The organism is Sphingomonas sp. Leaf21 (assembly GCF_916858675.1).
Classification (GTDB): domain Bacteria; phylum Pseudomonadota; class Alphaproteobacteria; order Sphingomonadales; family Sphingomonadaceae; genus Sphingomonas.
Genome location: NZ_CAKASM010000018.1, coordinates 1 through 57,671, shown reverse-complemented (window position 1 = coordinate 57,671; position 57,671 = coordinate 1). Strand labels below are relative to the sequence as shown.

48 protein-coding genes and 1 other RNA gene (1 of these 49 running past the window's edge) are annotated in these 57,671 nt (G+C 67.8%); 24 read left to right on the top strand and 25 right to left on the bottom strand.

Translation table 11 applies throughout. The features are described from left to right. Positions 1–468, bottom strand: partial view of an NADP-dependent malic enzyme gene (locus LRP66_RS13375; protein ID WP_230483096.1) — the 5' end (the start) only. It extends 1,791 nt beyond the left edge of the window; 468 of the gene's 2,259 nt are visible here — the first part of the coding sequence; it begins with the start codon at positions 466–468; the stop codon falls past the left edge of the window. 337 nt (positions 469–805) lie between these two features. Here LRP66_RS13375 and mutS point away from each other — a divergent pair, with 337 nt between their 5' ends. Then, positions 806–3,376, top strand: coding sequence for a DNA mismatch repair protein MutS (gene mutS / locus LRP66_RS13370; RefSeq protein ID WP_230483104.1), 2,571 nt, complete (start codon positions 806–808; stop codon positions 3,374–3,376). 262 nt (positions 3,377–3,638) lie between these two features. On the opposite strand, the gene ssrA is transcribed toward mutS, so the two are convergent. Continuing rightward, positions 3,639–3,988, bottom strand: a transfer-messenger RNA (tmRNA) gene (ssrA, locus tag LRP66_RS13365). Positions 3,989–4,025: 37 nt separating this feature from the next. On the opposite strand from ssrA, the gene LRP66_RS13360 reads away from it, so the two are divergent. Then, on the top strand, positions 4,026–4,457 hold the full coding sequence (locus LRP66_RS13360; RefSeq protein ID WP_230483095.1) for an RrF2 family transcriptional regulator: 432 nt from the start codon (positions 4,026–4,028) through the stop codon (positions 4,455–4,457). A 71-nt stretch (positions 4,458–4,528) separates the two neighbouring features. Here LRP66_RS13360 and mscL read toward each other — a convergent pair whose 3' ends face one another. Beyond that, positions 4,529–4,981: a large conductance mechanosensitive channel protein MscL gene (mscL, locus tag LRP66_RS13355; RefSeq protein ID WP_230483094.1), complete on the bottom strand. Its 453-nt coding sequence runs from the start codon at positions 4,979–4,981 to the stop codon at positions 4,529–4,531. A 107-nt stretch (positions 4,982–5,088) separates the two neighbouring features. On the opposite strand from mscL, the gene LRP66_RS13350 reads away from it, so the two are divergent. The 4 genes from LRP66_RS13350 to LRP66_RS13335 are packed head-to-tail and all read left to right on the top strand — an operon-like array spanning position 5,089 to position 7,783. Further along, positions 5,089–5,682: a LemA family protein gene (locus LRP66_RS13350; RefSeq protein ID WP_230483093.1), complete on the top strand. Its 594-nt coding sequence runs from the start codon at positions 5,089–5,091 to the stop codon at positions 5,680–5,682. Between the two features lie 10 nt (positions 5,683–5,692). Then, a complete protein-coding gene (locus LRP66_RS13345) occupies positions 5,693–6,586 on the top strand; it encodes a TPM domain-containing protein (RefSeq protein ID WP_230483092.1) in 894 nt (297 codons plus the stop codon). Further along, positions 6,507–7,253: a TPM domain-containing protein gene (locus LRP66_RS13340; protein WP_230483091.1), complete on the top strand. Its 747-nt coding sequence runs from the start codon at positions 6,507–6,509 to the stop codon at positions 7,251–7,253. Before LRP66_RS13345 ends, LRP66_RS13340 begins: the two co-directional genes overlap by 80 nt. Beyond that, a complete protein-coding gene (locus tag LRP66_RS13335; RefSeq protein WP_230483090.1) occupies positions 7,250–7,783 on the top strand; it encodes an NUDIX hydrolase in 534 nt (177 codons plus the stop codon). The genes LRP66_RS13340 and LRP66_RS13335 overlap by 4 nt, the downstream gene beginning before the upstream one ends. Before the next feature lie 116 nt (positions 7,784–7,899). Here LRP66_RS13335 and LRP66_RS13330 read toward each other — a convergent pair whose 3' ends face one another. From LRP66_RS13330 to LRP66_RS13320, 3 genes are all read right to left on the bottom strand, one after another. Continuing rightward, entirely contained in the window at positions 7,900–8,181 is a 282-nt protein-coding gene (locus tag LRP66_RS13330) for an ETC complex I subunit (RefSeq protein ID WP_230483089.1), read from the bottom strand. Positions 8,182–8,193: 12 nt separating this feature from the next. Continuing rightward, positions 8,194–10,644: an ATP-dependent helicase HrpB gene (gene hrpB, locus LRP66_RS13325; protein WP_230483088.1), complete on the bottom strand. Its 2,451-nt coding sequence runs from the start codon at positions 10,642–10,644 to the stop codon at positions 8,194–8,196. A gap of 165 nt (positions 10,645–10,809) precedes the next feature. After that, positions 10,810–11,820 (bottom strand): polyprenyl synthetase family protein, encoded by a 1,011-nt coding sequence (locus LRP66_RS13320; protein ID WP_230483087.1) that lies wholly within the window; start codon positions 11,818–11,820, stop codon positions 10,810–10,812. Between the two features lie 111 nt (positions 11,821–11,931). On the opposite strand from LRP66_RS13320, the gene LRP66_RS13315 reads away from it, so the two are divergent. Next, positions 11,932–12,210: a chorismate mutase gene (locus LRP66_RS13315; protein ID WP_230483086.1), complete on the top strand. Its 279-nt coding sequence runs from the start codon at positions 11,932–11,934 to the stop codon at positions 12,208–12,210. A gap of 1 nt (position 12,211) precedes the next feature. Further along, entirely contained in the window at positions 12,212–12,883 is a 672-nt protein-coding gene (locus tag LRP66_RS13310; protein ID WP_230483085.1) for a thymidylate kinase, read from the top strand. 61 nt (positions 12,884–12,944) lie between these two features. Here LRP66_RS13310 and LRP66_RS13305 read toward each other — a convergent pair whose 3' ends face one another. Then, the gene (locus LRP66_RS13305) at positions 12,945–13,535 is read right to left on the bottom strand and encodes an NADPH-dependent FMN reductase (RefSeq protein WP_230483084.1); all 591 of its coding nucleotides are present in this window, start codon (positions 13,533–13,535) and stop codon (positions 12,945–12,947) included. 111 nt (positions 13,536–13,646) lie between these two features. Between LRP66_RS13305 and LRP66_RS13300 the strand changes: the two genes are divergently transcribed. Continuing rightward, positions 13,647–14,495: a MipA/OmpV family protein gene (locus LRP66_RS13300; RefSeq protein ID WP_230483083.1), complete on the top strand. Its 849-nt coding sequence runs from the start codon at positions 13,647–13,649 to the stop codon at positions 14,493–14,495. Here the strand turns inward: LRP66_RS13300 and LRP66_RS13295 are convergent. After that, positions 14,471–15,397 (bottom strand): hypothetical protein, encoded by a 927-nt coding sequence (locus tag LRP66_RS13295; protein WP_230483082.1) that lies wholly within the window; start codon positions 15,395–15,397, stop codon positions 14,471–14,473. The two genes, LRP66_RS13300 and LRP66_RS13295, sit on opposite strands and share 25 nt — an antisense overlap. Before the next feature lie 143 nt (positions 15,398–15,540). On the opposite strand from LRP66_RS13295, the gene LRP66_RS13290 reads away from it, so the two are divergent. The 4 genes from LRP66_RS13290 to nusG all read left to right on the top strand — a co-directional run bounded on the left by LRP66_RS13290 (position 15,541) and on the right by nusG (position 18,920). Then, positions 15,541–17,586 (top strand): carbon starvation CstA family protein, encoded by a 2,046-nt coding sequence (locus LRP66_RS13290; protein WP_230483081.1) that lies wholly within the window; start codon positions 15,541–15,543, stop codon positions 17,584–17,586. Beyond that, a complete protein-coding gene (locus tag LRP66_RS13285) occupies positions 17,583–17,765 on the top strand; it encodes a YbdD/YjiX family protein (RefSeq protein WP_061779329.1) in 183 nt (60 codons plus the stop codon). The genes LRP66_RS13290 and LRP66_RS13285 overlap by 4 nt, the downstream gene beginning before the upstream one ends. Positions 17,766–18,175: 410 nt before the next feature. Then, positions 18,176–18,373, top strand: coding sequence for a preprotein translocase subunit SecE (secE, locus tag LRP66_RS13280; protein WP_230483080.1), 198 nt, complete (start codon positions 18,176–18,178; stop codon positions 18,371–18,373). A gap of 10 nt (positions 18,374–18,383) precedes the next feature. Further along, positions 18,384–18,920 (top strand): transcription termination/antitermination protein NusG, encoded by a 537-nt coding sequence (gene nusG / locus LRP66_RS13275; protein WP_230483079.1) that lies wholly within the window; start codon positions 18,384–18,386, stop codon positions 18,918–18,920. Between the two features lie 146 nt (positions 18,921–19,066). Here the strand turns inward: nusG and LRP66_RS13270 are convergent, their stop codons facing one another. The 3 genes from LRP66_RS13270 to LRP66_RS13260 are packed head-to-tail and all read right to left on the bottom strand — an operon-like array spanning position 19,067 to position 21,593. Continuing rightward, the gene (locus LRP66_RS13270; protein ID WP_230483078.1) at positions 19,067–19,654 is read right to left on the bottom strand and encodes a hypothetical protein; all 588 of its coding nucleotides are present in this window, start codon (positions 19,652–19,654) and stop codon (positions 19,067–19,069) included. Further along, the gene (locus LRP66_RS13265) at positions 19,651–20,814 is read right to left on the bottom strand and encodes a M48 family metallopeptidase (protein ID WP_230483077.1); all 1,164 of its coding nucleotides are present in this window, start codon (positions 20,812–20,814) and stop codon (positions 19,651–19,653) included. The genes LRP66_RS13270 and LRP66_RS13265 overlap by 4 nt, the downstream gene beginning before the upstream one ends. Before the next feature lie 11 nt (positions 20,815–20,825). Further along, positions 20,826–21,593 (bottom strand): hypothetical protein, encoded by a 768-nt coding sequence (locus LRP66_RS13260; RefSeq protein WP_230483076.1) that lies wholly within the window; start codon positions 21,591–21,593, stop codon positions 20,826–20,828. A 244-nt stretch (positions 21,594–21,837) separates the two neighbouring features. Between LRP66_RS13260 and rplK the strand changes: the two genes are divergently transcribed. Beyond that, complete coding sequence (rplK, locus tag LRP66_RS13255) at positions 21,838–22,269, top strand: 50S ribosomal protein L11 (RefSeq protein ID WP_230483075.1); 432 nt, start codon at positions 21,838–21,840, stop codon at positions 22,267–22,269. 4 nt (positions 22,270–22,273) lie between these two features. Beyond that, a complete protein-coding gene (gene rplA, locus LRP66_RS13250; protein ID WP_076711493.1) occupies positions 22,274–22,966 on the top strand; it encodes a 50S ribosomal protein L1 in 693 nt (230 codons plus the stop codon). Positions 22,967–23,214: 248 nt separating this feature from the next. Here rplA and LRP66_RS13245 read toward each other — a convergent pair whose 3' ends face one another. After that, the gene (locus tag LRP66_RS13245) at positions 23,215–24,123 is read right to left on the bottom strand and encodes a sugar kinase (RefSeq protein ID WP_230483074.1); all 909 of its coding nucleotides are present in this window, start codon (positions 24,121–24,123) and stop codon (positions 23,215–23,217) included. A gap of 141 nt (positions 24,124–24,264) precedes the next feature. On the opposite strand from LRP66_RS13245, the gene uxuA reads away from it, so the two are divergent. The 3 genes from uxuA to LRP66_RS13230 are packed head-to-tail and all read left to right on the top strand — an operon-like array spanning position 24,265 to position 28,249. Next, positions 24,265–25,467, top strand: a complete 1,203-nt coding sequence (uxuA, locus tag LRP66_RS13240; protein WP_230483073.1) for a mannonate dehydratase — start codon at positions 24,265–24,267, stop codon at positions 25,465–25,467. Then, positions 25,464–26,876 carry a glucuronate isomerase gene (uxaC, locus tag LRP66_RS13235; protein WP_230483072.1) on the top strand — a complete coding sequence of 471 codons (1,413 nt, stop codon included), beginning with the start codon at positions 25,464–25,466 and terminating at the stop codon, positions 26,874–26,876. The genes uxuA and uxaC overlap by 4 nt, the downstream gene beginning before the upstream one ends. Continuing rightward, on the top strand, positions 26,873–28,249 hold the full coding sequence (locus LRP66_RS13230; protein WP_230483071.1) for a mannitol dehydrogenase family protein: 1,377 nt from the start codon (positions 26,873–26,875) through the stop codon (positions 28,247–28,249). Before uxaC ends, LRP66_RS13230 begins: the two co-directional genes overlap by 4 nt. Positions 28,250–28,383: 134 nt before the next feature. Here LRP66_RS13230 and LRP66_RS13225 read toward each other — a convergent pair whose 3' ends face one another. From LRP66_RS13225 to LRP66_RS13205, 5 genes are all read right to left on the bottom strand, one after another. Further along, positions 28,384–28,731, bottom strand: a complete 348-nt coding sequence (locus LRP66_RS13225) for a hypothetical protein (protein WP_230483070.1) — start codon at positions 28,729–28,731, stop codon at positions 28,384–28,386. A gap of 30 nt (positions 28,732–28,761) precedes the next feature. Then, entirely contained in the window at positions 28,762–30,297 is a 1,536-nt protein-coding gene (locus LRP66_RS13220; RefSeq protein ID WP_230483069.1) for a L,D-transpeptidase family protein, read from the bottom strand. A 110-nt stretch (positions 30,298–30,407) separates the two neighbouring features. Next, positions 30,408–32,438, bottom strand: a complete 2,031-nt coding sequence (locus tag LRP66_RS13215) for a TonB-dependent receptor domain-containing protein (RefSeq protein WP_230483068.1) — start codon at positions 32,436–32,438, stop codon at positions 30,408–30,410. A 296-nt stretch (positions 32,439–32,734) separates the two neighbouring features. After that, positions 32,735–33,541: a Crp/Fnr family transcriptional regulator gene (locus tag LRP66_RS13210; RefSeq protein WP_230483067.1), complete on the bottom strand. Its 807-nt coding sequence runs from the start codon at positions 33,539–33,541 to the stop codon at positions 32,735–32,737. A 66-nt stretch (positions 33,542–33,607) separates the two neighbouring features. After that, positions 33,608–35,347, bottom strand: a complete 1,740-nt coding sequence (locus tag LRP66_RS13205; protein ID WP_230483066.1) for a chloride channel protein — start codon at positions 35,345–35,347, stop codon at positions 33,608–33,610. Positions 35,348–35,496: 149 nt separating this feature from the next. Between LRP66_RS13205 and LRP66_RS13200 the strand changes: the two genes are divergently transcribed. Both LRP66_RS13200 and LRP66_RS13195 read left to right on the top strand, forming a co-directional pair. Continuing rightward, positions 35,497–35,781 (top strand): hypothetical protein, encoded by a 285-nt coding sequence (locus tag LRP66_RS13200; protein WP_230483065.1) that lies wholly within the window; start codon positions 35,497–35,499, stop codon positions 35,779–35,781. 343 nt (positions 35,782–36,124) lie between these two features. Further along, positions 36,125–38,101: a putative bifunctional diguanylate cyclase/phosphodiesterase gene (locus LRP66_RS13195; protein WP_230483064.1), complete on the top strand. Its 1,977-nt coding sequence runs from the start codon at positions 36,125–36,127 to the stop codon at positions 38,099–38,101. On the opposite strand, the gene LRP66_RS13190 is transcribed toward LRP66_RS13195, so the two are convergent. The 6 genes from LRP66_RS13190 to LRP66_RS13165 all read right to left on the bottom strand — a co-directional run bounded on the left by LRP66_RS13190 (position 38,102) and on the right by LRP66_RS13165 (position 48,729). Beyond that, a complete protein-coding gene (locus tag LRP66_RS13190; protein WP_230483063.1) occupies positions 38,102–39,028 on the bottom strand; it encodes a crotonase/enoyl-CoA hydratase family protein in 927 nt (308 codons plus the stop codon). 382 nt (positions 39,029–39,410) lie between these two features. Further along, the gene (locus tag LRP66_RS13185; RefSeq protein WP_230483062.1) at positions 39,411–41,921 is read right to left on the bottom strand and encodes a putative bifunctional diguanylate cyclase/phosphodiesterase; all 2,511 of its coding nucleotides are present in this window, start codon (positions 41,919–41,921) and stop codon (positions 39,411–39,413) included. A gap of 125 nt (positions 41,922–42,046) precedes the next feature. Then, positions 42,047–43,498, bottom strand: a complete 1,452-nt coding sequence (locus LRP66_RS13180) for a carboxylesterase/lipase family protein (RefSeq protein WP_443026696.1) — start codon at positions 43,496–43,498, stop codon at positions 42,047–42,049. Positions 43,499–43,604: 106 nt separating this feature from the next. After that, positions 43,605–44,312 carry a VIT1/CCC1 transporter family protein gene (locus LRP66_RS13175; protein WP_230483061.1) on the bottom strand — a complete coding sequence of 236 codons (708 nt, stop codon included), beginning with the start codon at positions 44,310–44,312 and terminating at the stop codon, positions 43,605–43,607. Next, positions 44,309–47,464 carry an efflux RND transporter permease subunit gene (locus tag LRP66_RS13170; protein ID WP_230483060.1) on the bottom strand — a complete coding sequence of 1,052 codons (3,156 nt, stop codon included), beginning with the start codon at positions 47,462–47,464 and terminating at the stop codon, positions 44,309–44,311. Before LRP66_RS13170 ends, LRP66_RS13175 begins: the two co-directional genes overlap by 4 nt. Beyond that, positions 47,461–48,729 carry a TolC family protein gene (locus tag LRP66_RS13165; protein WP_230483059.1) on the bottom strand — a complete coding sequence of 423 codons (1,269 nt, stop codon included), beginning with the start codon at positions 48,727–48,729 and terminating at the stop codon, positions 47,461–47,463. The genes LRP66_RS13170 and LRP66_RS13165 overlap by 4 nt, the downstream gene beginning before the upstream one ends. A 410-nt stretch (positions 48,730–49,139) precedes the next feature. On the opposite strand from LRP66_RS13165, the gene LRP66_RS13160 reads away from it, so the two are divergent. Together LRP66_RS13160 and LRP66_RS13155 are read left to right on the top strand one after the other, a co-directional pair. Next, positions 49,140–49,817 (top strand): response regulator transcription factor, encoded by a 678-nt coding sequence (locus tag LRP66_RS13160; protein WP_230483058.1) that lies wholly within the window; start codon positions 49,140–49,142, stop codon positions 49,815–49,817. Then, entirely contained in the window at positions 49,795–51,162 is a 1,368-nt protein-coding gene (locus LRP66_RS13155; protein ID WP_230483057.1) for a sensor histidine kinase, read from the top strand. The genes LRP66_RS13160 and LRP66_RS13155 overlap by 23 nt, the downstream gene beginning before the upstream one ends. 28 nt (positions 51,163–51,190) lie before the next feature. Here LRP66_RS13155 and LRP66_RS13150 read toward each other — a convergent pair whose 3' ends face one another. Together LRP66_RS13150 and LRP66_RS13145 are read right to left on the bottom strand one after the other, a co-directional pair. Beyond that, positions 51,191–52,033 carry a POTRA domain-containing protein gene (locus LRP66_RS13150; protein WP_230483056.1) on the bottom strand — a complete coding sequence of 281 codons (843 nt, stop codon included), beginning with the start codon at positions 52,031–52,033 and terminating at the stop codon, positions 51,191–51,193. 173 nt (positions 52,034–52,206) lie between these two features. Beyond that, a complete protein-coding gene (locus LRP66_RS13145) occupies positions 52,207–53,478 on the bottom strand; it encodes an EAL domain-containing protein (protein ID WP_230483055.1) in 1,272 nt (423 codons plus the stop codon). Between the two features lie 142 nt (positions 53,479–53,620). Between LRP66_RS13145 and LRP66_RS13140 the strand changes: the two genes are divergently transcribed. Further along, entirely contained in the window at positions 53,621–54,205 is a 585-nt protein-coding gene (locus LRP66_RS13140) for a tyrosine-type recombinase/integrase (RefSeq protein ID WP_230483054.1), read from the top strand. A gap of 763 nt (positions 54,206–54,968) precedes the next feature. Beyond that, positions 54,969–57,335, top strand: coding sequence for a GH92 family glycosyl hydrolase (locus tag LRP66_RS13135; RefSeq protein ID WP_230483053.1), 2,367 nt, complete (start codon positions 54,969–54,971; stop codon positions 57,333–57,335). The last annotated feature ends 336 nt before the right edge of the window (positions 57,336–57,671 follow it).

Below are 57,671 nucleotides of genomic sequence, written 5' to 3'. Positions count from 1 at the left end.
GCGCAGGGTCTGCTCGATGATGAAGCATTCGGGCGCCTTGATGTCCTCCAGGTTGATGCCGCCGAAGCTCGGCTCCATCAGCTCGATCGCGTCGATGATCCGGTCGACATCCTCGGTCTTCAGCTCGATATCGATCGAGTCGACATCGGCGAAGCGCTTGAAGAGTACCGCCTTGCCCTCCATCACCGGCTTGGACGCCAGCGCGCCGAGATTGCCCAGACCCAGGATCGCGGTGCCGTTGGAGATGACCGCGACGAGATTGCCCTTTGCGGTATAGTCATAGGCGGTGGCGGGATCTTCGGCGATGGCGAGCACCGGCACCGCGACGCCCGGCGAATAGGCCAGCGCCAGGTCGCGCTGCGTCGCCATCGGCTTGGACGCGATGATCTCGATCTTGCCGGGGCGTCCCTCGGAATGGAACAGCAGGGCCTCGCGCTCGGAGAACTGGTCGGTGGGTTCGTCGGTCATGCGCGCGGCCTTCGATGCTGTGAATACAAGGACGCTACGGCTCTTTAAACTTTCGGACCCCGCTGACAACCCTGTCACGGGGCACTTTTACCCCGTCGACGCGCCCGGTTATCCGCCACGCGGGCAGAGCCGACCGGCACGGCGCTGATATTGCGTCGCAGCATTTCCGGCCTCCGATATACCCCGGCGCCCCTCCAGCCTCGCCAGCGGGTCGCGGCGTCGCTATAGCGCTGCCACCCCCTGCCACGCGACCGGTCCGACGCCATCGGCCCGACCGAGCCCGCCTTCGACGACTTGCGAATCTGGAACCGACGCCTCGATGACCACCCCGACCCCGATGATGACGCAATATCTGACGCTGAAGGCCGAAGCCGAGGATTGCCTGCTCTTCTATCGCATGGGCGACTTCTTCGAGCTGTTCTTCGACGACGCGAAGATCGCCTCGGCCGTGCTCGACATCGCGCTGACCTCGCGCGGGGAGCATGGCGGCGAGAAGATCCCGATGTGCGGCGTGCCGGTACATGCCGCGACGGCCTATCTGCAACGGCTGATCAAGGCGGGTCATCGCGTCGCGATTGCCGAGCAGACCGAGACGCCGGCGGAGGCCAAGGCGCGTGGCGGCTACAAGGCGCTGGTCGCGCGCGGGATCGTCCGCGTGGTGACGGCGGGCACCCTGACCGAGGAAGCGTTGCTCGACGCGCGGACCGACAATTGGTGCGTCGCGATCGGCGAGGCGGGCGGCGCGGTAGCACTGGCCGCCGCCGATATCTCGACCGGCCGGTTCGTGGTGATCGATGCGAAGCCCGATGCGCTGGGTGCCGAACTCGCGCGCTTGGCGGCGGCCGAGGTGGTGGCGGCCGAAAATGCCGCGCACGCCGACGCGGCGACGACGCTGCGTCCCTCCGCGACCTTCGACAGCGGTCAGGGCGAGGACCGGCTGAAGCGGCTCTACGGCGTTGCGACGCTGGACGGGTTCGGGCAGTTCAGCCGCGCCGGACTGTCGGCGGCCGGGGGCCTCGTGGCCTATCTCGACCATACGGCCAAGGGTGCGCTGCCCTTCCTGCGCCCGCCGGTTCTCTGCCAGGCGGCGGGCGCGATGGCGATCGACGCGGCGACGCGCGAGAGCCTGGAGCTGACCCAGACCGCGAGCGGCCAGCGCAAGGGCTCGCTGCTCGATGCGGTCGACCGGACGGTAACCGGCGCCGGGGCCCGCGCGCTGGGCGGCGATATCGGCGCGCCGTTGATGGACCGCGACGCGATCGAGGCGCGGCTCGACCTGGTCCAACATTTCCATGACGATACGGGTCTGCGTGAGCGGTTGCGCGGGGCGCTGCGCGCGCTGCCCGATATCGGACGCGCGATCGGGCGGATCGCGGCGGGGCGCGGCTCCCCACGCGACCTGGGGCAGTTGCGCGACGGGCTCGACGGCGCCTGGGCGCTGTCCGAGCAATTGGCCGATGGGCCGCCTTTGCTGCGCGACACGGCCCCGCGCCTGCGCGGGCACGGCGCGCTGATCGACCTGCTCCGCCGCGCGCTCGTCCCCACTCCGCCGATCGAGGCGAGCGAGGGTGGCTATATCGCAGCGGGCTATGACGTGGCGCTCGACGATCTGCGCGATGCGGGTGCGGGCGGACGCCGCGCCATCGCCGCGCTGGAGGCCGAGTTCCGCCAGAAGACCGGAATCACCGCGCTCAAGATTCGCCACAATGGCGTGCTCGGCTATCATGTCGAGGTGCCTGCGCGTGCGGCCGATGCGCTGATGAAGCCCGATTCCGGCTTCACCCATCGCCAGACGCTGGCGGGCGTGGTCCGCTTCAACACGCCCGAACTGCACGAGGTCGCGAGCAAGGTCGCGCAAGCCGGGGCCCATGCGCTGGCCGCCGAAGCCGCGCATCTGGAGGAACTGACCGCCGCCGCGCTTGCCTCGCGCGAGGGAATCGCGGCGACGGCGGACGCGCTCGCACGACTGGACGTGGCGAGCGGGCTGGCCGAACGCGCGGTCGAGGGCGGCTGGGTCCGGCCCGAACTGGTCGACCATGCCTGTTTCGAAGTGACGGGCGGCCGCCATCCGGTGGTCGAGGCGGCGGTGGCGCGCTCGGGCGAGCGGTTCGTCGCCAATGACTGCCAACTGTCGGAAAGCTCGCGGCTCTGGCTGGTCACGGGCCCGAACATGGGCGGCAAGTCGACCTTCCTGCGCCAGAACGCGCTGATCGCAGTGCTGGCACAGGCGGGGTCCTACGTCCCCGCCACGCACGCGAAGATCGGGCTGGTCGACCGGCTGTTCAGCCGGGTCGGCGCGTCGGACAATCTGGCGCGCGGACGCTCGACCTTCATGGTCGAGATGGTCGAGACCGCCGCCATCCTGGCACAGGCGACCCCGCGCAGCTTCGTCATCCTCGACGAGGTCGGACGAGGCACCTCGACCTATGACGGCCTCGCCATCGCCTGGGCGGTGGTGGAGGCGATCCATGAGGATAATCGCTGCCGCTGCCTGTTCGCGACCCATTATCACGAGCTGACGCGGCTCGCCGAACGCTGCGAGGCGCTGTCGCTCCACCATGTCCGCGCCCGCGAATGGAAGGGTGAACTGGTCCTGTTGCACGAGGTGTCGGAAGGCCCGGCGGACCGCTCCTACGGGCTGGCGGTGGCGCGGCTGGCGGGTATGCCCCCGACGACGGTGGCACGGGCCAAGGCGGTGCTCGCCAAGCTCGAGGCGGGTCGCGCCAAGACCGGCGGGCTGGCGGCGGGTCTGGACGACCTGCCCCTGTTCGCCGCCGCCGCGCAGATCGAGGAAGAGCAGTGCGACGCGATCCGGGCCGAGGTCGAGAAGCTCGACGTCGACAGCCTGTCGCCGCGCGAGGCGCTGGATGCGCTATACAAGCTGAAGGCGCTGGCGCGGGAGGGGTAAGCCTTCTCCTTGCGCCCCGGCGGAGGCCGGGGCCCAGTTGCGGCGAACCTGCGAAGGCGTGGCCCGGTTTGCCTCCCCGGCACCGTGTGGCGCACCATCCACTGCGTCGAACCTGGGCCCCGGCCTCCGCCGGGGTCAAAGAATGTAGGGGTATTCTCCCCGCCGTTCAGCCTGAGCGAACGGAAGTTGTAACAGCCGGTGAGGCGCTCCCATCAAAATCCGGAAGTGGGGAGCTTCTGTTGCCCGGTGCTCCCCGTACCGCTGGATTCCCCTTCTGTTGCCCGGTGGGGTCCGACCGCGCTATCTTGGTGTAATGTCAGGCCGTGAGGCCCTCAATTACGCCGCAATCGCGAGTGCTTCGTTATCGTTGGCACTTGTGTGTATGGGCCGTTGCGGTGGTCCCATTCCGAACGAAAACAGCGCTTTTCAACACACGTCGATCCTGGTTCGGCCCCGTCAGAAACGGTGTCCAGATACACCACCTTTTATGGTGGAGCCGCCGGGTACTGCCCCCGGGTCCGCTGCGTCTATTACTCGCCGCAGTTTATCGTCATAGCCGGGTGAAACCCGGCACGGACGGATATAGGAAGGCGAAGCCGTTTGCGCAAATGCCTTTCGCTCGCCCCATTTTGCGTCCATGGAGGCGGCCATGTTGACCCAGCGGTCCCGTTATGCGCTGCGCGCGATGCTGTTCCTGGCGGAGATGCCCGTCGCGGGCCCGCCGACCTCGATGACGCGAATCGCGACCGAGGCCAATGTGCCGCGCAAGTTCCTCGAGCTGATCCTCGCCGACCTGAAGGGCGCGCAATTGCTCGACAGCCAGCGCGGCAAGATGGGCGGTTATCGCCTGGCCCGCGCGGCGCACCTCATCTCGCTTGGCGACATCATCCGCACGATCGAGGGGCCGTTGGCCCTTGTTCCCTGCGTCAGCCGCACCGCCTATCGCCCGTGCAACGACTGCAAGAGCGAGGCCGACTGCGCGATCCGCCATGCGATGATGCGCGTGCGTGACGAGACGGCGCGGATCCTGGACGGCACCAGCCTGGCCGATGCCACCGCCAAGAAGCTTGCGGCGGCGTAACCCTCTATCTCAACCCAACTCCGTGTCGCCCCGGCCTTTGCCGGGGAACACCATTTTTGTGATCGGTTCGCTCAAGACCGCCGCTCGCGGAGTTCGTCGCGGATCTCGCGGAGCAGCGCGACATCGGCGGGTTCGGCCTTGGGCTCTGCGGCGGCCTGCGCCTTGTCCCGCTCGAACATCGTCGTCGCGCGGTTCACGGTGCGGATCAGCAGGAAGATGATGAAGGCGACGATGACGAAGTTCACCGCCTGCGTCACGAACTCGCCATAGCCGAGCAGCGGCACACCCGCCTTCTTGAGCGCCGCATAGTCGGTCAGCGAGCCGGTATAATTGGCAGGCACCGGGCCCATGCGCAGGAAATAGCTCGAGAAATCCAGTCCGCCGAAGATCTTTCCGATCACCGGCATCAGCACGTCGTCGGTCAGCGAGGTCACGATCTTGCTGAACGCCGCGCCGATGATGACCGCCACCGCCAGGTCCAGGACGTTGCCCCGCGCGATGAACGCACGAAATTCCTTCAACATCGCCGACTCCCTCTATTCGATGAAGTTTATGCTATCGTCGCTTTAGCCCTTCGCCAAGGCGTGGATGCGTCTTATATAGCCGATACAGTTGACGGAGGAATATTCGAATGCGTCGTCCCGTTTTCGCCCTGACCCCGGTCGTGATGGCCGTCGCCCTGTCCGGCTGCGGCATGAACAGCGTGCCCACGGCGGAGGAAAATGTGAACGCGAAATGGGCCGACGTCCAGGCCGCCTATCAGCGCCGCGCCAACCTGATCCCCAACCTCGAGGCGACCGTGAAGGGCGCCGCCGCATCGGAAAAGTCGATCCTGACCGAGGTGGTCAACGCGCGCGCCAAGGCGACGTCGGTGCAGGTGAACAGCGCGGACCTGTCCGACCCCGCCAAGATGCAGCAGTTCGCGCAGGCGCAAGGGCAGCTCAGCGGTTCGCTCGGCCGCCTGCTCGCCAATGTCGAGGCCTATCCGAATCTGAAGAGCCAGGACAATTTCCAGACCTTCATGAGCCAGCTCGAAGGCACCGAGAACCGCATCAACATCGCGATCGGTGATTATAACAAGGCGGTGCAGGCCTATAACACCCGCATCCGCACCTTCCCCGACGCGATCGGCGCCAAGGTCTTCTACGGCGCCAAGCCCAAGACCCCCTATCAGGCGACCACGCCGGGGGCCGAGAACGCGCCGACGGTGAATTTCGGCAATTGATCGATCGCCGATGACCCGGTTCACCCGGTTGCTCCGCCCGCTGCTCGGGCTCTGGCTGATCTTCTGCGCCGTCCCCGTGATGGCGCAGACCTTCCCCAAGCTCGACGGGCTGGTGGTCGATGCGGCGGGCAAGATCGATCCCGCCACCAAGGCGCAGCTCGAACAGAAGCTGGAGGCGCTGCAAAAGGATACCGGCCGCCAGTTCGTGGTCGCAACCATCCCCGACCTGCAAGGCTACCCGATCGAGGATTACGGCAACAAGCTACTCCGTTATTGGCGCGTCGGGCTGAAGGACGCGAATAACGGGGCGATCCTATTCGTGGCGCCCAACGAGGGCAAAGGGCAGCGGGGGCCGCGTCTGGAGGTCGGTTACGGGTTGGAGCCGATCCTGACCGACGCCTGGTCGTCACAGATGATCCGCACGCTGATGCTCCCGCGCCTACGCGAGTCGGGCGACATATCCGGCGCACTGAACGCGGGCGCGGATGCGGTCATCGCACAGCTTCGCGCCTCGCCCGAGGAAGCCAAGGCCAAGGTGGCCGAGGCCGCCAAGCAGTTCGACCGGCAGCATCGGCGCGGCGGCGGTGACTCGAACGGCTTTCCGATCCTGATCGTACTGGTCATTTTCATCGGCGGCTTCGTCCTGCTGTCGATCCTGCGCCGCAGGCAGGGCCAACGTTTCCACGACGATGACGACGACGATCATGGCGGCGGGGGTGGACGTCGCGGCGGCGGTTGGCCGATCATTCTCTGGGGCCCTGGCTGGGGCAGCGGCGGTGGATCGGGTGGCGGCTGGAGCTCGGGTGGCTCGGATGGGGGCAGTGATGGGTCGTGGTTCGGCGGCGGCTTTACCGGCGGCGGCGGCGGGTCGGGCGGCGGCGGCGGCGCATCGGGGGATTGGTGAGATGTTGAGCGACACCGACAGCGATCTGGTCACCGCCGCCGTCGCGCGGGCCGAGGCGACCACGGATGCCGAGATCGTCACCATCGTCGCCCCCCGATCGGACGAGTATCGCGACGTCGCCTTGTGGTTCGCCGCGCCCGCCATGCTGCTCGTACCGCTGTTCGCCGCGCTCTTCCCCGATCTGGGACTGAAGCTGCTCGCGCTGGTCCATGACGCGTGGAGCGCGCCAGGCGAGGACCTGATCCTGGGCGCGGTGATGATTGCGCAGATTCTGGTCTTCGGCCTGGTTTACGCGCTGCTCGGGTCCGTGACCCGCCGCATCGCGCTGGTGCCCAAAAGCATCCGCCGTGCCCGCGTGCGGGCGCGCGCGGTGCTGCTGTTCCGCGTCTCGGCGGAGCGGCGGACCGACAGCCGTTACGGCGTGCTGCTCTATCTGTCGCATGACGAGCATATGGCCGAAATCGTCGCGGACTCGGGGCTTACCGGCAAGGTCGGGCCCGAGACCTGGGGCCGGGCGATGGCCGTCATGCTGCCGCATGTCGCGGACGCGCGGGTCGGCGAAGGGCTCAGCGCGGCGGTCGAGCGGATCGGGCTTGTGCTCAGCCAGCATTTCCCCAAGACGGCCGCGGATACCAACGAACTGCCGGACCGACCGATTTCGCTATGACCGATACCCGTATGGACGCCCCCCTCGAAACCCTGGCCGAGGGGCGGTTCCTCGCCCTGCGCAAGCGAGGGCCCTGGGAATATGCCGAGCGTCCGCGCGACATCCGCGCCGCCGTGATCCTGGCGATCGAGGACGGTCATATCCTGTTGGTCGAGCAGTTCCGCATTCCGCTGGGCGCGCCCTGCCTGGAGATGCCCGCCGGGTTGATCGGCGACGAAACCGAGGGTGAGGCGGTGCTCGACGGTGCGGCGCGCGAGTTGGAGGAGGAAACCGGCTACCGCCCCGAACGGATCGAGGCGCTGGGCGAATTCTGTTCGTCACCGGGGATGACCTCGGAGCGGTTCACGCTGGTTCGCGCGACCGGGCTGGTGAAGGTCGGTGACGGCGGCGGCGATTCGGACGAGCAGATCGTCGTCCACCGCGTGAAGCTGTCCGAGGTCCCCGCCTTTATCGCCGAGCGCCGCGCGGCGGGCGTGGCGGTCGATGCCAAGATGCTGTTGCTGCTGGGGGGTGGCATCCTGGGCTTTTGATTTCACGCGAAGCCGCGATGGCGCGAAGAGTCCAGGATTAACGTCGCGCGAACGAGAAGAAGCGGGACCCCGGCCTTCGCCGGGGTGGTCCCGATCACGAAGGGCGAAAGCGGCCCTTACCGGAAATTGTCGGCGTAGCTTTGCAGCTTCAGCGTCTTCTGAGGCGTCGGCACGATGTGGTGGTCGAGCCCCTCGCGCTGGCAATAGGCGATCGCCTCTTCCAACGTCGCGAAGGTCAGGCGGACCTGCTCGCGCGTGTCGCCGCTGCCGGCCCAGCCGGTCAGCGGATCGGGCTTCTTCGCCTCGGAGGGTTCGAATTCGAGTTGCCAGCGATCGGTCCGGTACTTGCCGGATTGCATCGCGTTCTTGGGGCGCTGGAAGATGCGAGCAGTGGCCATAATCATAGCCCCTTATCGCGAACCGGCGGCTCTTGCATCCGCCTTTTTCGTCCTGAGCGTCGCGGAAGCGTCCGCAGGCGCGTCGGGCCAGGGATGGCGGGGGTAGCGGCCGCGCATTTCCCTGGCGACCGCCGCCCAGCTTCCCGCCCAGAAACCCGGCAGATCGCGTGTCGTCTGGATCGGCCGACCGGCGGGCGAGGTGAGGCTGAGCACCAGCGGGACATGCTCGGTGCCGATCACCGGATGCGTCGCCAGCCCGAACAGTGCCTGGACGCGCAGCTCGACGCGCGGGCCACCTTCGGCACCGTAATCGATCGCGTGGCTGCTGCCCGCCGGGCTGGTGAAATGCGACGGCGCGACCGAGTCGATCCGCCGCTGGTCGTTCCAGTCGATCAGGTTGCGAATCGCCTCGGTCAGCGCGCCCGGCGTGAGGGCATCCAGCCGCCGCTTGCCCGCGACCAGCGCGGGCAACCAGTCGTCCAGCCGCGCGATCAGCGTTTCGTCGTCCAGCGGAACCCCGGCATAGGCGGCACGCGCGCGATACGCCCCCGCCCCGTCGCTCCAGGGCAGCAGCGACAGGCCATTCGTCCGCACCCCCTCCACCAGCGCATCGGCGATCGACTCGGCCGAGGCCCCCGAATCGGGACCGCTCGACAGGCGAAGGCCGCCGAGTCGGCGTTCGCGCAACGCCTCCACCCCGCCCGTCGCTGGATTGAAGGCGACGGTCCGTCGCGTCTCGATCCGGTCCGCGAACAGTGCTTCCACGGTGGCGAGGTCGAGCGGGGCGGCGGACAGTATCCGCGCGCCCGAGGCGGCCCCCTGGGTCTCGCCCACCGCCAGCCATTCCGAACCCGCCAGCGCGGAGGCGGGATCGAGCCGGAAGCCCCTCCCCCCGACGCTCGCCCAATTCTCGCCGGTCGGATCGCGTCGCCGCGCGACCCGGTCGGGATAGGCCAGCGCCAGGCACACGCCCACCGGATGGTCCCAGGCCTCCTGCACGACCGGCCTGGGTGCAAGCGAAGCCCAGCGCTTCGCCATCTGGCGCGCCGCCTCGGCCTTGGGGCCACGCTCGGTCCGCCAGCGGCGCAGGCGCTGTTCCAGATCGACATCCTGCCCGCCAATGCCCCGCTCGCCCAGCAGCACGGCGACCTCGGCAGCGGTGGATGCCAGCCCCCGCTCACCGCTGCGGATCAGCATATGCGCCAGGCGCGGCGGCATGGGCAGCCGTGCGATAGCCTTGCCATGCGCGGTCGGGCGACCGCTCTCGTCCAGTGCCTCCAGCACGATGAGGCGCGCGCGGGCCTCGGCAATGGCGGCCTCGGGCGGCGGGTCGAGCCAGGGGAGCGCACGCGGATCGCCGACGCCCCATAGCCCCGTGCCGAGCAGCAGCGCCGACAGGTCGGCCTCCAGGATTTCGGGCGGATCGAAACGCGGCAGGCCCGCCGTCGCCGCCTCTTCCCACAGGCGATAGGCGACGCCCGGTGCCTGACGCGCGGCGCGGCCCGCCCTCTGGATGACGGCGGCCTGGCTGGCGCGCTCCGTGACCAGCCGGGTCATGCCCGCCGCGCGGTCGTAACGGGGACGGCGCGCGAGGCCGGAGTCGACCACGATCCGCACGCCGTCGAGCGTCAGGCTCGTTTCCGCGATCGAGGTGGCGAGCACGATTCGCCGTCGCCCATCGGGATCGCGCCGGATCGCGGCCCGCTGCGCCGCCGGGTCAAGCGAGCCATGGAGTTCGTGGATCGCGATTCCGGCGGGCAGGTTCGCCAGCCGCTCGGCCGTGCGCGCGATCTCGGCGGTGCCGGGCAGGAAGGCGAGGATATCGCCCTCCGCCTCCTCCGCCAGTGCGCGGCGAACGGCGGCGGCGACCGAATCCTCGATCCGGGCCTCGGCGGCCCGGCCGAGATGGCGCAAGGTCAGGGGATGGCTTCGCCCCTCACTCTCGATCACCGGCGCGTCGCCCATCAGCTTCGCGAAACGGCGACCGTCGAGGGTCGCCGACATGGCGACCAGCCTCAGGTCCGGCCGCAATCCGCCTTGCGCATCGAGTGCCAGCGCCAGACCGAAATCGCCGTCCAGGCTGCGTTCGTGCACCTCGTCGAACAGCACCGCCGAGACGCCCGCGAGTTCGGGATCGGCCTGGATACGCGCGACGAAGATGCCCTCGGTCACCACGGTGACCCGGGTCTGTGCGCCGACCTTCGTGTCCATGCGCGTGGCATAGCCGAAGGTGCGACCGACCGGCTCCTCGGCTAGTGCCGCCATCCGCTCGGCGGCGGCGCGCGCGGCGAGGCGGCGGGGGGAGAGGAGCAGGACCTCGCCGGTGCACCAGGGCTGGTGGAGCAATGCGGGGGCGACCGCCGTGGTCTTGCCCGCGCCGGGCGGGGCGACGAGGACGGCGTTGGGGGCGTCGGCAAGCGCGGCCAGCAGGTCTGGGAGGACGGCGGAGACGGGCAGGGTCATGCGCGTGCGATACGGGCTTTGGGGGGCGGGGTGAAGACCGGCGCCTCGTTCGCGTGCAGCGGGTCAATTCCTGCGTCCGTTCAGGCTGAACGGCGTTTTGTCGAGGGCGCGGCATATCCCATCCCCGACACGCCCCCGGCAAAGGCCGGGGTCAGAAGACGGACATCAGTACGCCCGCGCGACCGCGAACTCGACCGCTTCGATCATCGCGCTCTTTGCCGGACCATCCGCGAAGCCCCGGATCGCCTCGATCGCCAGCCCGCCATAATGCCGTGCGCGCGCCATGGTGTCGTCGACCGCACGGCTCTTGCGGACCAGCGCGATGGCGTGGGCGAAGTCCTCGTCGGACACGCGCCGTCCCTCGACCGCGTCCTTCCAGAAAGCGCGTTCTTCCTCGTTGCCGCGCGCATAGGCGAGGATCACCGGCAGGGTCATCTTGCCCTCGCGGAAATCGTCGCCCGCATCCTTGCCCATGGTGCCCGCGTCCGAGACATAGTCGATCGCATCGTCGATCAGCTGGAACGCGATGCCCAGGTTCCGGCCATAGGCCTCCAGCGCCAGTTCCTCCGCCTCGGGCCGCTCCGCCACCACGGCGGCGATGCGACAGGCGGCGGCGAAGAGCGCGGCGGTCTTGGCGTCGATGATCGACAGATAGCGTTCCTCGGCCAGCCCGACCTGCCGCACGGCTGTCAGCTGGTTCACCTCGCCCTCGGCGATCACCGCCGACGCGCCCGACAGGATGTTCAGCACCTTCAGGCTGCCCGCATCGACCATGAGCTGGAACGAGCGGCTGAACAGGAAGTCGCCGACCAGCACGCTCGCCGGGTTGCCCCAGATGATGTTGGCGGTCCGCCGCCCGCGCCGCAGGTCGGAGCCGTCGACGACGTCGTCGTGGAGCAGCGTCGCGGTATGGATGAACTCCACCGCCGCCGCCAGGACGTGGTGACTGGTGCCCCGGTAGCCCAGCAGTTGCGCGCTCGCGAGCGTCAGCATCGGGCGCATCCGCTTGCCGCCGCCGGCGATCAGATGCCCGGCGAGTTGCGGGATCAGCGGGATCTCCGACCGCATCCGGTCGACGATCACCTGGTTCACGGCGTTCATGTCGTCGGCCACCAGCCGGATCATCGGGTCCAGCGAGGGCGCGGGCTTGGCGAGGCGGGTGGCGGTTACGGTCATGGGCAGGTAAGAGCCTCTGGCGACAACGCTTGCCGAACGCAAGCCTAAGCGCGAAAGGGCACGCGCGAATTCGTGCGCGGCACGCGCGCGCCAGAGGGAGACGTACCGATCATGTCCGACACCGTGCTGACCGGCTATCGCCAGTCGATCGACAATATCGACGCCGCGCTGGTCTTCATGCTGGCCGAACGGTTCAAGATCACCCAGGCGGTCGGGCGGCACAAGGCCGAGAACGCCCTGCCCCCCGCCGATCCCGGCCGCGAGGAAGCGCAGATCGCACGCCTTCGCCAATTGGCATCGGACGCGCAGCTCGACCCGGAATTCTCTGAGAAATTCCTGCGCTTCATCATCGATGAGGTCATCCGCCACCACGAACAGCTGCGCGGCTGACATGGCATTTCTCCTGGCGATCGAAGGCGCGGACGGCGCGGGCAAGGCGACGGCGACGGCGGCGGTGACCGAACGGCTGAACGCCGCCGGACGTTCGGCCGCCGCGCTGTCCTTCCCGCGCTATGGCGACACGATCGGCGGCTGGGCGCTGGGCGAGTATCTGGCGGGTCGCCTGCCCCATGCCGCCGCGCCCGAAACGGCGGCGACGCTCTACGCGCTCGATCGCTTCGAATCGCGCCCGCATCTGGTCGCGCTGGCGGAGTCGCACGACGTCATCGTCTTCGACCGCTACATCGCGTCCAACATGGCCTATCAGGCGGCGCAGGTTTCGCCCGAGCAGGCACCCGCGCTGCTGCAGTGGATCGAGCAGCTGGAGACGGTCCAGTTCCGCCTGCCCGCGCCGCATCTGTCGGTCTATCTCGACACGCCGCTCGACGTGGCGCGCGACCTGATCGCCCGCAAGCGCAAGCGGAGCTACACCGACGACACCTATGACGCCTATGAGGCGGACCTGGGCCTCCAGGCGCGCGTGCGGGCCAATTACGCGGTGATGGCCGACGGCGCGATGCTGGGCGAATGGACGACGGTGTCGACCGTGGCGCACGGGGCGCTGCGCGATCCGGCCGAGATCGCGGACGAGATCGCCGCGCTGGTGATGGAGCGGTTGGGCTAAGTTCTTCGACCCCCTGTCCTCCCTCTCCCCTGGACGGGGGCGAGGGCAGGAAGCACGCCCCTCAATGCGACGCGCGGATCGTCCCGGCCAGCGGGGCGAAGCGGGCGACCTGCTGGCCGACCAGCCGCAGCTGCCCTTCGACCACGGTATCGCTGATCCGCCCTTCCGCGTCGAAGCGCGTCTGTTGCGTGTTGACCGCCGCCGCGAAGGGTGTCGGCCAGCCGCGCAGCGCGTGGACGATCGAGCGCAACGCGGCGATGGTCGATCCCGTCGCCTGCCAGCCATAGGCCGTCGCGATCAGCCCGACCGGCAGATCGGCGAAATAGGGTCGCGCATCCTTCGCCGTTTCCTCCAGCAGATCGAGCGCGTTCTTCACCAGTCCTGAAATGCTGCCATGATAGCCCGGGCTCGCAATGATGATCGCCGACGCCTTACGCACCGTATCGACGAACAATCGCTCCGCCTCCGTCCGCACCACGGCGCGCGGATTGTAGAGCGGCAGGCGCGCCAGATCCTCACCGCCGAAGACATGGGTGCGGAACCCTTCGTCCGCCGCCGCCGTCATGGCGGTCCGGAGCGCGCGCTCGGTCGAGGAAACGCTGCCGATCGTGCCGCCGATGCCGACGACGAGCGGGGAAGAGTTATGGGCCATGCCCCGCCTTTCACCCCGGACGGCGCGGCGGGGCAAGCGCTAAGTTTACGAAGGCGTTGCGGTTGCGGCGACCCGGGTCCAGGCCTATCCCGAATGACAGGGAGATGAACGATGCGTGTCATAGGGCTTGGGATCGTCGCGCTGCTCGCCTGTCCGGCCGATGCGCAGGAGGTGCGCCAGAGCGGCCCGCCCCCCGGCATCGCTGGCGCGGCACCCCCCGCCGCTGCCGGATGGAGCATCACCATCGGGGCCGCCCCGGTGCTGGGCCCCGCATGGCAGGGATCGCGGCAGATGGCGCTGTCGCTGTTTCCCGACCTGCGCGTGAATTATGGCGACACGATATTCGCCTCGGTCCCCGACGGGATCGGGTGGAACGCCGTCAATCGCGACGGCTGGCGCGTGGGGCCGCTCGCCAAGATCCGGTTCGGCCGCGACGAACGCAATGGCGGCTCGCCCTTTCTCATCGCGGGGGGCAGCGACGCGCTGGCGGGCATGGGCAATATCAAGGCGGCGGGCGAGGTCGGCGGCTTCGTCGAGAAGTCGTTCGGCCAGCGCCGCGCGTGGCGTGCCCGCGCGGAGGTGCGACAGGGGTTCGGCGGACATGACGGCGTGGTCGCCGACCTGTCGGCCGCCTATCGCGCCCGGATCGGCCGTGCGATCGTCGGCGTGGGGCCGCGCATGACGCTGACCAGCGGCAATTTCATGCGGACCTATTTCGGCATCACCCCTGCCCAGTCGGCGCGGACCGGCCTTGCGTCATACCGGCCGGACGGCGGGATCCTGTCCTATGGTCTGGGCGGCAATGTCGTCCGCCCGCTGAACCGGCGCAGCGCGCTCACCCTGTTCACCAGCCTGGAGCGGCTGGGCGGACCCGCCGCCGACTCGCCACTGATCCGCGAACGGGGGCAGCGGATGCAGGCGACCTTGGGGTTGGGTTACGGATTCCGCTTCGGGCTTTGATCCGGAACGGCGGGTGGCGATGCGGTGACCGGACCGAGCCAGTACACGCCGTCATAGTCCGGATCGGGCTGTCCGCCCGGCAGAGCACCGAGGGCGATGAATGGCGCACGATTCAGATCGGCGGCCTTGCCCAGTGGATGCGCCGCGCATTCGGAATCGTCGGCCTTGTTTCCACTCGCTTTTGCTTCGCATGTCCAAGCCGTCCCCCCCGCCGATGTCATGTTCAACGCGACGAGCGAAACCGACCTGCCCAACCGCATCGCCATGGGTTCGAACGCGGGGGCCGTATAGGTCACGGGGTTCTTGCAGGCATGGGTGTTCCCCGCCAGTACCAGGACGTGATCGTAGGGGCGGCGGGCCGCCGCTTCGCGAATATTCTCCGCCTGGGCCGCGTCATGCGGGCCCTGTCCGACCAGCGTTGCGAATTCGCGGGCCTGGGCTTCATCCTTGATGCCGCTGAACGCGACGATATCGATCTTGCGCCCTGCCTGCGCGAGCCGATGAAGCCGTACCAGCATCGCCAGCATCGCCTCGCTGGCGACACCATCCTCCCGCCCGGCCCAGCCCGATCCGGTCAGGGCGGGAACGAAGGCAGCGTCGGGCAGCGACCAGGCCTTCTGATAATCGGCATCGGCCACCGAGAAATGCTCGACCGCGACGAGCACCCGTTCGCCCTTGACCGCCAGGGCGCAAGCCAGATCTCCGACAAAGGCCGGCGACTCGCGCGTGCCGTGCACTTCACCGAATACCACGACGCGTGCGCCGCGCGCCGCGATCTGATCCCATCCCGGCGGCAAGCGGCACTCGGACGCGCCCGGCGGAGGCGGTGCCGATCGCGCGGCGACCGGCGTCCACGCGATCAGCGACGCGCCCAGTGCCAGCAGCATGACCGTCCTGCGCATTCTTCTCTCTCCCAAAGCTTTGTGCGGAGTGTGACATGCCGACGCGCACGGGCAATGCGGATTTTGGCCGCTTTCGGGGCTGGCAGAGTTTTCCCGCCCGATTAGAAGGCTTAGCCAGAACGGGAAAAGAGGATGGCCGGGGCATGACGAAACACCTCCCATGGATCGCGCTGGCGATCGTCGGAGCCGGCGCCCTGGGCGTCGTCGCCACGGTGCGGGGCGAGCCCGTCAACGCGCTGTGGATCGTGGCCGCCGCCGTCTCGGTCTATCTAATCGCCTATCGCTATTATGCGCTGTTCATCGCCAAGGTGATCGGCATCGACCCCGGCCGCCCCACCCCGGCGATCCGCAGAGCCGACGGGCTGGATTATGTCGCGACCGACCGGACGGTGCTGTTCGGTCATCACTTCGCCGCGATCGCGGGCGCGGGGCCGCTGGTCGGGCCGGTGCTGGCGGCGCAGATGGGCTATCTGCCCGGCACGCTGTGGATCTTGGCGGGCGTGGTGCTGGCGGGCGCGGTACAGGATTTCCTGGTCCTGTTCCTGTCGATGCGGCGCGACGGGCGCTCGCTGGGCGAGCTGATCCGCATGGAGATGGGCCCCGTGGCGGGCACTATCGCGCTGTTCGGCGCCTTCATGATCATGGTCATCATCCTGGCGGTCCTCGCGCTGATCGTGGTGCGGGCACTGGCCGAGAGCCCCTGGGGCCTGTTCACCGTGGCGGCCACCGTGCCGCTCGCCATGCTGATGGGCGGCTATACCCGCTGGGTCCGGCCGGGGAAGATCGGCGAGGTCTCGATCATCGGCTTCATCGGCCTGATCCTCGCGATCATATACGGCCAGTCGGTCGCGCAGTCCGCCGTCCTCGCGCCGCTGTTCACCTTCACGCCGGTGCAGCTCTGCTTCCTGCTGATCGGATACGGCGCGGTCGCCTCGGTCCTGCCGGTCTGGCTGTTGCTCGCGCCGCGCGACTATCTGTCGACCTTCCTCAAGATCGGCGCGATCGTCGCGCTGGCCATCGGCATCGTCATCATGGCGCCGCCGCTGAAGATGCCCGCCCTCACCAGGTTCATCGACGGCAGCGGGCCGGTCTGGGCGGGGCCGCTCTTCCCCTTCCTGTTCATCACCATCGCGTGCGGCGCGGTGTCGGGGTTCCACGCCCTGATCGCCAGCGGCACCACGCCCAAGCTGATCGCCAGCGAAAAGGACGCACCCTTTATCGGTTACGGCGCGATGCTGATGGAAAGCGCGGTGGCGATCATGGCGCTGGTCGCGGCCTCGATCCTCGATCCGGGCGTGTATTTCGCGATGAACGCGCCCGCCGCCGTGCTGGGCACCGATCCCGCGAGCGCCGCCGCCGCCGTCACCGCGATGGGCTTCCCCATCTCGGCCGACACGCTGGCGCAGGTGGCCAGGGACGTGGGCGAGCATACGATCATCTCCCGCGCGGGCGGGGCGCCGACGCTGGCGGTGGCGATGGCGGAAATCTTCAGCCACCTGTTCGGCGGACAGGCGATGAAGGCCTTCTGGTATCACTTCGCCATCCTGTTCGAGGCGCTGTTCATCCTGACGGCGGTCGATGCGGGCACCCGTGCGGGCCGCTTCATGCTCCAGGACCTGATCGGGCTGGTCGTCCCCAGCTTCCGGGGATCGAGCAAGGTCGCGCCCGGGCTGATCGCGACCGGCCTGTGCGTCGCGGCCTGGGGCTTCTTCCTCTATCAGGGCGTCACCGATCCGCTGGGCGGGGTGAACACGCTGTGGCCGCTGTTCGGCATCTCCAACCAGATGCTGGCCGCCGTGGCGCTGATGCTGGCGACGGTCGTGCTGTTCCGCATGAAGAAGGACCGCTATGCCTGGATCACGGTGATCCCGACCGTCTGGCTGCTCGCCTGCACGCTGACTGCCGGGTGGTTGAAGATCTTCTCCGCCGATCCGCGCGTCGGCTTCCTCGCCCATGCCGACAAGTTCGCCGGTGCGGCGGCATCCGGGCAGGTCCTCCCCCCCGCCAAGACCATGGCGGAGATGGGGCGGATCGTGTTCAACGACCGGATCGACGCGGGGCTTTGCGTGATCTTCCTGGGCGTCGTGCTGGCGATCCTTGTCTATGCGGTACGCACCTGCCTGATCGCGCGTCGCATCGACCGGCCGAGCGTCACCGAAGTCCCGCCCGAACTGGTGGCGGCCGAATGAGCTGGCTGGCCCGCCTGCGCCAGATCGGCAACGCCATGGTCGGGATGCCGAGCTATGACGCCTATGTCGCGCATATGGCGGCGAAACATCCCGACCGGGAGCCGATGGACGAGGTGACCTTCTTCCGCGAGCGGCAACAGGCGCGCTATGGTGGCAAGAATGGCGGGCGCTGCTGCTGATTGTTCACGCAAAACCGCGAGGGCCCAAAGGTTTTTGTTCGCGCGGAGACGCGGAGGCGCGGAGATTATTGGGTTCACACCGAGGCGCGAAGGACGCAGAGGGGTTTTGCCTGCGCGCGGAAGCGGGAGACTATAAGGCGGGCGTTGGGATGGTTTGGCCTAGCGGCCTGGTCCAACACCTCCGCGTCTCCGCGCCTCCGCGCGAACAAAAATCTTCGCGCCCTCGCACTTTCGCGTGAACCGAAAACCCCCACGCCGCCCCTGCCCTTGCCTTTTGACCAAGCCACAGCTACATCGCGTGCCCATCCGAACAGCGCGGACGGACCCTTCGTCGCAGGCCCCCGGGGCAGGCGGCGGCGGACCCATGCCTCGCTGACAGTAATTTCAACGCAGGTGCGGGAACGGCACGAGTGGCGAAGACGACCCCCATCGAATTCTTCAACCAGGTCAAGACCGAGACCAGGAAGGTCGTCTGGCCGACGCGGCGCGAGACGGTGATGACCGGCGTGATGGTGGTCGTGATGACCACGATCCTCGCCATCTTCTTCCTGGCGGTCGACTCGTTCTTCGAGACGCTGGTCCGCACCCTGCTGTCGCTCGCGAAGTAAAAGGGTTCCCATGGCGCGCTGGTACATCATCCACGCTTATTCCGGTTTCGAGGGCAAGGTCCGCGACTCGATCATGGCCGAGGCGACCCGTCTGGGTCTCGACCATCTCGTCGCGCAGATCGAGGTGCCGACCGAAACCGTGACCGAGGCCCGCCGCGGCAAGAAGATCGCGGTCGAGCGCAAGTTCATGCCCGGTTACGTCCTGGCCAAGCTCGACATGACCGACCAGGTCTATCACCTCGTCAAGAACACGCCGAAGGTGACCGGCTTCCTGGGCGCGATGGGCAAGCCGCAGGCGATCAGCGAAGGCGAAGCCACGCGGATGCTGAATTCCAAGGAAGAGGCCGCCGCCGCCCCGAAGCACAAGGTCAAGGTCGATTACGAGATCGGCGACGCGGTCAAGGTGCTGGAAGGCCCCTTCGCCAGCTTCAACGGCGTCGTCGAGGAACTGGATTTCGACAAGTCCAAGGTCAAGGTGTCGGTGTCGATCTTCGGCCGCGCGACTCCGGTCGAACTGGACTTCGAACAGGTCGAACGCTCGAAGTAAGGTCGGACGATCCGACGAGACGAGGGCCGGGGCGGCAACGCCACCGGCCCTTTTCGTATTTGGAGCCTCTCCCAGCCCCGCTACACCACCCTCCGTTCACGCTGAGCGAATGGAGGTGGTAGGGGCAGGAAAGCTCCCTCGCCGCTTTACAATCTCGCGCTGTCCGCCACCTGCCGGAACGCCGCCACGCCGCTGTCGAAATAATGCAGCCTCGGCGCTTCGAAAGTGATGAGGTACAGCTTGCCGTCGATCATCGCCCCGCGTCCCTCGCCCTTGCGGGGCAGATCCTCGTTCGGACGGGTGAAGCTGTAGGTGAAGCGGATGCCCGGCTTGCCCGCAAAGGCCATCGGCTCCATCCCCTCCACGGTAAAGAGCGGGGTGTCCAGCGCGATGCGATAGCTGTTCTCGACCAGGGTCGGGATGTCCGTCACCAGCATCGTCGCCTTGACGCGGGGCAGCGGCTTGTTGCGCTTGCTGACTTCACGGAACAGCGTCTGTTCGGCCGGGATGCCGCCATAGAAGGTCAGGTCGTTCAGCGCATCGCCGTCGAAGGTCCAGGTTTCCGAATTGCGGCCGGGCCGCGCGCCCAGCTTGTTCCATTCGACCGAGGGCGTGACCGTCAGCACCGACTTGGCGACCGCCACCGGCTGCCCCGCCGGGATCAGCCGGTTGCCCGCCAGCACCGGCGCCGCGAACAGCGCCAGCCCCATCGCCGCGATCTTGAAACCTCTCATTGCACGCCCCCTTCCCCGATCAACATCGCCATGGCCGCGCGGTCGCTCGCCTGCGGTGCGCGCTCCAGATAGGTTTTCAGCGCGGCACGCCCCGCCGCCTCCTGCTGCCCGCGCAACCGCGACAGGCCCAGACCACGCCAGGCGATCGGATCGGTACAGCCCGCATCGATCGCCTGCTGATAGAATTGCGCCGCACTGACCAGATCGCGCGGATTGCCCCGTTCGCGGTACAGTTCCCCGCGCGTCAGCAGCAGGTCGGGCGTCCATTGGTCAGTCGCGAGTTGACCGAGCAGATATTCCGATCCGCCGAAATCGTTCAGCTTGATCTGGTCGGCCAGAAAGGTCGCGCGCCAGGGCTTCATCGCCGTCAGGAACGCGTCGCGCGCCTCGTCGCCGCCCGTGTCGTCTCCACCCGCCGCTTCGCGCAGATAGGTGGCGCGGGTGAGTTCGGTCGGGTGGCTGGCAAAAAAACCCGCCGAATAATGATGGGTGACACGCCGCTTGCGACCCAGTGCGGTCGCGTCCTCCTCCGCCATCAACCGCTCCCAGATCCGCGAAGCGGCCAGCGGCCGATAGCCCGCCGCCGCCAGATAGCGCAGGCCCATCAGATCGGCCTCGGTCTCCTGGGCGCGGTTATAGGAGAAATGAAGCTGGATCAGGCTGACCGGCAACAGGCTGTAGGGCGACACCACGCCCGTCCAGGCGATGATGTCGCCGATCGTCCGCGCCCGGCGAAAGCTCGCCAGACTGTGCCGCATCTCGAAATGGCCGAACTCATGGCCGAGCACCGCCGCCAGTTCCGCCTCGTCACGAAGCCGCAGCAGCGCGCCGGTCCACACCACCATCATGCCGTTGGGCGCCATGAACGCGTTGAAATAGGGCGCACGCACCACATAGATCCGCACGCCGCGACAGCGATCCTGGCCGACCGAACGGCAAAGGACCTTGCCAAGATAGGCGTTCAGCGCGGCATCATGGACCACGGCGGGCGAGTCGCGCAGGTCGCGCTCCGCCTCGTCGGCGCGCTGCCACAGCCCGCGCTCGTCGACCGTGGTCGGCGTATAGGCCGCACTGTAAGGCGGCAGCGGCGCGAGTTTGTCGGCACCACCCGTGCCCAACGCCGCGCCGACAAGCGCAGCGGCGATCAACCATCCGGCCATGATCGCCCCCGTCAGCGTGCGGCGGTCTGGGTCGGGACGGCAGGCGTCACCGGCGCCTCGCCCGGCTTGCCGGGGAAACCCTCCAGCAACTGCGACACACGCTTGGCCGCGCCCTCCGGCGTGCGGACGTCGCCGCCCATGGCCAGATCGGCATTCAGCCAGACCAGGTCGCCGGTCTTCAGGTCGATCAGCCCGGCATAGCCCTTGTGCACGCCCGAACTCACGCCGACACCGGCCACCCCGGCGGCGAAGATCTGGAGCAGCTTGCGCCCGGTCGAGCCGTAATGGTCCTCGGTCGTCACGAAGAGCGCATAGTCGGCGCCCCGCACGCCCGGCAGCTTCGCGACCTCGGGTCCGATCGACCAAAGGAAGCTGTCGTCACGCTTCTTGGTCGGCAGGCGATTGCCGGGGAAGAACTGATAGGTCTGGACCGAATCGGCCAGCGCGGTGAACAGCGCGCGATATTCATGCGCCACGGCCGCACCCTGCCCGACCGGCTCGACATAGGTGACGACCCGGTTGCCCAGCCTGCCCTGCGCATCGGCCAGCGCCCTGCCCAGATTTTCGCGCGCCTGATCGGTCCAATCGGCATTGGGTTCGTACGACCCGCCGGTCGACTGGGCGCCGACCGCGATCTCGGGCCGCATCAGCACTATGGTCGCGCTTCCGGGAGCCAGCGTGAAACCGGGCTTGTTGCCGGTCTTTTCCTGCGCCGCCAACGGTGTGGCAGCCATCGTCAGCGCCGCCGCCAAGGCCAGCGCACCCCATCCCCGTCGCATCTGTCGAACCCCCGTTCGAGCGATGGCGGAACCGGTCGCTCCCTCGACCGAGTCGTCCATCATGGAACCGAGATTGACATGGCCGGATCGGCCCTGACAAGCACAATGCTGGCCTTGTCATTCCCCCCATTTTCCGCTATCGGCCCGCGCTTCCCTAGCATTCATGCGACGGAACCCTTGCGGGAGGGTGCGCAGGCTTACGCCTCGTGCCCGTCACGACCGCTAGACTCGAAAAGAGAGTGACATGGCAAAGAAGATTACCGGCTATATCAAGCTGCAGGTCCCTGCAGGCGCCGCCAACCCCTCGCCGCCGATCGGTCCGGCGCTGGGTCAGCGCGGTGTGAACATCATGGAATTCTGCAAGGCGTTCAACGCGCAGACCGGCGAAGTCGAGAAGGGCACGCCGCTGCCCACCGTCATCACCGTCTATGCCGATCGTTCGTTCTCGTTCGAGACGAAGACCGCGCCTGCGACCTACCTCATCAAGAAGGCCGCCAACCTGAAGTCGGGCTCGAAGGAGCCGGGCAAGGTGACGGCGGGCAAGATCGCGCGCTCGAAGCTCGCGGAAATCGCCCAGGTCAAGATGAAGGATCTGAACGCCAACGACATCGAGGCTGCGACCAAGATCATCGAAGGCTCCGCCCGCGCGATGGGCCTCGAAGTGGTGGAGGGCTGAGATCATGGCGAAGCTGACCAAGAAGCAGAAGTCGGTCCAGATCGACGCCGAGAAGCTGCACGGCATCGACGAGGCGATCTCGCTGGCGCGCACCCACGCGACCTCGAAGTTCGACGAGACGATCGAAGTCGCCGTCAACCTGGGCGTTGACCCGCGCCACGCCGACCAGATGGTCCGCGGCGTCGTCACCCTGCCCAAGGGCACCGGCAAGACCGTTCGCGTCGGCGTGTTCGCCAAGGGCGCGAAGGCCGACGAGGCACGCGCCGCTGGCGCCGATGTCGTGGGCGCCGAAGACCTGATGGAAACCATCCAGGGCGGCACCATCGACTTCGATCGCTGCATCGCGACCCCGGACATGATGGGCGTCGTCGGTCGCCTCGGTAAGGTTCTCGGCCCCAAGGGCCTGATGCCGAACCCGAAGCTGGGCACCGTGACCATGAACGTCGCCGAAGCCGTCAAGGCGGCCAAGGGCGGCCAGGTCGAGTATCGCGTCGAAAAGGCCGGTATCATCCATTCGGGCATCGGCAAGGCGTCGTTCCCGGCGGAAGACCTGCGCGCCAACTTCGACGCGCTGGTCGATGCCCTCATCAAGGCCAAGCCGTCGGGCGCGAAGGGCAAGTATGTCCGCAAGGTCGCCGTCTCGTCGACGATGGGCCGCGGCATCAAGGTGAACGTCTCGGAAATCCCGGGCGCGTAACCTGCCGCAGCCATCTGGCTGACAGGATCAGGGGGTCGGAACCACGGTTCCGGCCCCCTTTTCGTCGGGGGTTGCGGTTGTCGACGCCGCCGGATCCCGGCCCTTCCACCACCGGGCTAACGCCCGGCGGCCCCCTCGCAGAGCGCAGCTTGGGGGAAGATTTGGCGTCCCATTCCGATCTTTTATGGAGGCGGAACACCGCCCCCTTGAGCCGATGTGACCGAAGTCCGCGATTTGGTTAGTCCAAATCAGCCGAACAGGGTGGCGAGTTCGCCATCGCGCGCCGGGATCGCGCCCGGACGCATGACGGTCCATCCCGCCAGCCTGTGCCCGCGCACCGCCGCATCCCCGGGCGACAGCCCCTCCAGCCGGGCCGCGAGATAGCCAGCGTTGAACGCATCGCCCGCGCCGCTCGTGTCGCGGGGCGACAGGCGCTGCGGTGGCGGGACGATGCCGATATCGCTCAGCAGGCAGCCCTCCGCGCCCAGCTTCACCACCACTTCGCTGGCGCCCAGCCCTTGCCAATGCGCCTGGACATCGGCGGCGGACGTTGCGCCGTTCAACATCGCCTCATCCTCCAGCGTCGGCAGTCCGATGTCGCAGACCGCGACCGCGCGGCGGCAGAGCGCTTGCGCCTCCGCCTGGTCGCGGAACAGGCGTGGGCGGTAATTGCCGTCGAACGCGACGCGGCCCCCATGCGCGCGAACACGCTCCGCCAGCGCGATCAACCGGTCGCGCCCGATATCGTCGAGGATCGCCAGTGTGATGAGCGAGAAGAGCAGCAGATCGGCGCGTTCCGCCGCCGCCATCACCGCGTCGGCACCCGGCAATGACAGAGTCCGCCGCGCCGCGCTTTCGCCGCGCCAATAGGCGAAGCTGCGCTCGCCCTGCGCATCGGTGGAAATGGCGTAGAGGCCCGGCATGCGGGCCGGATCGCGCTGGATCAGCGAGGTATCGATCCCCTCCCCCGCCCAGTCGCGAAGCAGGTCGTCGCTGAACACATCCTCGCCGAGCGCGGTGGCATAGCGGACATCCTGTCCCAGCCGTGCCAGATGGATCGCGGTGTTGAGCGTATCGCCGCCATAGCCGAGCCGCCAGAGATCGCCGTCCGCGCGCGACAATTCCACCATTCCCTCGCCGACGATCACGATCCGCATCAAAATTCTCTCCTACAGGCCGATGGCCCCATATCCCCGTATAGTGGCAAGGCCAAAATTAGTAACTGGTCAATCAGAATGGGCGATGCTACCGCTATCGATGAAAAAGCTCGGGTACGGGACGGGGATGACGACGTGTTGATGATCCAGTCTATGCGGTGGTTCGGACCCGCCGATCCCATCCCCCTGTCGCATATCCGCCAAGCCGGTGCCACGGAAGTCGTCACCGCGCTGCACGAGATTCCCAACGGTATCGTCTGGCCGCGCGGAGCCATCGCGGAGCGGCGCGCGATGATCGAGGCGGCGGGGCTCGGCTGGTCGACGGTCGAGAGCCTGCCCGTGCACGACGCGATCAAGCGCGGCGAATGCACCGACGCGCTGATAGAGGCTTATGGCGACAGCCTGCGCCATCTGGCGGCGGAGGGCATCCGCACCGTCACCTATAATTTCATGCCGCTGCTCGACTGGACCCGGACCGACCTCGACTGGCAGCTTCCCGACGGCGCGACGGCGCTGCGCTTCGAGTGGGCGGCGGTGGCGGCCTATGACATCCATATCCTGCGCCGTCCCGGCGCGGAGGCGGATTATTCCGAAGCCGTTCGCGAGGTCGCCGCCCGGCGCTTCGCCGCGATGACGCCGGAGGAACGCCACCGGCTGGAGCGGACGATCATCGCCGGTTTGCCGGGCAGCGAGGAAAGCTTCGACTCGCCCGCCTTCCTCCGGGCGATCGACAGCTATGCGGGGATCGACGCGGACAGCCTGCGCGCCAACCATATCGCCTTCCTGCGCGCGGTCTGCCCGATCGCGGAAGAGGTCGGGATCACGCTGGTCGTCCATCCCGACGATCCCCCCTTCCCGATCTTCGGCCTGCCCCGCGTGGTCAGCACGGCGGCGGACCTCGACCGTCTCTACGCCGCGGTGCCGTCGATGGCGAACGGGTTATGCTTCTGCACCGGGTCGTTCGGGGCGCGGCCGGACAACGACCTGCCCGCCATGGTCCGCCGCTTCGCCGACCGGATCGACTTCCTCCACCTTCGCTCGGTCGGCTGGGAAGCGGGTGAGCGCAACTTCCACGAGGCCGAGCATCTGGGCGGCAATGCCCGCATGACCGACGTGGTGCGGGCGGTGGTCGAGATTTCCCATGCGCGGGGTCGTGCGATCGTGATGCGTCCCGATCATGGCCACCGGATGATGGACGATCTTCATCGCACCTCCAATCCCGGCTATTCGCTGCTCGGCCGGATGCGCGGGCTGGCCGAGCTGCGCGGGCTGGAGCGCGGCATCGTCCACATGCTGGGGTTGCCCCGACCGGCGGCGTCGGCCGAACTGGAGCTGACCGCATGACCCGCCCGCTGACGCTGAACCCCGACCGGCTGTTCCCCGCCGACCCGACCACGCGCGGTATCGCCCGCTCGCTATATGCCGAAGTCGCCGACCTGCCGATCATCAGCCCGCACGGCCATACCGATCCGCGCTGGTTCGCGACCGACGAGCCCTGGGCCGATGCCAGCGACCTGCTGCTCGCGCCCGACCATTATGTCTTCCGCATGCTCTACAGCCAGGGCATCGCGCTCGACGATCTGGGAATTCCGCATCGTGGAGGCCGCCCCGCCACCGATCCGCGCGCGGCGTGGCGGCGGTTCGGGGCGCACTATCACCTGTTCCGGGGCACGCCGTCGCGCATGTGGCTGGACCATGTCTTTGCCGAGGTGTTCGGCTTCGACGTGGCGCTGGAGGAAGCGACCGCCGATCGCTATTTCGACGCGATCGGCGAGGCGCTGGCCTCGCCGGCCTTCCGCCCGCGCGCGCTGTTCGAGCGGTTCCGCATCGAATGCCTCGCCACGACCGAGGGCGCCGACGATCCGCTGGTCCATCATCGGGCGATCAGGGACTCCGGCTGGACCGGCCGGGTCATCACCACCTATCGCCCCGACAGCGTGATCGATGTCGAGCATGAGCAGTTCGCGGGCGCGATGCAGCGCTTCGCCGATCTGACCGGCGAGGACGTCCATAGCTGGTCCGGCTATCTCGCCGCCCATACCAAGCGCCGCGCCGCCTTCCGCGCCTTGGGCGCGACCGCGACCGATCACGGCCACCCCACGGCCGCGACCGCGAACCTGTCGACCGCCGAATGCGAAGCGCTGTTCGCCAAGATCGTCGGTGGCGGCTGGACGCCCGCCGATGCCGAGCTGTTCCGCGCGCAGATGCTGACCGAAATGGCGAAGATGAGCGTCGCGGACGGCATGACGATGCAGATCCACCCCGGATCCTTCCGCAACCATAATGCGGGGCTGTTCGCCAGCCATGGGCGCGACAAGGGGGCGGACATGCCGATGCGTACCGACTATGTCCATGGCCTGAAGCCCATGCTCGACGTGGTCGGTAACGAGCGCGACCTGACCATCATCCTCTTCACGCTGGACGAAAGCGTCTATGCGCGCGAACTGGCGCCGCTGGCCGGGCATTATCCCTGCCTGAAGCTGGGCCCCGCCTGGTGGTTCCATGACAGCCCGGAGGGGATGCGCCGCTTCCGCGAGATGACGACCGAGACGGCGGGCTTCTACAACACGGTCGGGTTCAACGACGACACCCGCGCCTTCCTGTCGATCCCGGCGCGGCATGACGTCGCGCGGCGGGTCGATTGCGGCTTCCTCGCGCGCCTCGTCGCCGAGCATCGGCTGGAGGAGGACGAAGCGGTCGAACTGGCGCATTCGCTGACCAACGGGCTGGTCCGCGCGGCGTACAAGCTGTGACCCGGCTGGGCGAGGCGACGGCCGCCACCCTGCCCGCCTCCGTCGTACGCCCCGGTTATGACCGGGCGAGCCAGCGGATCGGGATCGTGCATCTGGGCCTGGGCGCGTTCCACAGGGCGCATCAGGCGGTCTATACCGACGACGCCATGGCGGCGGGGGACCGCGACTGGGCGATTGCGGGGGCGTCGCTGCGCTCGGCGGGCGTGGCCGAGCAACTGGCGCCGCAGGACGGGCTCTACACGGTGACCGAGCGATCGAGCGAGGGTGAGGCGGCGCGTCTGATCGGCGCGATCCGCGAGGTCACCGTCGCGGCCAACGGACCGGAGCGACTGGCCGCGTTGCTGTCCAACGCCGATACACGCATCGTCACGCTGACGGTGACCGAGAAGGGCTATTGGCGGCGGCCCGATGGTTCGACCGATCTGGCGGGCATCGCCGCCGACAGGAACAGCATCCATCATCATCTCGCCCGGGCGGTGGTGGCCAGACGGGCGTCCGGGCTGGCGCCGTTGACGCTGGTGAGTTGCGACAATTTGCCCGATAACGGCCGGGTGCTGCGCGAGGGGGTCGCGGCATTCCTGGACCAGCAGGACCAGCGGGCGGTCCGCGACTGGTTCGAACGCGACTGGCGCTGCCCCAACACCATGGTCGACCGGATCGTCCCCGCCGTCACCGACGCCGATCGCCAGCGGGTCGAGGTCGCGCTGGGGATGCGCGACGAGGGCGCCGTCGTCACCGAACCCTATCGGCAATGGGTGATCGAGGATGATTTCGCCGGTGACCGCCCCCGCTGGGACATGGGCGGAGCGCAGTTCGTCGCCGATGTCGCGCCCTATGAAACCGCCAAGCTGCGCATGCTCAACGGCGCGCACTCGGCGCTCGCCTATCTGGGGTTGGAGCGCGGACATGCGTTCGTCCATCAGGCGGTCGCCGATCCGGCGATCCGGCCCGTGGTGGAAACGCTGATGCGGGTCGAGGCGGCGACGAGTTTCCGCGCCGCCGAGGGACAGGCGCTGGAGCCCTATGCCGATGCGCTGCTCGCCCGCTTCGCCAATGCGACGCTCGAACACCGCCTGTCGCAGATCGCCAGCGACGGATCGCAAAAGGTCGGCCCGCGCTGGCTGTCGTCGCTCGCCGCGCATGGCGGGGACGCGCCCGCGACGCTGACGGCGCTGGCGGCGTGGCTGCGGTTCATCCGGACCGGCAACGACGCCTCGCCAGATCCGCGCCGGGCGGAACTGGCCGCGCTGTGGGAACAGGGCGATGCGGCGCAGGTGGTGGATGCGCTGTTCGGGGACGGCGGTTCGATGGCGGGCCAATGGCGGCCGACCGAGGCGCAGCGGACGGCGTTGATCGGCGAAATCACACAATAAATTCCTCCCCTGCAAGGGGAGGTGGCAGTCCGCAGGACTGACGGAGGGGTGTCGCCATCAGCGAGGACGCCCCTCCACCACCGCTTCGCGGTGGTCCCCCTCCCCAAGCGAAGCTTGGGGAGGAATAGGACGGCTTACTGCCCGTCCTTAAGCTCCGCGGCATCCGCCGGAGGCGCGTCGTTGCTCGGCGTGCGCTGGACGCGGGCGGTCATCCCGGTGGCGGAGGCGTCGTCCAGCATCTGCTGGTCGACCGTCCGCTCGGGCGGCGGCGGCGGTACGGTGTCGGCGGCCATGTTGATCGGCGCGGGTTCGGCATCGTTGGTCATGACCGGCGTCGGCTCTTCGACCGGCGCCGTCTCGACGACCCCGGCGTCGTTCTCGACCGTCGTCGTCGGCTGTTCCTCGGGCTCGGAGCGCGAGCAGCCCGCCAGCGCGGGCAGCAACAGGCCTGCCGCGAGCAAAGCCTTGGTACGCTTGTGCATGATCGTCCTCATCTCCCTGGCTGATGCCTCTTAGTTGGTGTTGGCCTGGGCGCGCTCGGCGGAGCGTGCCTCGATCTTGGTGGCGAGCTGCGCGTCCCAGCTATAGGGATCCTCGCGGAAGCCCACCTGCCCATCGGCATTGGCGAAGGCGGTCCAGTAGAGGAGATAGACCGCGACCGGCTCCGCCATCGACGCGCGCACCGTCTTGCCCGAGCTCAGCACCGCGTCGACCTGGGTCGGCTGCCATTCGGGCGTGGTCTTGAGCATCAGCGCGGCCAGATCGGCCGGCTTTTCCAGCCGGACGCACCCATGGCTGGCGAGCCGGTCGAACTTGGAGAAGCCCGACTGGGCCGGCGTGTCGTGCAGATAGACCGCGAAGTCGTTGGGGAAGTCGAACTTGAACCGCCCCAGCGCGCTCTTTTCCGACGACTGCTGCAACCGCTTGGAGCCATCGCCATTGTCGATGACGCGGAAGCCCGCCCGCTTCAGATAGCCGGGATTGGCGCGCTCCTTGGGCCACAGCTCCTTGTTCGCGATCGAGCTGGGGACGTTCCACGGCGGATTGAGCACGATGCTGCGGATCGTCGAGACGAGCATCGGCGTCTCGTTGCCCGGACGCCCGGTCACCGCCTTCATCGACATGACCGGATTGTCGCCGTCGAACACGGTCAGCACGGCGGCGGCGATATTGACCTGCACCCGCTTCGCCTCGAGCTGCTGCGGCAGCCAGCGCCAGCGCTCCATGTTCGCCATGATCTGGCGGATGCGCTGCGACACCGGCACGTTGAGCGCGGCGATCGTCTGGCCACCCACCGTGCCGACGGGGTTGAGGCCATAGCGACGCTGTGCCCGGCGGACGGCGGCGAGCAGATCGTCGTCGAACCGCTCGCCGGTCGCGCTGACGGCGGGATCCTCCATCGCGAGCCGCTTGCGGAGTGCCACGACCTGCGGCCCGCTGGCCCCGAAATTGATCGTGGTCGACGGCAGCGACGACCAGCCGCCCGAAGCCGCCATGTCGCGGTAGCGGGCGAGCCCCTTCACCAGCGCGTCATAGCCCGCATAGGGCGGCGGCAGCGATGCGACCCAGTCGGCCAGCCGGTCGCGACGCACCGCGTCGGCAAAGCCCGGCAACGGATCGAAGGCCTGCGGGCGGATGCCCCAGTCCTTGGTGAAATCGGCGGTATCGAGCCGTCCGACATGGACCGCATGGGCATAGTCGAGCGCGACGCGGGTCAGCGCCGTCGCGGACAGACCCGACAGGTCGCGGGGCGGCCCCTGCCGCAGGCCCTGGGTCACCTCGCCCTGCGCGATCAGCGTCTCGAGCTGGCGCGCCTGCGCATCGCTGAGGGTCGGCATCGCGACACTCGACGCCGGAATCGCGGTCTGGGGCAGCGGCTGGACGGTCGCGGCGGACGGGGTCTGTGTCTGTGTCGAAGCGGCAGGCGCGGGCACCGAAGGCGGCGCGATCTGCGCCATCACGGGCGTCGCCACCAGCGAACCGGCCGCCAGCGAACCGAGAAGCCGGGCGACCGAGGGGCCGAAAACGGAGAAATGCGATGCGGTCATGTCGGTATGATAGCCCCTATTCGTCCAAATGTCGTCGCAGGAGCGCGCAGCTATAGCATGCAATCCTACGCCAAGCTGAACCGATCGAAAGAATCGCCCCATTCGTTCCATCAACGCTTTGCGGGTGAGGAAATCGCGCTTCCCCCGGGCGCGGCCTTGCCCTTGAAGCCATAGGTCAGCCCGATCAGCAGCGCGCGGGTATCGGTCGTCCGCTCGGTGACGTCGATCGCCAGCGGCGTGACGATCGTGGTGTGGATGCGGGCGTCCTGCACCAGTCGGCGCGCGGTCAGCGTGGCGGTCCATCGCGGCCCGACCTTGTGCCGCCAGACCAGGTTCACCCCGCCCGTGCCCGTCCGCACCCCCATCGGCAGCAACTCCGGCCCCTGCCGATCCGCATCGACATGGAGCGCGTCGCGCGGGGTCGCGTCCCAGTCCAGCGACGCCTGTAGCGACCAGCCGATCAGCGCGGTGCGATACGTCGCGGACGGGTCGTCCCGCGTGATCCGGTCGCTGCGGATATTGCCGGTCAGGCTGTAGCGGATCGCCTTGCCCACCGGACCGGACAGCACCACCTCACCCCCCGCCGAGCGTCGCGCGCCGTTGTTCGCCACCGTCCGGAGCAGGATGCCGTCCGCCCCGATCCGGTAATCGTCGCCGATCAACCGCTCCGTCCGGCGCCAGTACAGGGTCGCGGTCGCCTGAAAGGCCGAGTGGTCGAAACCATATTCGATCTCCGCCGAATCGATATCCTGCGGGCGAAGCAGCGGATTGCCGCGCGATTGCGCCTGGGGATCGACCGTCACCAGCGTGGGATTGAGGTCGCTCGGATCGAGCCGCTCACGACTGCGCGACAGGCGTAGTGCCAGATGCCCCCGGCCCATGTCGCGCATCGCCGACATACGATGCGCGAAGCCCGCGACCCGGCGCTGCACCGTTCCGGGCACGGCGACCCGGACATCCTCCAGCCGGGTGCCACCCTCGATCGTCCAGTCGCCCTGCCGATAGGTGAGCGCGGCGTGCAGCGCACCGATATGCTGGATCCCGTCGAAGCGTGACAGGGTGGGAATAGGCAGCGGCAAGGCCTGTGCAGGGTCGAAGGCGACCTGCCCGCTGGCTGTCGAGACCGCCTCACGCCTGGCTTCCGCTCCGGCGCGCAGCCTCACTGACGCGGACAGGGGCAAATCATAGTCGGCGGCGGCGCGGTCCATGGTGGAAAGCGTCCGGAACGCCACCCGCTCGCCGGTCGCGTCGCGCGGCGGCATGTCGTAATCCGTGACGAAGGGACGATCCCAGCGCAGCCCCGTCTCGGCATGCTGTGCCTCGATCGACCATGCGCCGCGTCCATCGGCGGCCTTTTCGCGATAGTAGAGCGTCAGGTCGCGGTCGTCGTTGCGATAGGTGCCCGTCCTCGTCCGGCGATACAGAATGTCCGGCAGTCCCTGCCCCGGCGTGTCGCGATGCGCCTCGTCGATCCGGTTATACGGGCTACCCTGCGACAGGGTCGTCTCGATCCCGATCTCGCCCCTGTCGGTCGCGGCGTAGGACAGGCTTGCGGTCACCATGGCCGAACGGCTGTGCGTCGGGGTATAGCGCGACAGGGTGACGAAGCGCTGCACCACCGAACCGCTGCCGTCCAGCAAGCGGCGATCGTCGGTCGCCGTCACCAGCCGCACCTCATCGCGCAAGGACAGGTCGATCGCGGCCTTGAGCCCGCCCGACTGGACCTCGCCATGCCCCGACACGTTGCGGCGCCCGCCAGTACCGACATTGCCGGTGACCTTGGCCTGAACCCCCGCCTGATGCGACCGCTTCATCACGAGGTTCAGGATCATCCCGCCATCGGCGTCATAGCGGACCGAGGGATTGGTCAAGACCTCCACCGAGTCGATCGCGCCGCCCGACAGCGCCTCCAGCGCGGTGCCCCGGTTAGGGCCGTTGAGCGCGGCGGACGGACGTCCATCGACGAAGATGCGGACATTGGCGTCGCCGCGGATCGTCACCCGCCCGTCGGGCGCGACATGGACCGAGGGCACGGTGTTGAGAACGTCGCTCGCCGACCCCGCCACGCCTTGCGCCTGGTCCCCGGTCGCATAGACCACGCCCTGCGCCGTCCGCTTGGCGGGCAGGCGCCGCGCACGCACGACGACCTCCCTGGCGTCGGGTTGCGCGACGGGTGGAGCGTCGGACTGCGCTGTCGCGTCGGTCGGATTTCCAAGAACGAGGATCGGCGACACCACGAGGGCGACCAGGCATCGTCGCCCGCTCTGGCATCCCGTGCGCCGGGCGCCCTTCCGGGCATGACGATCCGCTGCACCAACGATCGGCATCGTGGCAAACCTGTATTGGTGGCATGAGCCCCCCGATGGGCCCGATACGGCCTACCGCGCCGCCGCCGAGGCGACCACGCATCAATTGTCCGGGGAGCCCCCAGTTTTCCTCATGCCGCCGGAGGGAGCCAGGTCGGTTCGAACTGCGGCTGCCGCTGGGATAGCGGCGACAGGCGGCGCAGCGCAGCAAGGTCGAGCAGGCGGACACGCTGGCCCGATCGCGCGACCAGCCCTTCCGTCTCGAGCGCGCGGATCGTCCGGTTCACGTGCACGGCGGTCAGGCCGAGCAGGTCGCCGATGATCTCCTGCGTCAACGGCAGGACGAAGCCTTCGTCCTCCACCGCACCGATCGGGGTCAGCCGCGCGTGGAGATCGATCAGCAGCCGGGCCAGTTGCTCGCGCGCCGACGCCTTGCCGGTCACCGCCAGCGCGTCCATCAGCGCCAGCCGCTCGAGCTGGACCGCCATGGTGAACAGCGCGGCGAGGCGCGGCAGATCCCGGTACAGCCGCCCCAACCGGTCATAGGGCACGAACGCCGTCACCGATTCGGTAATCGCGGTCAGCGTGTCGGCCGCGCGCGGCAGGACCATGCTGGGCGTCCCCAATATATCGCCGGGCAGGTGGATCTTCTGAACCAGACGATTGCCGCTGCGCAGCAGGATCGAGGAGCTGATCCAGCCCCGGATATGCATATGGACGCCGCGAGCCGTATCGCCCTCCCTCTGGAAGGTTTCGCCGCGCCGACGGACGACCTCGTCCTCGCCCAGCGTCAGCAGCGCGCGCTCCTCCTGCGGCGTCAGCTCGGCCAGGGCGCGGTAACGGTGGATCGGATAGGCTATGCGGTGTTCCTCTCGGAGATTGCGCTCGGTCGCCTCGGCACACGCCAGAGACCGGGGCCGTAACGATACCCCCCTCACCGATGGCCGTCCTGCGCCTAGATCAATCGAAGGGCTGTAAATTTCCGGATCTGGACCGCGCGTTCTTCAATGCTCGCCGAACAATTCACGCTGCGCCTTGTCGAGTTCCTCGGCATAGCGCCGCCGGACATAGGGCTCGGACACCAGCCCCAGGACCTCGCTCGAGCCGCCGATCACCGCCATCTCGTCCGCGCCGGCCGCGTCGAGCGCGCTCATCACCGTCTTCACGTCCGCGTCGGGCGCCAGCGCCTGGTCGCGCTGGATCGCGAGCGTCCCGATCGGCTCGCCGGGGTCGAGCCCGTCGGCATAGGCGCGCGCGGTCTGGATGATCCCGGCATAATGATCCTGGTCATCGACCAGCACCACGCGGCTCGTCGATCCCAGCGGGAAGGCGCGGCGGAACTCGGCGATGCTCATCCGGGCGGGCGTGGCGCGCTCGACCCGGCGCATCATCCGCCCGGCGGTCAGCGTGCGCATCCAGCCGACGTCGCGCGCGCTCTTGATCGTCTCGCCGCGCAGGTGGAGCCGCCAGGTCGAGAAGGAATAGCCGAACGTCTCGCGCACGATCGTCGTCGTGACCAGCGACGCCGCGATCGTCGCCCCCGCCAGCGAGAAGTCGTGCGTCGCCTCCAGCACCAGCATCGCCATCGTCATCGGGCCGCCGACCACCGCCACCGCGAACGCCGCCATGCCGACCAGCGCGGCGTTCTGCGGATCGATCACCGCCGTGCCCGCCGCCCAGGCGATCGCATCGGCATAGATGTGCCCCAGCAAGCTGCCGAGGAACAGCGAGGCGAAGAACAGCCCGCCGCGAAAGCCGAAGCCCAGCGACACGACCGAGGCCGCGCTCTTCATGATGAAGATCGCCGCGAGAAAGCTCAGCGGCAGGCCATATTCCAGGTCCAGGTGCAACGCGCCGTGCCCCGCCGACAGGATCTGCGGGGTCAGCAGCGCGAGCGGGATCAGCAGCACGCCGCCGATCGCCGGTCGCCACATCGCATCGACCGGCAGGCGACGGGTCAGCGTCTCCATCTCCGCCACCGCGCGCATCAGGACGATGCCGAGCAAAGCCGCCACCGCGCCCAGCCCGGCATAGATCAGATAGTGATGGGTCAGCACCGGCTCGCCCGCCACCGCATCGACCAGATAGGGTTGCGCCCCCAGCATCTGCGCGACCAGCACGCCGGTCAGCGCCGCCGCCGCGACCGGGGCGATGGCGGCGGGCGTATAGGCGCCGATCACGATCTCGAACGCGTAGAAGGCACCCGCCAGCGGCGCGCCGAATGCGCCCGCGATGGCGGCCCCGGTGCCCGCCCCGACCAGCACCCGAAGGTCGCCGCGCCTGAGCCGAAGCCAGCCACCGCCGACCGACGCCAACCCCGCGCCGAGCTGCGCATAGGCCGCCTCCAGCCCGACCGACGCGCCGAAGCCGTTGGAGATGATCGTCTGCCCCGAAATCACCAGGCTGTCCGACCAGGACATGCGCCCGCCGTGCAGCGCATTGGCCTCGACCGCGTCGACCATGCGCCGCCGCCGTGCCCCCGTCGCCCAGGAAAATCCCGCCAGCACCAGTCCGCCGAGCGGCAGCGCGAGCAGCGCCAGCGCGGGCACCCCGGTCGCCGAGCTCAGGCGCTCATCGATGTTCAGCGCGAACAACAGATGTTGCAGGGTGCGCGCGATCGCCCCCTGCACGACGCTCAACACCCCCGCCCCCGCGCCGACCGCGATCGCGAGCAGCACTAGACCGGCTTCGCTCGAACGGACGTTGCGCCGCGCCCAGGCGGGCGCCAGTCGGAGGATAGACATGGGCCATGCTATGTCGCGAAACCGGCGCCGCCGCCAGCGCTCCGTGCCAGCCACTGCCACACTATGCCGATGCTATGCGAAAGCCCGGAATCGGCCTCGAATTGCTATGACGACGCCGATAGCTGGAGGGCCACGGTTAGGATTGTGGCATGGCGGCATGGCATCGATCGCGGCGCGCGGACTGGGCGTTGCGGGGCGGCGGTTTGATCTTGTGGGCGATCGCCTATGCGGCGATCACCCATCTGTGCGCGGCGCATCCCTCCGCCCTGTCGCCGGGCGCGACCGCGCTGGCGCTGGCGACGATCGGCTTTCTGGGGGCGAGCGCCGGAACCGCGCTGGTAATGCTGGGCGGCCACCTGTTCGACGAAGTCGAGGTCAGCGCCCGCTGGCGGATGCGCTCCTCGATCGGCGTGCCGGAGGACCTGGAGGAGTGACATCGTCTCCCCTCGCTCCTGCAAAGGGGAGGGAACGGGGTCGCCGATCGGGGTTTCCACTCAGGCATTAACCATAAATTCCAATTTCGCTTCGCGATGGACATGATTCTTTTACGGAGAAGCAACGACTTTTGAGGCGATTGGTCCGCTGCGTCGTTGAGCGCGACATGACCGTTGTCATTCCCTGGCTGCCGACCTGTGACGTATCGCCCCGCCGACCATCGGCGGGATGGTCCGCGCGCATCGCCGGAGGACGCTCTACCCGGATATCAACATCCGTGGCGGACGGGACGCGATTTGGGCCTCCGGGTCGGATGCGTTACGCAGCGCCCAGGAGTTTGATATGCGACGAATAATCAACCGGGTGGCACGCCTCCGCCAGGCCGACGACCAGATTTCCATGCGGGTTCGTGCCGTCCTGGTCGAGTCGCTCTACGCCTCGCCACGCTCGCTGGTCATCGGCGCCATCACGAGCAGCGCGATCGCGGCGGTCGTGGCCGCCGCCAGTGGCGACGACTGGCTGATCGGCTGCGCCATGGGCATCGCGGCGGTGGGCCTGGGACGCATCGTCGACACGCTCTGGGCCCGCCGCGCGGGCACGATCCGGCAGCAGGAACGCGGCTATCGCCTCGGCGCGCTCAGCTATGCCGCGCTGCTCGGCCTGTTCGGCCTGCTGACCCTGACGCGCACGCAGGACGGCACGCTCCACCTGCTCTCGGTCACCACCGCGATCGGCTATGCGGCGGGCATCGCCGGACGCAATGCGGGACGGCCGCTGATCGCACTGTCGCAGCTCTGCTGCGCGTCGCTGCCGCTGGCGGTCGGGCTGCTCCTGCCGCTCGAGCCGCTCAAGGCGTTGATGGCGGCGGTGATCCTGTTGTTCGTGGTCGCGATGATGGACATCACGCAGCAGACCTATGCGGCGATCCTGCGCGCGACCGTCGCGTCGCAGGAAAAGGCCGCGCTCGCCGACCACCATGCCGAACTGGCGCGCCGCGACGACCTGACCGGCGTTTCCAATCGCACCGCCTTTCGCGAACATTTCGAGGAGCGACTCCGCGCGCTGGCGGGCTCGGGCGGTCCGTCGTCGGGAAAGAAGCTGGCGCTGCTCTGGCTCGACCTCGACCGGTTCAAGGAGGTCAACGACTCGTTCGGGCATCTGGCGGGCAATGCGCTGCTGGTCGGAGTCGCGCGGCGGCTGAGCGAGCAATTCGCCAGGGAGGGGATCGTCGCGCGGCTGGGCGGCGACGAATTCGCAGTGCTGTGCGACATCGATCATGCCGAAGCGGCGGGCGGGATCGGCACGACGATCCTCGATCTGGTGCGACAGCCGGTGGGCTTCAGCGGGCATATCCTGCGCACCTCCGCCTCGATCGGCGTCGCCATCGCCCCCGATGACGGGAACGATGCCGACACGTTGCTGAAAAACGCCGATCTCGCGCTCTACCGCGCCAAGGAGAATGGGCGCGGCCGGTTCTTCCTGTACGAGCCGGTGATGGACGAGAAGATCGAGCGCCGACGCCAGCTTGCCGCCGCGATGGACGGCGCGCTGGAGCGCGGCGAGTTCCATCTGCTGTTCCAGCCGATCTTCCGCCTGGCGCAAGGCAGCATCACCTCGTGCGAGACGCTGTTGCGCTGGAACAGCCCGCAATTCGGCCCGGTGTCTCCCGGCGAATTCATCCCGATCGCGGAGGAGAACGGGCTGATCGTCCCGATCGGCGACTGGGTTCTGCGCCAGGCCTGTCGCGAGGCGAGCGCATGGCCGTCGGACGTCACGATCGCGGTCAACCTGTCACCGGTGCAGTTGCGCACGCCCGACCTGACGGGCGCGGTGACGCGCGCATTGCGGGACAGCGGCCTGCCGCCACAGCGGCTGACGCTGGAGGTGACGGAGACGGTGCTGCTCGACGATGTCGAACGCTCGATCGACGTGCTGACCGCGCTCAACCGGATCCAGGTCTGCACCACGCTCGACGATTTCGGCACCGGCTATTCGTCGCTCAGCTATCTTACCCAATTCCCGTTCCAGACGCTGAAGATCGACCGCTCCTTCGTCATCGACCTCGAGCATAACCCGGCGTCGGTCGCGATCGTGCAGACCATTGTCGAACTTGCCGCCAAGCTGGGCATGCGGACCGTGGCGGAGGGGGTGGAGACCCAGGCGCAGCTCGAACAGTTGCAGCGCACGCGGTGCGACTCGGTGCAGGGCTTCCTGCTCGCCCGGCCGATGCCCGCAGAGCGTCTGACCGCGCTGTTCGCCGGGCTGGGGATGGCGGAGGATGGCCCCGGGAAGGTGGTCGCGCTTCCCAGGGCCGGTTGATCAGGCCTCCGCCTTTTCCCGCAGGCGCGTCTGCGCGGCGACCAGCCGCTCCATCCGCTTCAGATCCCCCTCGGTCAGCCGCAACGCGGCATCGGCCCACAGGTCGACCACCGCTTCCAGCTCCTCGAGCGGCAGCGGATTGACCGCGCGCGACGCCTCGTAGATCGCGCAATGCGCGCTATGGCGGCGATGGTTCTGACGGATATAGTCGGCGACCATCCGCCGCCCCTCGCCCGGCTCGGCGAGATTGTGGACCAGCCCCATCTCGTACAGCTCCTCCGCGCTATAGGTGCGGCCGCTCATGATCATCCGCTCGGCCCGCGCCGCGCCCAGCCGCCGCGAGAGGAAGCAATGCGCCCCCATGCCGGGGAACAGGCCGAACAGCGTCTCGGGCAGGCCGAAGCTGGTGCCGCGCTCGGCGATGACGACATGGAAGGACAACAGCGCCTCGAACCCGCCGCCGAGCGCATCGCCCTCGACCAGCCCGATGGTGATGATCGGCCGTTCCAGCCCGCGCATGTTGCGGTGGAGGATCTGGACGCAGGTTCGTCCATAATGGACCAGCGCGTCATGGTTGCGGTCGCGGATCGCCTGCGCGAACATGTTGAGGTCGCCGCCCAGCGAGAATATGCCGGGAAAGCCTGAGCCCAGCACGACATAGCGGATCGGCATCGCGACCCCGTCGGCGGCCAGCCCGATCGCCTCCTGCCAGCGGACGAAATCGCGCAGCAGGTCGGCGTTGAAGCTGGGCCGGGTCCGCGCCCGCATGTCGGTCCACAATGTCTGGGTATCGGGGTCGTAGCGCGTATCGAGCTGCTCGAGGCGAAACGATGCCGCGATTCCGCCGTCCGGGTCACGCGGATCACGGGTCTTTGCCAGGCGCAGATCACGGATATCCGTCGCCATCTTCAAATCATAAGCGGTCATGGTTTTTACTCTCGACTTGCAGCACCGTGCTGCCTGTCGAAGATAGGCCCATCGACGGCTGATAACGCCGACCAAAGCGACGCATATGGAAGCAGTTAACTGTTGGCTTAACCATACCTCAACCGGACGCGGCACGCCGTATGGCCGAATGGAGCCGCCAACCTCCCTTCTTCCCTCGCCCCTGGACAGGGGAGAGGGTTAGCGAAGCTTGCCAGCTCTGCTGGCTAGCGTAGCTTGGGTGAGGGGTCGAGCGAGCCTTCAGGCTCGCGCCCGCGTCCGCGGGCACCACCCCTCACCCAGCTCCGACTAGGCCTTTGCCTTGGCAAAGACCAAGTCTGCGCAACCCTCTCCCCTGCGAGGGGCGAGGGAAGGACGCCCCCCCTTAGTGAGCGACGGCGCGTGATCGGTCCCGATCGGGCGCGGCCTGCCAGGTCACCACCGGCTGCGGCGAGGGGCGGCCGTAGAGATAGCCCTGCCCCAACTGACAGCCGAGCTGTTTCAGCCGCAGCGCCTGGACCTCGGTCTCGATCCCCTCCGCGACGACGACCTTGCCCAGGCCGCCGCCGAGCCCGACGATCGCATGGACGATGGCGAGCGTGCCGCCATCGGACTCGTCGATGCCTGCGACGAAGGACCGGTCGATCTTGATCCGGTCGACCGGCAAGCGGCGGAGATGGACGAGCGAGGCATAGCCGGTGCCGAAATCGTCGAGCGCGATGCACACCCCCGCGTCGTGGAGCGTGCGCAGATTGGCGAGGATGCTGTCCGCCGCGCGGTCGAGCATCACACCCTCGGTCACCTCGACGCACAGCCGGTCCGGGGCAACGCCGTGGTGGGCCAGCCGGTCGAGCACCGCGCGTGCTCCTCGCGGTCCGGCAAGCTGGGCCGACGTGAAATTGACGCTGAGCACGCCCAGCCGGTCGCCCTGCGTCCTGAGCGCGATGAGCGCGAGTTCAAGGACATGCTCCTGGATCATCAGCCCGATCCGCTCCGCCACCAGCACGTCGGCGAAACGGTCCGGGGCCATCAGCCCGTGACGCGGATGATCCCAGCGGAGCAGCGCCTCATGACCGCAGACCGCCCCGGTTTCGAGCAACACGATCGGCTGCATGTAGAGCAGGAATTCGCCGCGCCCGATCGCCGCCTCGGCATCGTCGATGAAGGCGATCTGCAGGTCGCGCAACGAGCGCTGGAGCGGATCGTAGCGCGTGTAGCGCCCGCGCCCCAGTCGCTTGGCGGTGTAGAGCGCGAGGTCGGCATTCTGGTACAGCAGGTCGACCGCCTGCGCATCCTCGGGGTAGCGCGCCGATCCGAAGCTGAGCGAGAGCGGCCGATTGCGATCCTCGGGCAGCCAGATATCGCCCTGAAGCCCGGTCGCCGCCTCGGCCAGTGCGGCTTCGTCCACGGGATCGCCGGGACACATGATCGCGAACTCGTCGCCGCCGATCCGCGCGATCCGCGTGCCAGGCCAGCCGCCTGTGGTCGCGACGAGCGCGGCACCGACATGCTGGAGCAGCGTGTCGCCGACCGCATGGCCCAGCCGGTCGTTGACGTCCTTCATGAAGTCGACATCGACCAGGAACAGGCTGAACGCGGTGCCCGCCGCCATCCAGTCATGCGCCTGTTGCTGGAACGCGGCGCGGTTGCCCAGCCCGGTCAGGAAGTCGGTATGCGCCGCCAGGCGCAACGTCTTGGTCTCGGCCAGGTCGATCTCGCGCCGCTGGCGGGTCTGTTCCAGTTCCTGGCGGATCAGTCGGAACCGGTCGGCGATCGCCAGTGACAGCACCAGCGCCTCGAAGGCCAGCGCGGCGAAGGTCGCCATGTCGATCAGGTCGTTCTGCGGCGCAAAGCCCAGATTGCGCGCCAGCCGCGCCAGGAACACGCCGATCACCGGGCCCCAGCCGATCAGGTAGAACCAGATCACCCGGCTGCCGCGACGCGCCGCGATCCAGGCGGACAGGGCGATGACCGCCGCCGTCGCCGCGATGACATAGTTGAGCAACCGGTCGGTCGCTCCCGGAGGCAACCATCGGTCCGCCGCCGCGAGAAAGCCCAGCACCGCGCCCGCCGCCGCCAGGGTGCGTCCCGCAAGCGCCAGTCGGCGCGGCAGCACCCCCTCCTCGATCACCGCGAAGAAGAACATGTTGCCCGCCGCGACCATCAGTCCGACCAGCACCAGGTCGAGCCGCACCGCGAGCGGGCCGATCAGCCATGGGACGAGAAACGCGGCCGTGTTGGTCCAGACCAGGCCATAGGCCAGCGCGACGCTGACCCACAGCAGATACCAGCGCTGGAAGGCCGGGCGCTGTCCGGTGTGGATCACCAGATTGTAGAGCAGCGCGGACAGCAACGTGCCAGTGAACAGCCCCATCAGCAGCAGCCAGCGAATGTCCCCGTCGGTCATCCGCACGCCGGGCCGCGCCTCCAGCTTGCGCATCAGCGACAGCTCGTCGATGTTGCGAAAGCCCAGATACAGGCCCTGCACGTCGCGCCCGGGCGTCGGGATCACGAAGCGCAACAGGCCGCCCGGCGCGCCATGTCCCCGAAGACCGGCGGGGGTCCGCTCGATCTGGACATTGCCGTTGCGCCCGACGACCAGCAGCGCGATGCGGTCGAACCGGGTCTGGTCGATCAGCATGTCCCAGCGCGGCGGCAATGCCCGCAGACGCGAGGGATCGAGGCGCAGCCAAAGCCAGGGCGTGCCGCGCATCGGCGCCAGCGCGCCGCAGCCATAATGCGCCCGGGTCACCGCCGTCGGGCTGGAACCGTCGGCGAGCGCCGCGCTGCACGCCGTTTGGCGCAGATCGACGGTCGCGGCCGACGCCGTTCCCGACATCCACCCCGCCAGAAGCATCAGCAGTGCCAGCGCCGCCGCTCTGATGACCGATGCCACTTTCGCGGCCCCCATTTTACCTACCCACCCGGAAGCGGGTCTAAGGCGGCCATATTTGGCTCATGGCAAGTGTAAAATCGGTTACTACACTTAACCAGAATGGTGGAAGGCGGCGTGCGGCCGCCTCAGCGCGGACCTCCGGCGGCACCGTTTGCGCGGCGTGCCGCATCGATCTCGGCACCCCAGGGGTCGGGGGCGGCGAGCGGCTTGCCATCGGCGGCGAAGTCCATGATCCGGTCGCTCGACCGGGCGTAGCGCGGCCATTGCGGCAGGCCGGGGGCGTTGGGATCGCCGGTCTTGGCAAACTGCGTGAGGTAGCGGCTCATCGCCTGCCCGATCGCGCGATCGCGCGGGGTGGTCGCGTCGCCATATTTGATCGCGGTGGTGTCGAAGAAGAAGGGGATGTCGGTGGCATGTTGCGCACCCGGCTGACCCACCGAGCTGGCGACATAGGAGAAGCGATATTGCCATACCGGCACGCCCCGGTCGGCGACCTCGCCCGCTACGTCGCGGGCCCCTGCGATCATGAAGCCGGTCTTGCCGCCCATGTCCGCACTGGTCGCGCCGACGATCATCGCCGCCTGGGCGAAACGGTTCGCGGCATAGGCCTGCCCCATGTCGACGACGACCTTGCCGTCGGCGAACGGCCCCATATAGGTGGGCGGCCCCGATGGCGGGCGGAACAGCGCCATCATGTTGAGCCCATCGGTCACCTCCTCGGCGCTCAGCGCGCGAAGGCGGTCCAGCGCATCGGGGCTGGCGGGATCGACATTCCTCGACCGAGCGAAATTCTCCCCGATCCGCTCGGCATCGGCCAGCGTCCTGCCATCGGTGCGGCCATTGCCCCCGGACATTACGAAGACCTTGCTGAACAGCCCCTTGGCCAGCGGCGAGGTGTTGAGCATGTGCACCGACATGCCGCCCGCGCTCTCGCCGACGATCGTGACATTGGCGGGATCGCCGCCAAAGGCGCTCGCATTGCGTCGGACCCATTGCAGCGCCGCGATCTGGTCCATGATCCCGTAATTGCCAAGCCGTCCGCCATCGGCATCGGCCCTGGTCAATTGCGGCAGCGCGAAGGTGCCGAACCGACCGACCCGGTAGTTGAAGCTGACGAACAGGACGCCCTGCCGCGCCAGTTCCGCGCCGGAATAGGTCGGGGGCGAGGCGCCGCCATTGACGAAGCCGCCGCCATAGATCCACACCACGATGGGCAGTTTCCCGCGCGCACCGACCGGCTTCCACACATTGGCATAGAGGCAATCCTCTGCCGGGGTGGTGCCCAGCGGTGCGGCATCGCTGGGGAACGGCACCTGCATACAGTCATGCGCATAGGCGGTGGCGTCGCGCACGCCGGTCCAGGCGGCGGCGGGCTGCGGCGCGCGCCAGCGAAGCGGGCCGACCGGCGCGGCGGCGAAGGGTATGCCCTTCCAGCTCGCGACGCCCTCTGCGACTGCGCCGCGCACCGCGCCGCGATCGGTGGCGACGACCGGCGAGGCGCCAGGCGTCTGCGCGGCGACGGGCCCTGCAAGCGCGATCGTCAACGCCGTCATGGCCTTCAGGGGACTGCGCACCAATAGCTCTCCTCTCATGCATCGGCTTGGCGCGACCGGATAGTTTCGCCGCCGTTTCATGACGATAGATCCGAACGGCCCCAACTGGAAAGGGGGTGTATCGCGCGGGTCAGACCACCGTGCCGGTCAGCGTCCCGATCGCCGCCGTCACACCCATGGCCAGTGCGCCGAGCAGCACCACGCGAACCACGCCGCGCAGGATCGGCGCGCCACCGGCGCGGGCACCCAGCGCGCCCAGGATCGCAAGCAGCAGCAGCGCGGTCGCCGGCACCGCATAGAGGACCATCGCGCGCGGGCTGAGCGCGGCGAGCACGGGCAGGATCGCGCCCGCACTGAACGCGACGGCGGAGAACAGCGCCGCCTGGACCGGATTGGAGCCGCCGTCATCGGCCAGCCCGAGTTCGTCACGGCGGTGCGCGCCGAGGGCGTCATGCGCCATCATCTGCTCGGCGACCTGGCGCGCGAGCGCGGCGTCCACCCCACGCGTCTCGTAGATGGCGGCAAGCTCGCGCGTCTCGGCCAGCGGCGCGCGAGCCAGTTCCGCCGCCTCGCGCGCCAGATCGGCCCGTTCGGTATCCGCCTGCGAACTGACCGACACATACTCGCCCGCCGCCATCGACAGCGCGCCGCCGACCAGCGCCGCCACGCCCGCCAGCAACACGGTGGAGGCGGTCGCCCCCGGTGCGGCGGCGACGCCGACGATCAGGCTGGAAACCGAGATGATCCCGTCATTCGCCCCCAGCACCGCCGCGCGCAGCCAGCCGGTGCGGTGGACGAGATGATGTTCGGTCATGGCGTGGCTATGGCTGTCGTTCATGCGGTGTCCCCGTCGCGGTGGCGATGCCGTTCGATCCAGGCATAAAGGCTTGGGAGCAGCAAAAGGGTCAAGATCGTCGAGGTGATGATCCCGCCGATCACCACCGTGGCGAGCGGCCGCTGCACCTCCGCCCCCGCCCCCGTGGCGATCGCCATCGGCACGAACCCGACCGAGGCGACCAGCGCGGTCGACAGGACGGGGCGCAGGCGATCGCGCGCGCCCTGCCGCACCGCCTCCTCGACCGGAAGCGGATCGCCCTCCCGCCCGTCACGGAGCGAATTGATATGATCGATCAGCACCAGCCCGTTGAGCATCGCGATCCCCGACAGGGCGATGAAACCGATCGCGGCGGTGATCGAGAAGGGCATACCGCGCACCCACAGCGCCAGCACGCCGCCGGTCACCGCGAAGGGGATGCCGGTATAGACGATCGCCGCCTCGCGCACGCTGCCGAGCGCGGCATAGACCAGCGCGAAGATCAGGATCAGCGCGGCGGGCACGACGATCGACAGCCGCTTCTGCGCCGCCTCGAGCTGGTGATATTGCCCGCCGAATTCGATGCGATAGCCGGGCGGCAGCGTCACCTGACCGTCGACGGCCGCCTGCGCGCGGCGGACATAGCCCGCCAGGTCGCTGGTCGAGAGGTTGACCATCAACGCGGCGCGGCGATTGGTGTCGTCATGGAGGATCGGCTCGACGATCCGCGTCTGCCTGAGCCGCGCGACGCGTGACAGCGGCACCATGCCATATTCTCCCACCCGCAACGGCAGGGCGAGGATCGCCGAGGGATCGGCACGCAGCGCGTCGGGCATCCGGATGACGATGGCGTGGCGAGCGGGGCCGTGCGGGATGAAGCCGACCTCCGCCCCCGCCAGCGCGTCGCGGATCGCGTCATTCACTTCCTGCGCGCCCAGATTGAGGCGGAACAGCGCGGCGCGGTCCAGCTCGACGACGATGCTCTTGGGCCGCCCCGCCGTCTCGAACGCCACCCCCTCGGTGCCGGGCAGCTTTTCCAATATGCCCTTGGCCTTGGCGGCGGCGCGTTCCAGCGTATCGTAATCATCGCCATAAATCTTGACCGAGACGTCGGCACGCACGCCCTCCAGCATTTCGTTGAAGCGCATCTCGATCGGCTGCGCGAATTCGAAGCCCTGATGCGGGTAGACGCGCTGCGCGACCTTCTCGATGCCCGCGATAAGATCCTGTTTGGTTCGCGGCTGGCCATCGCCGGTCGGCCAGTCCCTGAGCGGCTTGTAGAAGAGGTAGAGGTCGTTCTGGTCGGGCGGCATCGGGTCGGTCGCCACCTCGCTGGTGCCGATGCGCGAGAAGCTGTGCGTGACCTGCGGATAGGCGCGCAGGATCGCCCGCTCGGTCGCCTGCTCGATTGCCAGGCTCTGTTCCAGCGACATGCCGACCGGGCGATAGACCATGGCGGTGATCGACCCTTCATCCAGTTGCGGCGTGAATTGCGAGCCGAGCGTCTTGAACACCAGAAAGCTCGCCGCCAGCAGCACGACCGCGCCGATCGTCAGCAGCGCGGGGTGGCGCAGCGACCGTTCCAGCAGCGGGTTGTAGACGCGCGCCGCGACGGCGACGAAACCCTTTGGCGCATCATGCCCGCCACGCGGCGCGCGAAGTCCCCAGGCGGCGAGCGCGGGGACGATGGTGAAGGTCCAGATCAGCCCGGCGACGATCGCCAGCATAACCGCCTGCGCCATCGGCTGGAACAGCTTGCCCTCCACCCCGCCAAGGCTGAGCACCGGGACGTAGACGAGCGCGATGATCGCGATGCCGAAAAAGGTCGGGCGCGCCACCATCCGCGCCGCGCCCGCCACGACGTCCCGCCGCTCCTCGGGCGTCAGGTCCGCGCCCTTCTCCGCGCGTCGCAGCGCCATCAGCCTCAGGCTGTTCTCCACCACGACGATCGCCCCGTCGACGATCAGCCCGAAGTCGAGCGCGCCCAGGCTCATGAGATTGCCCGACAGGCCGATCGTATGCATCCCGCTGACCGTCACCAGAAAGGCGAGCGGGATGACCAGCGCGACGATCAATGCCGCGCGCCAGTTGCCCATCACGACGAGCAGGACGAGCGCGACTAGCAATGCCCCCTCGCCCAGGTTGCGCTCCACCGTACCGATGGTGTGGTCGACCAGATCGGCGCGGCTATATTGCCGGTCGACGATCATGCCCTTGGGCAGCGCCGCCGCGATGTCCGGCAGCGCATCCTGCACGCGCAGCGCGGTCTCGCGGCTGTTCTGCCCGACCAGCATCATGACCGTGCCCAGCACGGTCTCCCGCCCGTTGCGCGTCGCGGCACCCTGTCGCGGGGCGGAGCCGGTGACGACGTCGGCGAGATCGCGAACCTGGAGCGGCACCACGCCACCGGCGAACTTGACCGGGATCGCGGCGATCTGTTCCGCCGTCATCACCCGCGCGTCGGTCCGCACGGTGAAGCGTTCCGCCCCGCGCCGGATGATGCCGCCGCCCGCATTCTCGACATTCTTGGCGACCGCCGCCGCCAGCTCGGCCGCGGTGACGCCGTGCCGGGTCAGGCGGACGGGATCGGGCGCGACGACATATTGTTCTTCCAGTCCGCCGATCGAATTGACGTCGGCGACGCCCGCCACGCCGCGCAGCATCGGCCGGACGGCATATTCCTGCGCCTCGTACAGCGCCATGAGCTGCTGCGCGAGCGCCATCCCCGGCGGCGGCGTCCGCCACTCCAGCGTATAGTAGAATATCTCGCCCAGCCCGGTGGTGATCGGCGCGAGCTGCGGCGTGCTGCCCGGCGGCAACTGGTCGCGCACTGCGGTCAGCCTCTCGGTGACGAGCTGGCGCGCCTTCAACTGGTCGGTGCCGTCCTTGTAGAGCAGGGTGACCTGGCTCAACCCGGTCTTGGTCAGCGACCGTGTCTGGTCTAGCCCCGGCTGCCCGCCCATCGCGCGCTCGACGGGCAGCGTCACCAGCCGCTCGATCTCCTCGGGTGCGAGCGCGGGGACCTGGGTGTTGATCTGGACCTGGACACCGGTGATGTCGGGGATCGCGTCGATCTGGAGGTTGGCGAAGGACCACAACCCGATCGCCGCGACCAGCGCCGCGACCAGCGCGACGCCCAGCCGGTGGCGGGTGACGAGGTCGAGCCAGCGCTTCATCGCGACAGCGGCGTCCCGCCATTGAGCGCACGAAGCTGCGCCAACGCCTCCAGCGCCTCGCGCCGGGTGTCGAGGACCGCGTTGACCGCCTCGACATAGGATTGCTGGATCTGGGTATAGGTGGTCAGCGGGATCGCCCCCAGCCGGTAATTGCGGTCGGCATCGGCGGCGGCCTGCGCGAAACGCTGCGGCGGGTTGTCGTCCCACCGGGTCAGCGCGTCGCGCTTGGCGTCATATTGCGCGGCCTGGTCGAACACCTCGCGTGCGATACGGCGCTCGGCATTGACCAGCGTCGCATTGGCCTGCGCCTGCTTGCCCTGTTCGATCGCGACATCCCCCGCCTGGCGGTTCCACAGCGGGATGCTGGTGGACAGCCGAACGCCGACATTGGTTTCCCGGATGTCCGAGCGGGCACGGTCGTAATAGGGGCCGACGCCGACCACCGGCAACCGCGACTTGCGCGCGAGGTCGACGCGAAGCCCCTGCTGCTCGAATTGCGCGCGCAGGGCCTTCAGCTCGAAATTATTGGCGCTGGCGTTGGCGGCGAGCGTCTGGCCGGGCGGCAGCGCGGGCAGCGACATGTCGGGCCGCACGATACGCAGCCGCGCGGCAAAAGGGGCGCCGCGCAACTGGTTGAGTTCGTACAGGATCGAATTGGCATCGGCATCGGCCATCGCGGCGCTTCGCTCGGCGGAGATCGCGCTCCCCTGCAGCGACGCCGCCTCGAGCTGCGGCGACGGTCCGGCGGGATCGCGTGCGACGATCACCCGCGCCAGCGTCCGCATCCGCGCAGCGACCTCGCGCGCGGCGGCGGCCTTCTGGTCGGCCGCGAACAGGCCATAGCCCAGCGAGCGCGCCCGCGCCGCCAGCGTCGCGTCGAATTGCTGAAGCCCGATCCGCGCCAGCGCGACCTGCCCGTCCGCAATCGCCCGGCGCAGCGCGATCCGGCCGCCGAACTCGATCGGCTGGACGACGGAGACGGCATAGGTCATCCCTTCGCCGGTCACCGCGCCGCTGGTCGGGTCCTGGGCGCGGCGCTGCCCGAATTCGACCACCGCTTCGGGGTCGGCCCAGCGTCCCGCCGCCTCGCGCTGCACGCCCGCCGTCTCGATCTGGCGCTGGTAATATTGGCGTTCCGGATTGTTGGCGACGACCGTCTCGACCAGCGCGTCGAGCGTGATCGCGGGCGCCGCCTGCGCCGCCACGGGCGTGGCCAGCATCGCGCCCGTCGCCACCGCCCATGTCGCCAAAATCGGTGTCCGCATATCCTGTCCCCGGCGGTCCTTGCCCGATGTCCGGTATCGGGTGATCGAAGCCGCCTGCTACGCGTATGCCGCCCCGTGCGTCGACTAAATCCCGGTTTAGAAACCAGGCCGATCGACATTCAGCTTATTCTCCCCTCTCCCCTGGACAGGGGAGAGGGGAGAATAAGCTTGCCAGCGTGCTGGCTAGCGCAGCTTGGGTGAGGGGTTGAGCGAGCCTTCGGCTCGCGCCCGCGTACGCGGGCATCACCCCTCACCCAGCTCCGACTATGCCTTTGCTACGCAAAGACCAAGTCTGCGCAACCCTCTCCCCTCCAAGAGGGGCGAGGGAAGGACAGGCATAGTCGAATGGTGATCGGCCCTAAATGACAATTGCATTGACGCAGCCGCCCGACTGCGACGATCACGCCGTCATGACCCGGATTTTGCTGATCGAGGATGACGGGGGGACCGCCGACGAGATCCTGCTCGAGCTTGCCGCAGCGGGACATGACGCGACGCATTCCGGAACGCTCGCCGCCGCGACCGAACGGCTGGCGGTCGATGATTTCGATCTGTTGATCCTCGACCGGCAATTGCCCGATGGCGAGGGGCTGGCGCTGCTCGCCGATCTGCGACGCGCCGGGCAGCGGACACCCGCGCTGGTGCTCAGCGCGCTGGGCAGTCTGGACGACCGGGTTCGCGGGCTTCGCGCGGGCGGCGACGATTACCTGCCCAAGCCCTTCGCGCTGGTCGAGCTGATCGCGCGGGTCGAGGCGTTGCTCCGGCGCCCCAACGAAACGCGCGAGACGCGGCTGATCGTCGGGCCGCTCGACCTCGATCTGCTGGCGGGACGCGCGACGCGGGCCGGACGACCGCTCGAGTTGCTGCCGCGCGAGTTGAAGCTGCTCGACTATATGGTCCGACGGCCCGGGCGGATCATCACCCGCTCGATGCTGCTCCAGGATGTGTGGGGCTATAGCTTCGAGCCCAATACCAATGTCGTCGACGTCCATATGGGCCGCCTGCGTCGCAAGGTCGATGCCGAGGGTGATATGCCGTTGATCCGCAATGTCCGGGGCCAGGGCTATGTCTTCGACCTGGCGCATTGATCCGCGCACCCGCGCCACCTGGCGCTGGGGCAGCGTGCTGGCGGCGATGCTGGTGTTGCAATCGCTGGCGCTGGCCGCGGTCTTCTGGGTGCTGGCCAACGACAATCACCGGCGCGAGATCGAACACGCACTGAGCGACGACTGTACCTTCTTCCGCCTCACCCCACCGACGGAGCGCGCGGAGGAGCTTCGCGAGAAGCTGGACCGCGACATCCACCGCGACCTGTTCCTCGCGCTGTTCGATGCGCAGGGTCGCCGCGTCGTCGGCAATGTCGCGCGCATTCCGCCGGGTGCGCCGAGCAGCGGCTCCTTCGTCGCCACCGTCGCGCCGACCGAGTTGCCCGGCAAGCGCAGCGACCAGGCGCGGGTGCAGCTCTGCCCCCTGCCCGACGGATCGCGCGTGCTCACCGGGCTCGACCTCGACGATACCGAGGCGGCGCTCCGGCTGGTCGGACAGTCGCTGCTCGTCGGGCTGATTCCCGGCGTGGTGCTCGCGATCGTCTTCGGGTTGATCGCGGGACGGCGCGCGGCGCGCCAGGTGGACGCGGTCCGGCGTCTCACCGAGCGGATCGTCTCGGGCGACCTGACCCAGCGCCTTCCAGTCGCGCGCGATCCCGACAGTTTCGGACTGCTTTGCGCGCATATCAACACCATGCTCGACCGGTTGCAGCTGCTCGTCGCCGATGTCCGCGCGATCGGCGACGACATCGCGCACCAGCTCCGCACGCCACTGACCCGGCTGCGCGCGCGGGTCGAACGCGGGATGCGCGACGCCACCGATCGCGACGCCGTGATCGCGGTGATGGAGGCGACGCTCGCCGACGTCGACGCGCTGCTCGGCATCGTCGCGGCGCTGCTCCGCATCCGCGAGCTGGAGGATCACGCCCGCCGCAGCCGCTTCGCCCCCGTCGATCTGGCGCGGCTGGTCGAGGATGCGTGTGACCTGCATCGCCCAACCGCCGAGGATCGCGGTGTCGACTTGCGCCACGCGGTCGAACCGGTTCAACCGGTGGAGGGCGATGCCAGCCTGTTGATGGAGGCGGTGTCGAACCTGATCGACAATGCGATGAAGTTCGGCCCGCCGGGCGGCTCCGTCCGCGTCACCCTGACCGCAAATGCCGAGGCGGTCCGATTGACCGTCGCCGATGACGGCGACGGTGTTCCGGCCGGGGAGCGGGCACTGGTGCTGCAACGCTTCTATCGCGGGCGGCACGATCAGGCGGGCGTCGGCCTCGGCCTGCCGCTGGTCAAGGCGATCGCCGATCTGCACGGCTTCACCCTGGCCTTCGCGGCCGAGGGCAGCGCGGTGACGATCCTCTGTCCAACCCCGCGCACAGGCAGCTGACGACCACTTCCCGCCCCGGATGCCATGGCTATACCCAAAGGGCACCGACGAGTTTGGTATGAAGCGACGCCGCCTGGTCGCGGGCCGCACCCTCGAACGAAACGCGATAGCGTAGCCCGGTATAGCTTTGGCTGGTGCGCGCACTCGACCGGATCGTCGGCGGCGTCATGCCTGCCCGTTCCTCGACGTCCCCGGCATTCCACATCTTGTTCGCGATGCTGCGCTCCTCCGGGCCCACGGCACAGGTATAGATCGATCCGCCGACCACATCGGGTGCGGGGGACAGGGTCGCGCGCGCCGAAACGCCCGGCACGTCGTTGATCAGCAGGAGATAGCGCTCGAGATCCGCATTGCGCAGCGGCCGTGACTGGCGGATCCGCTCGGCGATGTCGGCGACCGGTCCGCGTCCGAGCAGACCGCTGGGCAGTTTCGCACCGGTGAAGTCGATCCGCGACACGAAGCCCTCGACCACGCGGATCGTGACGACGCCGTCTTCGATCTTCTGCTGCGGCACGACGCCGAACGAGATGGCATAGCCCGCTCGCGAATAGGCGCGCGTGATCGCATTGGCGAAGCGGAACACGTCCTCGACACTGATCTCGTCACCGGGCTTCTTGTCCCATTCGCGCATCAGCCGGTCGGTCGGAATGACGGTCGCGCCATCGAGACGCACCTCGCGCAGCGTGAAGCGGGTCGTCGCGGCGGTATCGGGCGCGACCTGTTCCGGCGCGATCTGAATCACCGGCGGTGCCGCGGGCACCGGCTCCGGTGCCTTTTCCAGATTGTCGCGCAGACGGTTCGGGTCGAGGGTCGGCGGAACGACCTGCCGCGACACCGTCTGTGCGGACGCGGAGGAGACGAAAGCCAGCATCAGCGGCGCGGCGGCAACCCCGCCCAGGCCGCGTATCGAAACACGAAGGGACCGCAAGCGGAAACGGGGACAGGTTGAATTCACGGAAACCTCGGACGTTACATCGGGCCGCATCATGGCGATGAGGGAATTTGGCGATGGGGGACGGGGCGCGCGCGCCGTGGACCGCGCGCTCATGGACGAACGACCAGACAGGCGGTCCTGTCGTCCGGGTTCCGACGCCACGGCATCGCCGACGAGGGCCGGGCGTGGAAATAGCCCTGCTGCCACACCGCGCCCGCCGCATCGACGAGATCCGCCTGGGCGCGGGTTTCGATGCCCTCCACCACGACTTCGGCGCCGAACGAACGCGCCAGCTCGACCATCTGCCGGAAGATCACCGCGTCGCGCCCTCCCTGCGTCGCGCGTTCCAGGAACAGCCGGTCGATCTTGATGATATCGGGCGAGAAGATCAGCAATTGCCGGATCGACGCGAACCCCACGCCGAAATCGTCGACCGCGACGCGGCAGCCCATATCCTTGATCACCGCGATGAACGCCGTCGCCTGATCCATGTCGGATGCCAGCGCCGTCTCGGTGATTTCCCACACCAGACGCCGTGCGACATCCGGCCGCCGGATCAGCCGCTCGCAGAGCTCGCTCCAGCTACCCGCACATGCCAGGCTCTGCGCCGACACGTTGACCGCAAGCGAAACCTCCGCGACGGCCTCCAACTCGTCGATCACCGCAGACACCACGGCCTGGTCGAGCAGAGACACGAAGCCGAGACGCTCGAGCGCGAGGAGCAGGGGCTCGGGTGGCTGGATCGCGCCATCGTCGTCACAGGGGCGGCACAAGGCTTCATGGAACAGGATGCCGCCCGATCGGTCGACCACGGGCTGCCAGTGAAGCGCGAACGCCGCTTCGACAGAATCGTCCGACCGCATGAGCGAGGGCAGGAACGCGACGACCCGCTGCATATCCGCGCGGTACAGCGCCTCGGCATCGCGACCGTCGGCCATCGGCGCCCCTTGGAACGGACAGATCCGTGCCCTGGCCTGCCCCTCCAGCGACCAGTCCACCGACAGCCAGACGCAGATGAGCCCCGCATCGGTCGCAACCGGATCGAGCAGCGTCGCGGCGCACAGATGCCCGAGCCAGGTCGGCAGCATCGCGTCGACCACGCCATCGTCCGGCCACTCGCCGAGGTGGAAGTCGACGGCCAGACCGCCACCGCCCTCGCACAGCACGCGACAGCCGCCGGGCAGCACCGCCATCAACCGACGGCGCATCTCGGCCGCGATCTTCTCGGCGATCGCGGGGCCCCAGGCGCGACGGATATGCGCGTCGTTGGCGATCTGGACACGCAGGCCAAGCGACGCAGTTCCGTGGGGACGCACGACGAGCCCGGGCGTGAACGCCACCGCCGCCCCATAGGGCATCAATCCCCGCCCAAACTGCATCATCGGACACCCCCGCGCCAGGCGATACGCATCGCCTACGTGGGACGGTTTAGCCCAAAGTGTAACACGGTGGTTTTCGTCAAGGTTTGCCCCGAGACGAAGGAAATTACCGTTTACGGTTATGCGATTAAACCGGAGAACAAATGTGCCATATACAATATTCACGGGCGATGGATATCGGAAATATCTTACCGCCCAGGAAACCGAAAGTTTTATTGGCGCGTCGTCACGCTTTTCAAGCGACGTACAAGCTTTTTGCTTGATGATTGCCTATACCGGCTGTCGCATATCGGAGGCTTTGGCGTTGACGTCAGATAGCATAGATCTGACATCGAACCATGTTATCATCCGCAGTCTGAAGAAAAGAGGAAAGTCCCTGCACAGGATCGTTCCTCTACCCGGTAATTACATGGTTTTCCTTAAGCGGTGGATGCGATCATCAGGCGCCGATCACGAACTGCTCTGGCCGTGGTCGCGAATGACTGGCTATCGTCATATCCGGGAGGTGATGCGCGCTGCAAATATTGATGGACGTCACGCCTCGCCGAAAGGGCTTCGTCATGGTTTCGGGGTTCGCGCGATAGAGTCGAGTGTGCCCCTTAACCTTGTTCAACGCTGGCTAGGCCATGCGCATATCAAGACTACGGCGATCTATACCAATGCGTTGGGAGCCGAGGAACGGAGGATTGCTTCGCGCATGTGGAAGGATATGAAAACCGACCGCGGCTGATGCCCGGCACGGCGGGGAATCACTTCTCGATAGCCCGATAACCACGACACCGGGCAGATGACGGACCGCAAACCCGGTTATCTTTACTAATTAATCGTTAACCTACCAAGTCCACGCACGCAAAAAGCTGTTTTGCCAGCGTTTTTACCAATGCCATTTGGGCGGATGATAGTAAAATCCAAGAACAGCAATAGGTATATTGCCTGATGTTACAAAATGGGCTATAGTGTAACAGCATTTATCACGAGTTATCAGTGCGATAGCTAGTCGCCACTTGCAAAGGGCGCAAGTGAATACCGCGTCATTCTGACAGGCGGCGGACAACCTGTGCAACCATGGTTAAGATCCGAAACGGTTATGCTATGATCCGGTCGACGCGATGGAAGGTCGTCAGACGGCACGCGCAGAGCGAGCGGCTTCATAGATCCGCCGCCCGGGATCGTGCGACGCGAAGCCCATGCACGCCCCCACATTCCGATACCGTGCAGCCTTGCACCACAAGAGACCTTGGCAGCACGACTTTGCCCCTGGATCACGCAGCCTCCATTCCGGAGCCAACACGCGAAAAAGCGAGCGTTCACAGCGTTGCACGGGACGCTTCCGGAATGACCCGAACCTGGCCCATCCGACGCGCCAGCGCCTTCGCGGCCAATGACGACCGATGATCGCGACCTTGGACCGCGCTTTGTGGGTAAGATTTCAGTAACCAATTGCTCGACCGGCAAAGTCATGTATCCGCAGCCGAAAGCATTGGGGGATGATCATGCGCAAAGGCCTTTGTCGCGTTTCGTTCGGCGCAATGGCGCTGCTGTCGACCGCAACGGCGGGACAGGAACCTCACCCCGCATTGTGCGGCCATGCGCGCGCGACGGCATCCGACGACCCGGTCGATCTCGTCAATCCGCTGATGGGCACCGATTCGACCTATGCCCTCTCCTACGGCAACACCTATCCGTCGATTTCACTGCCCTGGGGGATGAACGCCTGGACACCGATGACCGCGAACGATGGCGACGGCTGGGCCTATCGCTATCGCGATACCAGGCTCACCGGGTTCAAACAGACCCATCAGCCCAGCCCCTGGATGAACGACTATGGCGCGTTCGCGCTGATGCCGGGGGTCGGCGCGTTGAAGGTCAAGGATAGCGAGCGCGCCTCCTGGTTCTCGCACAAGGCGGAAATCGCCACGCCCTATTATTACCGCGCCTATGTCGCCGACGCCGACACACGCGTCGAGATCACACCCACCGGCCGCGCCGCGCTGTTCCGCTTCACCTTTCCGGAGAGCGGTGAAAGCCACATATTGGTCGACGCCTTCGACAAGGGATCGAGCGTCACCATCCTCCCCGAGCAGCGGCGGATCATCGGCTATGCCAGCAACAATCATGGCGGCGTGCCGGCCAATTTCCGCAATTACTTCGTGATCCAGTTCGATCATGGCTTCGACATGACCGCGACCTGGGGCGATGGCTGGGCGGTGAAGCCCGGCACCCGCGCCGCGACCGGCGACCATGTCGGCGCCGTCGTCGGCTTCCGCACACGCAAGGGCGAGGTCCTCGAGGCCCGCATCGCCTCGTCGTTCATCAGTCCCGAACAGGCGGCGCTGAACCTCGATCGTGAGATCGGATCGCGCGACTTCGCGACCCTTTGCCAGTCCGGACGCGACCGGTGGAACGCCTCGCTCGGGCGCTACCGGGTCGAGGATCCCGATCTCGACGCGCGCCGTACCTTCTACTCGGCGCTATACCGGACCCAGCTTTTTCCCCGACCGCTGGATGAGATCGATGCCGCCGGTCGGACCGTTCATTACAGCCCCTATGACGGGGTTGTTCACCCCGGCCATCTCTACACCGACAACGGCTTTTGGGACACGTTCCGTGCGGTCTTTCCGCTATACACGATCATGGAGCGGGGCCTGGACGCCGCGATCATGGCGGGGCTGGTCAACACCTATCGCGAGTCCGGCTGGCTGCCCGAATGGGCAAGCCCCGGCCACCGCGACGTGATGATCGGGTCCAACTCCGCCTCGATCATCGCCGATGCCTGGCTGAAGAATATTCGCGGCTATGACGTGGAGACGCTCTATGAGGCGTTGCGCAAGAACGCGACGACGTCCCAGGGGCGACCGACATCGGCCAGCGGCAAGGTGATCCGCGCGGTGGGCCGCGAAGGTGTCGAATATTATGATCGCCTCGGCTATGTGCCCTATGACGTCGGCATCAACGAAAGCGCCGCCCGCACGCTCGAATATGCCTATGACGATTTCGCGCTGTCTCGGTTGGCCACGGCCTTGGGCAAGACGGGGGATTCGGCGTTGTTCGCTCGGCGCGCGCAAAATTATCGCCGCCTCTTCGATGCCCAAAGCGGCTGGATGCGTGGTCGGAACCGCGACGGATCCTGGCAGACGCCGTTCAATCCCCTGAAATGGGGGGACGCCTTCACCGAGGGGAATGCGCTCCACTATAGCTGGACCGCTATGCAGGACGTGCAGGGGTTGATCGACCTGATGGGCGGCGATCGCAAGTTCGTCGCCAGGCTGGACTCGATCTTCACCACGCCACCGGCGTTCGACGACAGCTATTATGGCGAAACCATCCACGAAATCCGCGAGATGCAGATCGCCGACATGGGGCAATATGCCCATGGCAACCAGCCGATCCAGCATATGATCTATCTCTACGACTGGGCTGGCGCGCCGTGGAAGGCGCAGTTGCATGTCCGCGACACGATGCGCAAACTCTATTCGGCCACGCCCGACGGCTATCCCGGCGATGAGGATAATGGCCAGACATCGGCCTGGTACATCTTCTCGGCGCTGGGCTTCTATCCGGTGACGCCAGGATCAAACCAATATGCGATCGGGTCACCATTATTCCGCCACGCGGAGCTGGCACTGGAAAATGGCCGCCGCTTCGTGATCGACGCACCGTCGAACGGCCCCGCCAATGTCTATATCCAGTCGGCGACGTTAAACGGCCGCCCCTTCGATCGAACCTGGCTGAGCCAGGACGAGATCATGGCGGGCGGCACGCTTCGCTTCGTGATGGGCCCGACGCCCAACCAGCGCTGGGGCACCGCCCCGGCAGCGCGCCCCTTCTCGATGAGTGCAGGCAAACGCGGCAATCCCTAAGCCCGTAAGTGCCAGCCAGAATCCCGCTAATTCCTCCCCTGGAAGGGGAGGTGTCGGACGGAGCCTGACGGAGGGGCATCACGGTCTGAGGCGGGGGACAGCCGCCCCCACGAGCCGCCATTTCGCCAATCCCAAACTCTGAGTCATCCCTGCGAGCAAACACGGTTCACCCCCCCACAAGCCCCCCGCGCAGGCGGGGGCCCAGTGTTCGGAGCGCGCGCCGTCGTGCCCCTCTGGCGCAGGTCCGGTATCGGACGGTTGGCGCGGTGTCTGGACGCGAAAAAGCCCGCCTTTGTGGGGCGGGCTGTGTGTGGTGTGGTTGCGGGGGCAGGATTT

Bases quoted from the DNA above. Each gene is read 5' to 3' on its own strand.
- mutS (WP_230483104.1), top strand. From the start codon at position 806: ATGATGACGCAATATCTGACGCTGAAGGCCGAAGCCGAGGATTGCCTG.
- LRP66_RS13360 (WP_230483095.1), top strand. From the start codon at position 4,026: ATGTTGACCCAGCGGTCCCGTTATGCGCTGCGCGCGATGCTGTTCCTG.
- mscL (WP_230483094.1), bottom strand. From the start codon at position 4,981: ATGTTGAAGGAATTTCGTGCGTTCATCGCGCGGGGCAACGTCCTGGAC.
- LRP66_RS13350 (WP_230483093.1), top strand. From the start codon at position 5,089: ATGCGTCGTCCCGTTTTCGCCCTGACCCCGGTCGTGATGGCCGTCGCC.
- LRP66_RS13345 (WP_230483092.1), top strand. From the start codon at position 5,693: ATGACCCGGTTCACCCGGTTGCTCCGCCCGCTGCTCGGGCTCTGGCTG.
- LRP66_RS13340 (WP_230483091.1), top strand. From the start codon at position 6,507: ATGGGTCGTGGTTCGGCGGCGGCTTTACCGGCGGCGGCGGCGGGTCGG.
- LRP66_RS13335 (WP_230483090.1), top strand. From the start codon at position 7,250: ATGACCGATACCCGTATGGACGCCCCCCTCGAAACCCTGGCCGAGGGG.
- LRP66_RS13330 (WP_230483089.1), bottom strand. From the start codon at position 8,181: ATGGCCACTGCTCGCATCTTCCAGCGCCCCAAGAACGCGATGCAATCC.
- hrpB (WP_230483088.1), bottom strand. From the start codon at position 10,644: ATGACCCTGCCCGTCTCCGCCGTCCTCCCAGACCTGCTGGCCGCGCTT.
- LRP66_RS13320 (WP_230483087.1), bottom strand. From the start codon at position 11,820: ATGACCGTAACCGCCACCCGCCTCGCCAAGCCCGCGCCCTCGCTGGAC.
- LRP66_RS13315 (WP_230483086.1), top strand. From the start codon at position 11,932: ATGTCCGACACCGTGCTGACCGGCTATCGCCAGTCGATCGACAATATC.
- LRP66_RS13310 (WP_230483085.1), top strand. From the start codon at position 12,212: ATGGCATTTCTCCTGGCGATCGAAGGCGCGGACGGCGCGGGCAAGGCG.
- LRP66_RS13305 (WP_230483084.1), bottom strand. From the start codon at position 13,535: ATGGCCCATAACTCTTCCCCGCTCGTCGTCGGCATCGGCGGCACGATC.
- LRP66_RS13300 (WP_230483083.1), top strand. From the start codon at position 13,647: ATGCGTGTCATAGGGCTTGGGATCGTCGCGCTGCTCGCCTGTCCGGCC.
- LRP66_RS13295 (WP_230483082.1), bottom strand. From the start codon at position 15,397: ATGCGCAGGACGGTCATGCTGCTGGCACTGGGCGCGTCGCTGATCGCG.
- LRP66_RS13290 (WP_230483081.1), top strand. From the start codon at position 15,541: ATGACGAAACACCTCCCATGGATCGCGCTGGCGATCGTCGGAGCCGGC.
- LRP66_RS13285 (WP_061779329.1), top strand. From the start codon at position 17,583: ATGAGCTGGCTGGCCCGCCTGCGCCAGATCGGCAACGCCATGGTCGGG.
- nusG (WP_230483079.1), top strand. From the start codon at position 18,384: ATGGCGCGCTGGTACATCATCCACGCTTATTCCGGTTTCGAGGGCAAG.
- LRP66_RS13270 (WP_230483078.1), bottom strand. From the start codon at position 19,654: ATGAGAGGTTTCAAGATCGCGGCGATGGGGCTGGCGCTGTTCGCGGCG.
- LRP66_RS13265 (WP_230483077.1), bottom strand. From the start codon at position 20,814: ATGGCCGGATGGTTGATCGCCGCTGCGCTTGTCGGCGCGGCGTTGGGC.
- LRP66_RS13260 (WP_230483076.1), bottom strand. From the start codon at position 21,593: ATGCGACGGGGATGGGGTGCGCTGGCCTTGGCGGCGGCGCTGACGATG.
- rplK (WP_230483075.1), top strand. From the start codon at position 21,838: ATGGCAAAGAAGATTACCGGCTATATCAAGCTGCAGGTCCCTGCAGGC.
- rplA (WP_076711493.1), top strand. From the start codon at position 22,274: ATGGCGAAGCTGACCAAGAAGCAGAAGTCGGTCCAGATCGACGCCGAG.
- LRP66_RS13245 (WP_230483074.1), bottom strand. From the start codon at position 24,123: ATGCGGATCGTGATCGTCGGCGAGGGAATGGTGGAATTGTCGCGCGCG.
- uxuA (WP_230483073.1), top strand. From the start codon at position 24,265: ATGATCCAGTCTATGCGGTGGTTCGGACCCGCCGATCCCATCCCCCTG.
- uxaC (WP_230483072.1), top strand. From the start codon at position 25,464: ATGACCCGCCCGCTGACGCTGAACCCCGACCGGCTGTTCCCCGCCGAC.
- LRP66_RS13225 (WP_230483070.1), bottom strand. From the start codon at position 28,731: ATGCACAAGCGTACCAAGGCTTTGCTCGCGGCAGGCCTGTTGCTGCCC.
- LRP66_RS13220 (WP_230483069.1), bottom strand. From the start codon at position 30,297: ATGACCGCATCGCATTTCTCCGTTTTCGGCCCCTCGGTCGCCCGGCTT.
- LRP66_RS13205 (WP_230483066.1), bottom strand. From the start codon at position 35,347: ATGTCTATCCTCCGACTGGCGCCCGCCTGGGCGCGGCGCAACGTCCGT.
- LRP66_RS13200 (WP_230483065.1), top strand. From the start codon at position 35,497: ATGGCGGCATGGCATCGATCGCGGCGCGCGGACTGGGCGTTGCGGGGC.
- LRP66_RS13195 (WP_230483064.1), top strand. From the start codon at position 36,125: ATGCGACGAATAATCAACCGGGTGGCACGCCTCCGCCAGGCCGACGAC.
- LRP66_RS13190 (WP_230483063.1), bottom strand. From the start codon at position 39,028: ATGACCGCTTATGATTTGAAGATGGCGACGGATATCCGTGATCTGCGC.
- LRP66_RS13175 (WP_230483061.1), bottom strand. From the start codon at position 44,312: ATGAACGACAGCCATAGCCACGCCATGACCGAACATCATCTCGTCCAC.
- LRP66_RS13170 (WP_230483060.1), bottom strand. From the start codon at position 47,464: ATGAAGCGCTGGCTCGACCTCGTCACCCGCCACCGGCTGGGCGTCGCG.
- LRP66_RS13165 (WP_230483059.1), bottom strand. From the start codon at position 48,729: ATGCGGACACCGATTTTGGCGACATGGGCGGTGGCGACGGGCGCGATG.
- LRP66_RS13160 (WP_230483058.1), top strand. From the start codon at position 49,140: ATGACCCGGATTTTGCTGATCGAGGATGACGGGGGGACCGCCGACGAG.
- LRP66_RS13155 (WP_230483057.1), top strand. From the start codon at position 49,795: ATGTCTTCGACCTGGCGCATTGATCCGCGCACCCGCGCCACCTGGCGC.
- LRP66_RS13150 (WP_230483056.1), bottom strand. From the start codon at position 52,033: ATGCTGGCTTTCGTCTCCTCCGCGTCCGCACAGACGGTGTCGCGGCAG.
- LRP66_RS13145 (WP_230483055.1), bottom strand. From the start codon at position 53,478: ATGATGCAGTTTGGGCGGGGATTGATGCCCTATGGGGCGGCGGTGGCG.
- LRP66_RS13135 (WP_230483053.1), top strand. From the start codon at position 54,969: ATGCGCAAAGGCCTTTGTCGCGTTTCGTTCGGCGCAATGGCGCTGCTG.